Annotated in this window: 52 protein-coding genes and 1 pseudogene (2 of these 53 cut by a window edge); 10 read left to right on the top strand and 43 right to left on the bottom strand. The window is 35.9% G+C overall.

The window, feature by feature from the left end; translation table 11 throughout:
* A protein-coding gene (locus tag QCQ61_RS07365; protein ID WP_279450127.1) for a branched-chain amino acid transaminase crosses the window boundary here: on the bottom strand, positions 1-671 show its 5' portion. The gene continues 217 nt to the left of window position 1, outside the view; only the first 671 of its 888 coding nucleotides appear in the window; the start codon lies at positions 669-671; its stop codon lies beyond the left edge, outside the window.
* Between the two features lie 959 nt (positions 672-1,630).
* Here QCQ61_RS07365 and QCQ61_RS07370 point away from each other — a divergent pair.
* Together QCQ61_RS07370 and QCQ61_RS07375 are read left to right on the top strand one after the other, a co-directional pair.
* Positions 1,631-1,792: a hypothetical protein gene (locus QCQ61_RS07370; protein WP_279450108.1), complete on the top strand. Its 162-nt coding sequence runs from the start codon at positions 1,631-1,633 to the stop codon at positions 1,790-1,792.
* Positions 1,793-2,023: 231 nt separating this feature from the next.
* The gene (locus QCQ61_RS07375; RefSeq protein WP_279450108.1) at positions 2,024-2,185 is read left to right on the top strand and encodes a hypothetical protein; all 162 of its coding nucleotides are present in this window, start codon (positions 2,024-2,026) and stop codon (positions 2,183-2,185) included.
* 351 nt (positions 2,186-2,536) lie between these two features.
* Here the strand turns inward: QCQ61_RS07375 and QCQ61_RS07380 are convergent, their stop codons facing one another.
* From QCQ61_RS07380 to QCQ61_RS07440, 13 genes are all read right to left on the bottom strand, one after another.
* Positions 2,537-3,139, bottom strand: a complete 603-nt coding sequence (locus tag QCQ61_RS07380; RefSeq protein WP_279450128.1) for a short chain dehydrogenase — start codon at positions 3,137-3,139, stop codon at positions 2,537-2,539.
* Positions 3,140-3,149: 10 nt separating this feature from the next.
* Complete coding sequence (locus tag QCQ61_RS07385; RefSeq protein ID WP_279450129.1) at positions 3,150-3,419, bottom strand: CBU_0592 family membrane protein; 270 nt, start codon at positions 3,417-3,419, stop codon at positions 3,150-3,152.
* Between the two features lie 44 nt (positions 3,420-3,463).
* Positions 3,464-3,766 carry an ArsR/SmtB family transcription factor gene (locus tag QCQ61_RS07390; protein ID WP_279450130.1) on the bottom strand — a complete coding sequence of 101 codons (303 nt, stop codon included), beginning with the start codon at positions 3,764-3,766 and terminating at the stop codon, positions 3,464-3,466.
* Positions 3,767-3,997: 231 nt separating this feature from the next.
* Complete coding sequence (locus QCQ61_RS07395; protein WP_279450131.1) at positions 3,998-4,354, bottom strand: helix-turn-helix domain-containing protein; 357 nt, start codon at positions 4,352-4,354, stop codon at positions 3,998-4,000.
* Position 4,355: 1 nt separating this feature from the next.
* Complete coding sequence (locus QCQ61_RS07400) at positions 4,356-4,649, bottom strand: type II toxin-antitoxin system HigB family toxin (protein ID WP_279450132.1); 294 nt, start codon at positions 4,647-4,649, stop codon at positions 4,356-4,358.
* Positions 4,650-4,879: 230 nt separating this feature from the next.
* The gene (locus QCQ61_RS07405; RefSeq protein WP_279450133.1) at positions 4,880-7,549 is read right to left on the bottom strand and encodes a carboxypeptidase-like regulatory domain-containing protein; all 2,670 of its coding nucleotides are present in this window, start codon (positions 7,547-7,549) and stop codon (positions 4,880-4,882) included.
* A complete protein-coding gene (locus QCQ61_RS07410) occupies positions 7,534-8,304 on the bottom strand; it encodes a GLPGLI family protein (RefSeq protein ID WP_279450134.1) in 771 nt (256 codons plus the stop codon). Before QCQ61_RS07410 ends, QCQ61_RS07405 begins: the two co-directional genes overlap by 16 nt.
* A 64-nt stretch (positions 8,305-8,368) precedes the next feature.
* Positions 8,369-8,641, bottom strand: a complete 273-nt coding sequence (locus tag QCQ61_RS07415; RefSeq protein WP_279450135.1) for a hypothetical protein — start codon at positions 8,639-8,641, stop codon at positions 8,369-8,371.
* Positions 8,642-8,943: 302 nt separating this feature from the next.
* Positions 8,944-10,026 carry a GmrSD restriction endonuclease domain-containing protein gene (locus QCQ61_RS07420; RefSeq protein WP_279450136.1) on the bottom strand — a complete coding sequence of 361 codons (1,083 nt, stop codon included), beginning with the start codon at positions 10,024-10,026 and terminating at the stop codon, positions 8,944-8,946.
* Positions 10,023-11,039: an adenine-specific methyltransferase EcoRI family protein gene (locus QCQ61_RS07425; RefSeq protein ID WP_279450137.1), complete on the bottom strand. Its 1,017-nt coding sequence runs from the start codon at positions 11,037-11,039 to the stop codon at positions 10,023-10,025. Before QCQ61_RS07425 ends, QCQ61_RS07420 begins: the two co-directional genes overlap by 4 nt.
* Positions 11,040-11,216: 177 nt before the next feature.
* Positions 11,217-11,795 carry a hypothetical protein gene (locus QCQ61_RS07430; protein ID WP_279450138.1) on the bottom strand — a complete coding sequence of 193 codons (579 nt, stop codon included), beginning with the start codon at positions 11,793-11,795 and terminating at the stop codon, positions 11,217-11,219.
* A 173-nt stretch (positions 11,796-11,968) separates the two neighbouring features.
* The gene (locus tag QCQ61_RS07435) at positions 11,969-12,271 is read right to left on the bottom strand and encodes a helix-turn-helix domain-containing protein (RefSeq protein ID WP_179005741.1); all 303 of its coding nucleotides are present in this window, start codon (positions 12,269-12,271) and stop codon (positions 11,969-11,971) included.
* Positions 12,258-12,599, bottom strand: a complete 342-nt coding sequence (locus QCQ61_RS07440) for a type II toxin-antitoxin system RelE/ParE family toxin (RefSeq protein ID WP_279450110.1) — start codon at positions 12,597-12,599, stop codon at positions 12,258-12,260. The genes QCQ61_RS07435 and QCQ61_RS07440 overlap by 14 nt, the downstream gene beginning before the upstream one ends.
* An 836-nt stretch (positions 12,600-13,435) precedes the next feature.
* Here QCQ61_RS07440 and QCQ61_RS07445 point away from each other — a divergent pair.
* The gene (locus tag QCQ61_RS07445) at positions 13,436-14,407 is read left to right on the top strand and encodes an IS110 family RNA-guided transposase (protein WP_279450106.1); all 972 of its coding nucleotides are present in this window, start codon (positions 13,436-13,438) and stop codon (positions 14,405-14,407) included.
* A 118-nt stretch (positions 14,408-14,525) separates the two neighbouring features.
* Here QCQ61_RS07445 and QCQ61_RS07450 read toward each other — a convergent pair whose 3' ends face one another.
* The 3 genes from QCQ61_RS07450 to QCQ61_RS07460 all read right to left on the bottom strand — a co-directional run bounded on the left by QCQ61_RS07450 (position 14,526) and on the right by QCQ61_RS07460 (position 19,138).
* Positions 14,526-15,044 (bottom strand): SMI1/KNR4 family protein, encoded by a 519-nt coding sequence (locus QCQ61_RS07450; protein WP_279450139.1) that lies wholly within the window; start codon positions 15,042-15,044, stop codon positions 14,526-14,528.
* A gap of 1,583 nt (positions 15,045-16,627) precedes the next feature.
* Positions 16,628-16,996: a hypothetical protein gene (locus QCQ61_RS07455; protein ID WP_279450116.1), complete on the bottom strand. Its 369-nt coding sequence runs from the start codon at positions 16,994-16,996 to the stop codon at positions 16,628-16,630.
* A gap of 1,386 nt (positions 16,997-18,382) precedes the next feature.
* Positions 18,383-19,138, bottom strand: a complete 756-nt coding sequence (locus QCQ61_RS07460) for a DJ-1/PfpI family protein (protein ID WP_040492571.1) — start codon at positions 19,136-19,138, stop codon at positions 18,383-18,385.
* A 1,546-nt stretch (positions 19,139-20,684) separates the two neighbouring features.
* Here QCQ61_RS07460 and QCQ61_RS07465 point away from each other — a divergent pair.
* The gene (locus tag QCQ61_RS07465; protein ID WP_279450106.1) at positions 20,685-21,656 is read left to right on the top strand and encodes an IS110 family RNA-guided transposase; all 972 of its coding nucleotides are present in this window, start codon (positions 20,685-20,687) and stop codon (positions 21,654-21,656) included.
* 123 nt (positions 21,657-21,779) lie between these two features.
* Here QCQ61_RS07465 and QCQ61_RS07470 read toward each other — a convergent pair whose 3' ends face one another.
* The 5 genes from QCQ61_RS07470 to QCQ61_RS07490 all read right to left on the bottom strand — a co-directional run bounded on the left by QCQ61_RS07470 (position 21,780) and on the right by QCQ61_RS07490 (position 28,026).
* The gene (locus QCQ61_RS07470; RefSeq protein WP_115124810.1) at positions 21,780-22,511 is read right to left on the bottom strand and encodes a hypothetical protein; all 732 of its coding nucleotides are present in this window, start codon (positions 22,509-22,511) and stop codon (positions 21,780-21,782) included.
* Positions 22,512-23,054: 543 nt separating this feature from the next.
* A complete protein-coding gene (locus QCQ61_RS07475; protein ID WP_279450140.1) occupies positions 23,055-24,065 on the bottom strand; it encodes a hypothetical protein in 1,011 nt (336 codons plus the stop codon).
* A 946-nt stretch (positions 24,066-25,011) separates the two neighbouring features.
* The gene (locus QCQ61_RS07480; RefSeq protein ID WP_279450141.1) at positions 25,012-26,751 is read right to left on the bottom strand and encodes a class I SAM-dependent methyltransferase; all 1,740 of its coding nucleotides are present in this window, start codon (positions 26,749-26,751) and stop codon (positions 25,012-25,014) included.
* Complete coding sequence (locus tag QCQ61_RS07485; protein WP_279450142.1) at positions 26,748-27,422, bottom strand: type II restriction-modification system restriction endonuclease; 675 nt, start codon at positions 27,420-27,422, stop codon at positions 26,748-26,750. Before QCQ61_RS07485 ends, QCQ61_RS07480 begins: the two co-directional genes overlap by 4 nt.
* A gap of 166 nt (positions 27,423-27,588) precedes the next feature.
* Positions 27,589-28,026 carry a hypothetical protein gene (locus QCQ61_RS07490; RefSeq protein WP_279450143.1) on the bottom strand — a complete coding sequence of 146 codons (438 nt, stop codon included), beginning with the start codon at positions 28,024-28,026 and terminating at the stop codon, positions 27,589-27,591.
* A gap of 422 nt (positions 28,027-28,448) precedes the next feature.
* On the opposite strand from QCQ61_RS07490, the gene QCQ61_RS07495 reads away from it, so the two are divergent.
* Positions 28,449-28,610 carry a hypothetical protein gene (locus QCQ61_RS07495; protein WP_279450108.1) on the top strand — a complete coding sequence of 54 codons (162 nt, stop codon included), beginning with the start codon at positions 28,449-28,451 and terminating at the stop codon, positions 28,608-28,610.
* 347 nt (positions 28,611-28,957) lie between these two features.
* Here the strand turns inward: QCQ61_RS07495 and QCQ61_RS07500 are convergent, their stop codons facing one another.
* From QCQ61_RS07500 to QCQ61_RS07520, 5 genes are all read right to left on the bottom strand, one after another.
* Positions 28,958-30,529, bottom strand: a complete 1,572-nt coding sequence (locus QCQ61_RS07500; protein ID WP_279450144.1) for a hypothetical protein — start codon at positions 30,527-30,529, stop codon at positions 28,958-28,960.
* 176 nt (positions 30,530-30,705) lie between these two features.
* The gene (locus QCQ61_RS07505) at positions 30,706-31,380 is read right to left on the bottom strand and encodes a hypothetical protein (protein WP_279450111.1); all 675 of its coding nucleotides are present in this window, start codon (positions 31,378-31,380) and stop codon (positions 30,706-30,708) included.
* A 164-nt stretch (positions 31,381-31,544) separates the two neighbouring features.
* Positions 31,545-32,318 carry a hypothetical protein gene (locus QCQ61_RS07510; protein ID WP_279450145.1) on the bottom strand — a complete coding sequence of 258 codons (774 nt, stop codon included), beginning with the start codon at positions 32,316-32,318 and terminating at the stop codon, positions 31,545-31,547.
* Positions 32,319-32,358: 40 nt separating this feature from the next.
* Positions 32,359-32,880, bottom strand: a complete 522-nt coding sequence (locus tag QCQ61_RS07515) for a hypothetical protein (protein ID WP_279450146.1) — start codon at positions 32,878-32,880, stop codon at positions 32,359-32,361.
* Positions 32,877-33,374, bottom strand: coding sequence for a hypothetical protein (locus QCQ61_RS07520; RefSeq protein WP_279450147.1), 498 nt, complete (start codon positions 33,372-33,374; stop codon positions 32,877-32,879). Before QCQ61_RS07520 ends, QCQ61_RS07515 begins: the two co-directional genes overlap by 4 nt.
* 988 nt (positions 33,375-34,362) lie before the next feature.
* Here QCQ61_RS07520 and QCQ61_RS07525 point away from each other — a divergent pair.
* Positions 34,363-35,334, top strand: a complete 972-nt coding sequence (locus QCQ61_RS07525; protein ID WP_279450106.1) for an IS110 family RNA-guided transposase — start codon at positions 34,363-34,365, stop codon at positions 35,332-35,334.
* 240 nt (positions 35,335-35,574) lie between these two features.
* Here the strand turns inward: QCQ61_RS07525 and QCQ61_RS07530 are convergent, their stop codons facing one another.
* From QCQ61_RS07530 to rpsO, 11 genes and pseudogenes are all read right to left on the bottom strand, one after another.
* Complete coding sequence (locus QCQ61_RS07530) at positions 35,575-35,781, bottom strand: GDCCVxC domain-containing (seleno)protein (protein ID WP_085766191.1); 207 nt, start codon at positions 35,779-35,781, stop codon at positions 35,575-35,577.
* Positions 35,781-36,380, bottom strand: a complete 600-nt coding sequence (gene merTP, locus QCQ61_RS07535) for a mercuric transport protein MerTP (RefSeq protein WP_085766192.1) — start codon at positions 36,378-36,380, stop codon at positions 35,781-35,783. The genes QCQ61_RS07530 and merTP overlap by 1 nt, the downstream gene beginning before the upstream one ends.
* Positions 36,377-36,751 carry an ArsR/SmtB family transcription factor gene (locus QCQ61_RS07540; protein WP_085766193.1) on the bottom strand — a complete coding sequence of 125 codons (375 nt, stop codon included), beginning with the start codon at positions 36,749-36,751 and terminating at the stop codon, positions 36,377-36,379. The genes merTP and QCQ61_RS07540 overlap by 4 nt, the downstream gene beginning before the upstream one ends.
* 273 nt (positions 36,752-37,024) lie before the next feature.
* Positions 37,025-37,525 carry an SRPBCC family protein gene (locus QCQ61_RS07545; protein WP_279450148.1) on the bottom strand — a complete coding sequence of 167 codons (501 nt, stop codon included), beginning with the start codon at positions 37,523-37,525 and terminating at the stop codon, positions 37,025-37,027.
* A 131-nt stretch (positions 37,526-37,656) separates the two neighbouring features.
* Complete coding sequence (locus tag QCQ61_RS07550) at positions 37,657-38,157, bottom strand: SRPBCC family protein (protein WP_279450148.1); 501 nt, start codon at positions 38,155-38,157, stop codon at positions 37,657-37,659.
* A gap of 158 nt (positions 38,158-38,315) precedes the next feature.
* Positions 38,316-39,353, bottom strand: coding sequence for a hypothetical protein (locus QCQ61_RS07555; protein ID WP_279450149.1), 1,038 nt, complete (start codon positions 39,351-39,353; stop codon positions 38,316-38,318).
* A gap of 557 nt (positions 39,354-39,910) precedes the next feature.
* Positions 39,911-41,482, bottom strand: a complete 1,572-nt coding sequence (locus tag QCQ61_RS07560) for a hypothetical protein (protein ID WP_279450150.1) — start codon at positions 41,480-41,482, stop codon at positions 39,911-39,913.
* 543 nt (positions 41,483-42,025) lie between these two features.
* A complete protein-coding gene (locus tag QCQ61_RS07565) occupies positions 42,026-42,556 on the bottom strand; it encodes an STM3941 family protein (RefSeq protein WP_279450151.1) in 531 nt (176 codons plus the stop codon).
* A gap of 455 nt (positions 42,557-43,011) precedes the next feature.
* On the bottom strand, positions 43,012-44,175 hold the full coding sequence (locus tag QCQ61_RS07570; protein WP_279450152.1) for a tyrosine-type recombinase/integrase: 1,164 nt from the start codon (positions 44,173-44,175) through the stop codon (positions 43,012-43,014).
* 91 nt (positions 44,176-44,266) lie between these two features.
* Positions 44,267-46,502 (bottom strand): annotated as a pseudogene (locus tag QCQ61_RS07575) (polyribonucleotide nucleotidyltransferase).
* A gap of 217 nt (positions 46,503-46,719) precedes the next feature.
* Entirely contained in the window at positions 46,720-46,989 is a 270-nt protein-coding gene (gene rpsO, locus QCQ61_RS07580; RefSeq protein ID WP_279450153.1) for a 30S ribosomal protein S15, read from the bottom strand.
* Between the two features lie 227 nt (positions 46,990-47,216).
* Here rpsO and QCQ61_RS07585 point away from each other — a divergent pair, with 227 nt between their 5' ends.
* On the top strand, positions 47,217-48,008 hold the full coding sequence (locus QCQ61_RS07585) for a hypothetical protein (RefSeq protein WP_279450154.1): 792 nt from the start codon (positions 47,217-47,219) through the stop codon (positions 48,006-48,008).
* A gap of 146 nt (positions 48,009-48,154) precedes the next feature.
* Here the strand turns inward: QCQ61_RS07585 and accD are convergent, their stop codons facing one another.
* The 3 genes from accD to tamL form a co-directional block, all read right to left on the bottom strand.
* Positions 48,155-49,021: an acetyl-CoA carboxylase, carboxyltransferase subunit beta gene (accD, locus tag QCQ61_RS07590; RefSeq protein ID WP_279450155.1), complete on the bottom strand. Its 867-nt coding sequence runs from the start codon at positions 49,019-49,021 to the stop codon at positions 48,155-48,157.
* Between the two features lie 91 nt (positions 49,022-49,112).
* A complete protein-coding gene (gene fbaA / locus QCQ61_RS07595) occupies positions 49,113-50,180 on the bottom strand; it encodes a class II fructose-bisphosphate aldolase (protein WP_279450156.1) in 1,068 nt (355 codons plus the stop codon).
* Positions 50,181-50,277: 97 nt separating this feature from the next.
* The gene (gene tamL / locus QCQ61_RS07600; RefSeq protein WP_489470564.1) at positions 50,278-52,929 is read right to left on the bottom strand and encodes a translocation and assembly module lipoprotein TamL; all 2,652 of its coding nucleotides are present in this window, start codon (positions 52,927-52,929) and stop codon (positions 50,278-50,280) included.
* On the opposite strand from tamL, the gene QCQ61_RS07605 reads away from it, so the two are divergent.
* On the top strand, positions 52,912-53,640 hold the full coding sequence (locus tag QCQ61_RS07605; protein WP_279450158.1) for an RNA methyltransferase: 729 nt from the start codon (positions 52,912-52,914) through the stop codon (positions 53,638-53,640). The two genes, tamL and QCQ61_RS07605, sit on opposite strands and share 18 nt — an antisense overlap.
* On the opposite strand, the gene porT is transcribed toward QCQ61_RS07605, so the two are convergent.
* Positions 53,627-54,337: a type IX secretion/gliding motility protein PorT/SprT gene (porT, locus tag QCQ61_RS07610; protein ID WP_279450159.1), complete on the bottom strand. Its 711-nt coding sequence runs from the start codon at positions 54,335-54,337 to the stop codon at positions 53,627-53,629. The two genes, QCQ61_RS07605 and porT, sit on opposite strands and share 14 nt — an antisense overlap.
* Before the next feature lie 3 nt (positions 54,338-54,340).
* On the bottom strand, positions 54,341-55,072 hold the full coding sequence (gene ubiE / locus QCQ61_RS07615; RefSeq protein ID WP_279450160.1) for a bifunctional demethylmenaquinone methyltransferase/2-methoxy-6-polyprenyl-1,4-benzoquinol methylase UbiE: 732 nt from the start codon (positions 55,070-55,072) through the stop codon (positions 54,341-54,343).
* A 209-nt stretch (positions 55,073-55,281) separates the two neighbouring features.
* On the opposite strand from ubiE, the gene trkA reads away from it, so the two are divergent.
* Both trkA and QCQ61_RS07625 read left to right on the top strand, forming a co-directional pair.
* Positions 55,282-56,631, top strand: a complete 1,350-nt coding sequence (gene trkA / locus QCQ61_RS07620) for a Trk system potassium transporter TrkA (RefSeq protein WP_279450161.1) — start codon at positions 55,282-55,284, stop codon at positions 56,629-56,631.
* Positions 56,631-57,671, top strand: partial view of a TrkH family potassium uptake protein gene (locus QCQ61_RS07625; RefSeq protein ID WP_279450162.1) — the 5' portion only. The gene runs 465 nt beyond the window's last position; the window shows 1,041 of its 1,506 coding nt (coding positions 1-1,041); it begins with the start codon at positions 56,631-56,633; its stop codon lies off the right edge, out of view. Before trkA ends, QCQ61_RS07625 begins: the two co-directional genes overlap by 1 nt.

The following is a 57,671-nucleotide window of genomic DNA, read 5'->3' on the forward strand; positions in this document are numbered from 1 at the left end:
TGCTCGGCTAACTCCAAGACAGTGGATCTGGTGATGCCCGGAAGGATGTTTCCTAATTGAGGCGTGAATAATTTTCCGTCTTTTTCAAAGAACAAATTCGCACCCGGACCTTCGGCTAAAAATCCATCGCTATCCAAAAGCAAGGCTTCATCGAATCCATTTTCTTTTGCTTCATTGGTTGCCAGAATAGAATTGACATAATGACCGCAGACTTTCGCTTCGATGTGGATAGATTTTGGGTGTGGACGGCAATAGGAGGAAACGGTTAATCGCAATAATTTATCACCCAAATACGCTCCCCAATCCCAAGCGGCAATCATCACCGAAACGCTGGTAGGTTTTGACAAACTCATATTTTGTCCGCAATACACCAATGGTCGGATATAGGCATTTTTTAAATTGTTTTTTTTTAGCAATTCGTAAGTGGCTTCAACTAATTCTTGCACCGTGTAATCGAAAGGGATTTTCACCAGTTCGCAAGATTTTTTCAAGCGTTTATAATGTTCTTCGGCTTTAAAAACATTTGTTCCGTGTTCTGTTTCATAAGAGCGGATGCCTTCAAATGCGCCATAACCATAATGAAGAGTTTGACTGTACAAATCGGTTGTAGATTCGTTTGCTTTTACAAATCTTCTATCCAAATAAAGGACTGTTTCGTTGTTGAAATACATTTTTTTTTATTTTTTTATTGAGTTGATACTTAATTTTCGGGAATAAAAAAAGCCTTTCCCGAAATGAGAAAGGCTTACAATTTGGCATAAAGCAGCATCTCTCACGGTGGCGAGCAAATAATAATGCTGATAATAATAGTGTTGTTATATGAGTTCATTTTGTTCTTTTTAGTTTAATTTCAATAAAAAAAGCCTCCTGATTTCTCGGGAGGCTTTCAAATATATCTTTTAGATTATATCAAAATTATTCCTCCACGGTATGTGAAATCACACCCGCAATAATAATAGAAGAAATAATAATTGAATTGTACATTTTTTCTGTTTTAACGGTACAAATGTAAGTATGCTTTTTTAATGTGCAAATTTTTTATACCTTTTTTTTGAAAGTCGTTAAAATTCAGTAGACAGATGTAGGTTTGGGTGAGGTTGGGAAAATAAAATGTGCTGCAATTTGTGTAGGCTTGTGCGTTGGCTTGCAGCTCTTTTTATTTTGTGCCGGGTTGGCATTTTGTACGCCGGTTGTTTCGTCTTTTAGGGTTGCACCTAACGGTTTTGTATAACGCACGATGCGTGATGCACAGACTAAATTACATAAAAAATACCTTATTTCCCGCCCGGGCGATTTTTCCGATAAGGAAAAATTGAGCATTGGGCGTTATGCGTTGTTACCTGTTTTTGCGACACACAACAGTGGCACGATCGGATTATCCGCAATCAAGTCGGCGTTATATTCCGCGCAGTTTGTCAAAAATCGATTCGATTCCGTTTGAGTGGGCAAATCCCTCAAAATTGTTCGGTTCCGAATTAAGTCCGCATTTTGGGTTTTTCCGCTTTCGAGCAAAAAGTCAGCCGTCAATTCATCCGCTTGAATTTTTCTGAATAGACGTCTTTTTTAGTCAGATTATTTGTCTGGAAATTTCGTCGGAGCAATTACAGGTAACGGTTTTGTATAACGCACGATGCGTGATGCACTGACTAAATTACATAAAAAATACCTTATTTCCCGCCCGGGCGATTTTTCCGATAAGGAAAAATTGAGCATTGGGCGTTATGCGTTGTTACCTGTTTTTGCGACACACAACAGTGGCACGATCGGCTTTTCCGCAATCAAGTCGGCGTAAAATTCCGTTCAGTTTGTCAAAAATCGATTCGATTCGGTTTGAGTGGGCAAATCTGTCAAAATTGTTCGGTTCCGAATTAAGTCCGCGTTTTGGGTTTTTCCGCTTTCGAGCAAAAAGTCAGCCGTCAATTTATCCGCTTGAATTTTTCTGAATAGACGTCTTTTTTAGTCAGATTATTTGTCTGGAAATTTCGTCGGAGCAATTACAGGTAACGGATTTGTATAACGCACGATGCGTGATGCACTGACTAAATTACATAAAAAATACCTTATTTCCCGCCCGGGCGATTTTTCCGATAAGGAAAAATTGAGCATTGGGCGTTATGCATTGTTACCTGTTTTTGCGACACACAACAGTGGCACGATCGGCTTTTCCGCAATCAAGTCGGCGTAATATTCCGCGCAGTTTGTCAAAAATCGATTCGATTCCGTTTGAGTGGGCAAATCCCTCAAAATTGTTCGGTTCCGAATTAAGTCCGCGTTTTGGGTTTTTCCGCTTTCGAGCAAAAAGTCAACCGTCAATTCTTCTGCTTGAATTTTTCCGAATAGACGACTTTTTTAGTCAGATTATTTGTCTGGAAATTTCGTCGGAGCAATTACAGGTAACGTGTTTGTATAAGATTAGTTGCGTGATTTAAGCACTAAAGTTAGCAAATAAATCACAGATAGAAAGTCCGCGAGGACTTTCGTAAGTAGGCTTTAACCAAGCAATTAATTTTATACGGTGTTGGCAACTGGCTTTTTTTCAGTCGTAAATTCTAATTATTTCTCCATTTCCTTTTCCGTTTACACTTCTTACATATCCGTTAATTACTTTTTTCATTGGTATTGGATTGTGCCCTGGGAAATAGTCTTTGTATTTTTCATAAGCATCTTCCACCATTCCAGAAGAAACGACATTTACTCTAATTCCGTTTTCAATTTCGAGTGCAACAGCTTGAACAAAACTATGAATTCCGCCATTTACCATAGCAGCACTCGTTGTTTTTACAACTGGGTCATCTGCTAAAATTCCTGTGGATAGAGTTATGGAACCATTTGAATTTAAATAATTCTGTCCAATACGTACAAGATTAACTTGTCCCATTAGTTTACTTTTTAGTCCGATATAATAATCGTCTTCAGAAAGTTTATTGAAATCGTCCCATTTTGCTTCTCCAGCGATACAAATTATAGTGTCCAGTTTTCCAATTTTTTCAAACATTGACTTTATCGAGCTACTATCAGCAATGTCAACAGCCACATCTCCATTGGTTCGTCCACCGATTAAAATTTCATTTTTTTGTTTAAAATGCGAAACAACTTTTTTTCCTATTGTTCCATTTCCTCCAATTATTAAAATTTTCATTGTTTTATTTTTAAGTTAAACATTTAGTCTTGTTACATTTCTCTTTTTTATTTCTTGACTTATATATCGTTAAAGTTGCAATGACACTCCAAAGTAGATTAGTTGCAAATGGTGGAATAGCACTATAGTAATAACAGTTTATGGCTATTAAAAGTCCTCCAAGCAAATTTAAATACTTGCCATAGTGCAAATATTTTTTGTTTTCGATTAGAGTTAGGGCATAGGCAAGGATTATCAATCCTGAACCTGACCAACCTAATATGTCAATTAATAATGTCATAGTTTGTCATATTGCGAAATGTCGATATGTAATATCAAATTTTTTTATATTAGAAAATCCGTAAACTGTTTAATAGTCTCTTCGTTCCTTTTTAAATACGACCATTTTCCGTGTCTTGTTGAAATTAAAAGTCCACATTTTTCCATATTGGTCAAATATGTTGAAATAGTCGATTGAGATAACTTCGTTTTTTCTTGAATATAGGTAACGCAAACACCATCATTGAAGTGTTTTAATGTTTCGTGTGGTGGAAAGTGTTTTTCTGGTTCTTTCAGCCATTCCAATATCTGAAACCTGATTTGGTTCGATAAACATTTTCCAATTTCTGTTGCCGTTTTCAAATTCATACTACAAACATATTGATAAATCTCGATATATGAAAATGATTACGTGTTTTTGTTTGAAGTTCGATGTTTTTTTAGCTTGTTGCCAACGTCTCGTATAAACGCAGTAGCGGGATTCACGCACTGACTTTTCGGTAAATACCAGATTTTAAATTTATAAAATTACTTTCGGATTTTGCACTTAGCCGCTATTGCGTTTATGCATTGTTGCCCTTAGTCCTCCCGGTAACTTGCTCAATAATCTTGTATCAATATTTCTGTCGGGATGTTTAAATCAGCATTTAATTTTCTTATCATTTCCAAAGTTAGTTTGCGTTTTTTGTTCATTATTTCGCTCACTCGACTTTTGAAACCAATCATTTTGACCAAATCCTTCTGTTTTAGGCCCATTTGTTCCATTCGGAAATTGATTGCGGAAATCGGGTCGGGCATATCAATTGGAAAATTATCATTTTCGTAATTGTCTATTACCATTGCCAAAATCTCCAATTCGTCGCCTTCTTCGGTTCCTCTTTTAGCATCGAAAATAACCTCCAAGCGCTCAAGTGCTTTTTGGTAATCCGCTTCGTTTCTAATTGGTTTTATTTTCATCTTAAATTTCGTTTGCGTTAATTTTATCATATTCCCCGTGAGTTCCGATAAAGCGTATCCACGCCAGTTGGTATTCAAAATTAAATTTAACAATTAGTCGATAATCGTTTCCTTTAATGTTAAATACAATTCGGTTTTCTTTTAGGATACTTGCGCTGGGATATTCTTTTTTCAAGTCGTTAATCGATGTCCAATTCGATTTTTCAGTTTCTCGATACCAAGTCTTCAATTGAAGTTCACAATCACCGTGCTTATCCCAAAAATCCCGCAATGTTCCTCTCGAAAATATTTTCACGCTAAATGATTTGACGCAAAGATAACACAAAAGTTACCAAAATGATAACTTCCTCCGTTTCTTTTTTGCATTAAGGGCAACGGTCTCGTATAAGCGCAGTAGCGGGATTGACACACTGACTTTTCGGTTTATACCTGACCATAAATTTATAAAATCACTTTCGGGTTTTGTACTTTTCCGCTATTGTGTTTATACATTTGTTGGTAGCCGTTTTCTATTCAGACCGTATATCAAAACCTATATTCTATTTTTAAAAGCAGCAGTCTTGGTAACAATCTATATTCCGTCGTCGATGTTCCGATATCGCTGATTGAGAAATTTCTAAATTTTATTGTGTTTGACAAGTTTCTGCCTGAAAAACCTATACTCAGTTTATTCTTTACAAGTATATATTTTGCTTCAAAATCCAAAAAAAAATAAATATTGTCAGTTTCAAAATTCCCAAAATAATATCTTTCTGATTGAAATTGAAAATCAAATTTATTATTAAATATGAAGGATAAGTCCAAGAAACTTATATTGTCAGTAAACGAATTGACTATAGATGTCCTTATTTGGTTTGTTGTCCATTTAGTTCCAATATGATAGTTAAAAATGCCGTTAAATCCCGACCGAAGTTCTATGCCGTAATTTGATGTTTTGGATGTCACATTTCTTAAATCAGAGTCATTTACAATATTTTTATATTCAGACTTTGAATATCCAAAATTGATTTTTAGGTTCGATGAAATTCTTTTAAAATAGTAGTTTAAATTTGAAGAAATAGTAAAAAATTCTCTGTCCTTAATAATTATTTTATCTATTTGCGTAAAATTCTGCTCTATTAACGAATTAGTAGAAAAGAAGTTATAATTTTTGTTATATAGAAAAAATGTATTTGCGAAAAAACGTTCACTCCAATTACCGAACTTATAGTCCACCAGTAATGATGATGCGTCTAATTGGCTGAAATCGTCTGTTCCTTTTGAAAATGTGCGAAAGTTGGTCAACACAAAACCGTTGTAAACCTCCAAAAGATTTGAGTTGGTTTTGTTGTACGAATAAGTTGAAGTGATTTTGTTTTTATCGTCAATCTTCCAATTAAGTCCAATACTTGGATTTATAAAAAATGGGTTCTGATTTTTGAAAATAAAGGTAGAAGTAAATTTATTGAATAATTGATGGAGATGAATTTTGCTCACAAGGCTTAAATCTCCAATTTTGTATTCGTATTTTCCTTTAATATACAGATTGTTTACGTGGTAGGTCAGTAAGTTTTGATATCCTTCAGGTTTATCTACGACCATTTCGTTGTTGAGCAACAAAAAGGCTGTATTCAATTTATCTTTTCTGTATTCATTTCCTATCAGTAGTTCAAATAAATCATCATTTGGTTTTCTATTTAATAGATGAGCTTCAACACCAACAAATTGCATTTGATTGGTGGTTTGCTGTTTTACGTTGTCTATAGGCTCAAAATCAGGAAATAAATCTTGATAAAAAAACTGATTTAATTGATAATTTTGTGGCGCTTTTTCATTGATGAAACGACCAGTTAATAAAAAGGCCTTATTATTATCAAATTTGGATGTATAGCTTATTTTTTGGTCGAAAAGACTGTTGGTGCTATTGAGCTTTTCAATTGTTGAATCACCGTTGAATACTAAATTTGAAGTATCTTCAAAATGACCATTATTGAACTTTGTTACTGTTTCTAATGTCTTATTTTTTGAAATACTATAGTTGATGTCCACCTTGCCAAATGCTGTTCTGTTTTTGTTTTGTAAATAATAGTTTTCTATATTGGTAAAATCGACACTATCGGTATTGACCACATCTATTCTATTCCTGAAAAAATCGATTTCGTCCGAATTAAAAAAACCATTCGTTTTTATCTTTAGTTTTTCACTTGGATTAAAGATTGCATTCAAGGAAACTAATGCGGCATTATTAAAGTTTGTTCTGCTTTCTTTTAGGCTTAAGTTAGAACTGGACAAATTTAATAAATCAGTTACATGCTGATTGTCGCCAATCGTTGCAGGTTCATTGGTTCTTGAAGGTCTAATCAAAAAATTAATATTGCCAACGGCATCATTACCTATATTGTTTAAATTGCTTAATATATAATATTTGCTTTTTTTCCCGAAATTCATAAGGTTACCTCGAAATACGTAATTGTCGTTGTTGCCATAACCGATTTCTAAATTTCCAAACCAAATGCGCTTTGATTTTTCATCCAATTTCAGATTTAGTGCCACCTTATTACTTTCTTCAATGTCTTTCAGCAAATTATTATTGGAATAATTTAATAAAACTTCTACTTCTTCAATAGGATAAGCAGGCATGTTCTTTGAAAGTATTCTATAGCCTTTTTCAAAAAAATCATCGCCATCAATCATTAATTTTTCTATTTCTTGATTACCTATTTTAATGGAACCCTGACTGTCAATATGTAAGCCGGGAATTCTTTTAAGTAAATCTTCTACTGTTTGTTCGTTTCCCTGAACAAAATTTTTTGTTTTGAAGGTAATTGTGTCTTTTTTTTCGGAAATTGGTTTTGATGCTTGAATTATTATTTGGTTTAACTCCAAATATTTTTCATTCAATGTAATGTTTTGGTTAATTGATTTCTCTGTGCCGTCAACAAAAATATTAATAGTAAAGTTTTCATATCCTAAAGATGAAAATGTTAAATAAAAATAACCTGTTGCTTTAGTGCTGATTTTATATTTTCCATCAACATCAGAAAAACAGTAATCTATTATAGAGTCATTTGTTTTGTCTTTCATTACGACATTAACTGCTGTTAATTCAATATCGTCTTTATCAGAAATAAAACCGAAAATTTCTGTTTGTGCACTTGAAGAGTTATAGACAAATAAGTAAATAAAAAGATGAAAAAAAATTAATCTTGCTCCCATTCATATTTCATTTCTATTTTTGATGTTCTATCTTTGTTCATTTTTATATTTCTTGCCTTACTGTCTCTGGGCATACTCGCCATTATTTTTTTAAGTTCTTCTTCTTCGCTTTTGTCTATAAGAGATACATATTCCTCCAAACCAATTGTTTTAAAATAATTTGAAGGTAATTCTAAAGCATTTGAATATTCGTCCTCTTTTTTATATTCCAAACTAATTGCTGAAAACTCAACTTGTTCTAAATCATCTGATACTTTTAGAATTAAACCAGGTAATCCTTGAAGTTTCCAAGGTCCAAAATGTACTGGGATGTCAGGCGCATACCACGCCGTATAAGTTCTTCCCCTAAAATTGCCTTTGGCTTTATTGCATAAAAAACCAAGTATTGAATCTTTTTCTTTGAATGATAAATTCCATTCAATTTTTGGTAGTATTTCTTTTATTAAGTATAATTCATTATCTACTAATTCTTCTTTAAATAATTGTTTTTTAGTTAAATCCACATAATATTTTATGGTGTCGTGTTTGCTTTGTTTGTCTTGAATATTTTCTTGTTCTTGCTTTTTTTTAATATTAAATTTTCCTTCAATAAAACAGGATTGATTATTGTTGAAAAATAGTCTTGAAGTATTTTCTGCGGGTAAACCAAGTTTTAGTTTAGTGGTATATTCTACCACTGCAATGGTTGATTTGTTTTGTGCGTAAGTATTTGCAGTGAATAATATAAGCAATATGATAAGTTTTGTTTTTTTCATTTTGTGGATTTTAAAAATGGCTTTGTCATAATGTTACTTTTGACCAAGCCATTTTTTTTACTTTTTACATATAGTGATAAACAATACCATTACAATCAGGATGGCCATCAGGAGCCTCAAGCGTAAAGCTTCCCATTTGAGACCCATCGGGACGAATAACTACATGTAGAATATAGCAAGTAATCTCAGCATTTGTAATGTCGAGATTATAAGTAGCTGTTAATGCCTGCATTAAATCAACGATTTTAGAATGTTCATTTAAAGGATTAACATTCTCAGTTGCAAAAGCAAAGGTTCCAGTTAGCATAAATGCCAAAGCTAAAATTACATTTTTCATAATTTAAAAATATTTAGTTGCTCCATTAAAGGTCTTGAGCGTTAAATTCGACCATTCTTGGTTTTCAAGTTTGTACATTCTTCGAGAGTGAATTTACAATTTTTATTTGAATTCTGTAAGTCGGGTGGTCTTTAAATTCCTCTATTTGTTGTATTCAAATGGCTACCAACGGTCTTGGCTATGAGCAGTTGGGGATTTATTGCTCGTACTTTTCAGTTTAGCATAGACCTTTGATTAATTTTTATAGTTTCGGTTAAGTATCTAAACCCCAATTGCTTATAGCCGTTGTTGTGTGCCGTTTTTTATTTTCCACTTTTTCGTCTGTTATCTTCTCGACACAGCATTTGACAATTTTCGGCAGTTGTCTTTCCGCCTGAATGCCAAGGGTCAATATGGTCAGCTTCCATTTCGTTGATTTCATAATGTTCTTTGCATACAGGACAAATTCCCTTTTGTCTTTCGTAGGCTTCTCGTTTCTGATTTGGGCTAAATGCTCTAATGTTTAGATACTTTTCCTTTCTGGTCAATACATAAGTGTAAATTCCTTTTTTATTCTGAACATCTTCGTCAAGCATCAATTTTGTAATTTCTTCTTCGAGTTTCTTTGAGTCGAATTTTTGGTCTTTAAACTCGTTATATAAGTCGCCCCATTGAATACCGCTCATTTCCTTACGGTATTTTGGAAAAACTGCTTTTACCCAATTAATTACAGATTGAAAATAAAGCCAAAGTTCATTTGCATTCGGTTCGTGCTGGTTTTTTGCCATATATGCTTCAATAGCATCTCCACTAATCCATTTGATTGTTGTTTCTAAATAATCCTGTCTGATTGCTGAACCTGTCAAATATGCACCACCTAAACCATAAGCGGCACAGCCGTTTTTACTGAAATATCTTTTAGCGTCTGATACCCAAGAACCTGAATAAACTGCGTTTCTCAATTCTTGGTCAGTCAATTTTTCTCCTGCAATATTGATTGTTTTAAACCACTCTAATTTTTCGCTGTCAGTTCCGCTGCATAGATAAACCATTAGTTTGTAGTTCAGAATTTGTTCTTGTTCGTCCTTTTGTAGATTATGGAAAAATCGGTTGTTGAAGGCAAAATCTCCTTCTACAAATTGAGAAATAGAAATTGTTCGCTGTTGACCGTCAATTACTTCAAAGTTTCCATCTTCCCGAACAGCCCAATACATAACGTTTAGTGGAAAATCTTTTGTAATTGTGTCAATTACTGCATCTCTTTGACGGTCTTTGTAGATAAATTCTCTTTGATAGGGTGGACGAATGTCTAATTTACCACCATAACCAATAACGCCACCTTCTTCGTTATCTTCATATCCGTTGGTTAGTTCACGGACTGTTATTTCTTTAAGTTCTATATTCATATTTTTTTGTTCTTTATGAAAATTCTTGCATAAGTAACTTTTCCATTTACAAGTGGACGAGCATCTTTTACTCCTTTGAATGGAATGCCAACAATTTCTTCGTCATAACCTGCCGAAGCTGAAAGACCTAATATGTCAAACTGGTCAGGGTTGTACTTATCTAAAAAGGTAATTGGAACACCCATAACGCCTTTGTAGTCCATAGGAATATCCTTTGTTTTGTTAACATTGATAGCATCATAGTTATCATAAGTAGGAAATTCTTCTGTTGTATAATTTTTGTAAAGGATTAAATCTTCGTGTCTTTCCTTGTAGTCCAAATTTGTAAACCAACGAACTCCTTTAACACGGATAAACTTGTTTCCGTTTTCGTCAATTCTTGAACCTGCTGCTGTAAGTGGATAATCATCAGGTACACCAAATTCTCTATCTCCGCTATGAATACTTGCTCCGAGCCAAAGATTATTTTCTTTTATAAGTCGAAAAGTTTCTTTGTATGTAATAGCGTTCACGTTACCGATAATTATAAATTTTTTGTTGTACTCGTCAAGTTGTGATATAAATTCTCGGAATAACGAAAAAGGTGGATTTGTTACAACAATGTCTGCTTGTTTTAAAAGTTCGATACTTTCTTTACTTCTGAAATCACCATCACCTTTTAGTTCAACAATTCCTATTTCTTCAGGGTCAGGCACAAAGTTTCCGTTTTTATCGCCTGTATATTCTAAATAGATTGCTTGTTCAGAATCGTTTTCACTGAACAAGTCCATACTTTGGCTTTTGTAGCAAGTTGTTATTAGTTTTTTAAGTCCAAGTTTTTCAAAATTGTACGAGAAGAAATGGAAGAAATTACTAACTCTTGGGTCGTCACAGTTACAGTACACTACTTTGTCCTTGAAATGGTTTTTGTAGTGTTTCATTTCCTTGCTTATGTCAGTCAGTTGAGTATAAAACTCATCTTTCTTGACCTTTTTGGCTGTCCGTAAATTTGAATGCTGTGTCTCTTTACTCATCTATTTATTTTGTTTCAATATTTTAATATTCTGTCAATTTTCTTCTTTGTACGTTCGTTTTTTCAAATGGCACACAACGGTCTCGGGTATGAAACGTAGGGCATTTCGAAGCACTTAACTGTCCGCCCGAAACGAACTTGGATAAGAGCCGAAAGTTTGCGGAAACCACTGACCGCCCTATGTTTTATACCCATTGTTGGCGTGTCGTTTTTTTATTTCTTCTTCAAAATTGTCCTTTATTATCTTTTCTAATTTTCTGTTTCCAAACCAATGAAAAGGAGATTTCAAATCGTGAAGTCCATAACTGGTTGAGTTAATTAAAATGTCTTGTCGGTCATAGATAACCACAATTTGTCGTCCCCAATTTGTGGAGAACCAACTCCAAGCTGGAGATAAAATTGATACTTGTTGGTTATGAATCTGTAAGGTCCAACCGAGTTTTTCAGTCAAATTTTTAACTGCTTCCCGGTTTCCGTCTTTTAGTGTTCCACTTATGCGTTTTAGTCTATCAAGATTAATTATTGAATAAAGTAGCAGCCCACCGAGAATTAATGCAAGTCCAAAAAGTACGGAAGCACCAATTATGTAATCTCCATTTTCCAATTGGTCAAAGAAGAAAAGTCCCGATAGTAAAGGATAAGCACCGACTAAAACGACATATGTCAAAAAATCAAAAATTGGTTCAATCAGCCAAGTCTTTCTAATTACTCGTCCTTTTTGTTTTGATTTTGGTATGTCGATTTTATCGTGTCTCAATTTTGTGTTGTTTTAAATGCACGCCAACGTATGGGGCTATGAGTAGTTGCGTGGTTTTGCGATTATTTTTGCAAGTACACACCAAACTGAAAATCCGCGAGGATTTTCAGAAGTAGGCGAGAACAAGCAATTACTTATAGCCATTGTTGCCAGTAGTACTTATTATTCAGTTGTTAAATATCCATTGATAATTTCAGACTTCCGCCTAATCCTTCTCGAATAATTCGCATTAAAGTCGAAAGTCGAATATCACTTGCGTTATTCTCGATTCGAGAAATATAGTTTTTAGTCGTTCCAACTTTTTCGGCAAGTTGTTGTTGGGTCAAATGTTGTTTTTTTCTCGCCTCTTGAATTAAAACTCCAATTTTAAATGTTTCAAATTCTTCTTGAAATTCATCACGAGATTCAGTTCCGATTTTTCCGTACTGTTCGTCCAAATGGTCATCAAAGGATGTAATTCTTTTATCTGTTTTCATAATATTCCTTTTTTAATCGTTCCGCTTTTTTAATTTCTTTCTTGGGTGTTTTTTGTGTTTTCTTTTGAAATCCACTCAATAGAATTATTAAATTCCCTTTGTCGAAAAAGCAAAAAATTCGGAATATTCCATTTCCTGCTGAAATTCGCACTTCCCAAAGTCCGTCAGTATTCGTAAGGTTTTTTAAAAACTTTTCTGGAACAATTCGAGTATTTCTCAAAAGTAAAAGTGTCCAGTCAATTTTCTTACGAACAACGAGCGACTGTTTTAAATAGAAATCTTTAAAGTGGTTTTCGTAAAATCCTATTTCTCTTTTAAATTCGCTCAATTGATTAGTCGTTAAATTCAGAACAAAGTTACCTAAAAAGGTAACAATCTCCAAATTTATGAATGATTTTCAATATGAAAACGGATTTTCACGTATTACTGGCAACGGTCTTGTATAACGCACGATGCGTGATGCACAGACTAAATTACATAAAAAATACCTTATTTCCCGCCCGGGCAATTTTTCCGATATGGAAAATTTGAGCATTGGGCGTTATGCGTTGTTACCTGTTTTTGCGACACACAACAGTGGCACGATCGGATTATCCGCAATCAAGTCGGCGTAATATTCCGCGCAGTTTGTCAAAAATCGATTCGATTCCGTTTGAGTGGGCAAATCCCTCAAAATTGTTCGGTTCCGAATTAAGTCCGCGTTTTGGGTTTTTCCGCTTTTGAGCAAAAAGTCAACCGTCAATTCATCCGCTTGAATTTTTCTGAATAGACGTCTTTTTTAGTCAGATTATTTGTCTGGAAATTTCGTCGGAGCAATTACAGGTAACGTGTTTGTGTATGATTTCGTTGCGTGTTTCAGCAACTAAATTAGCAAATACAAACCGAATAGAAAATCCGCGAGGATTTTCGTAAGTAGGCGAGTACTAGCAATGAATTATACACGGCTTAAGTTTGATTTTCACTAAATAAGTTAATTTTAAGTATTAATCAGAAAGAACAAAAGAGCGGAGTAAGGTTACTATATACGGTGAAGCTTTAGACTTCGACAACATTGATAATCCCCGCTCTTTTACTACTTAAATCACGTTCAGTTCTGTGAGGCCTAGACCTCGTTTTCAAGTTGTTGTGACCCAAGTAGCTGGTTCTTTCATAAAATCAGTTCCTATGAATAAATATAAGGAAACTTTCGGAGTTGACATCAGTAAGAATGTCTTTGATGTATTCGGTAGTACCAGTGGCCACAACCAGTTCAATAATGATGAAAAAGGATTTAAATCTTTTTTGAAGATACTTTCTAATAATTCAATTGTAGCTATGGAAGCAACGGGTTACTATCATTATAGGCTTGCACAGTTTCTTTACAAAAACAATGTGGCGGTGTCTGTTGTAAATCCTTTATCTGTAAAACGTTTTATACAGATGAAGCTTGCCAAGGTAAAGACCGACAAGAGTGATGCAAAAGCCATTTGCGAGTATTCCCTCGCCAATGACGTTCCACTTTACAATGCCTTTACAGATGTACAGGCCGAGTGCTTGCAACTGTTTCGTTTGATGGACAGTTACCTTAAAAAACGTACCGCTACTAAAAATAAAATGCACGGTGAGGAAACCTTGGGCATCCCGTCAAAGTTCGTGTATCGTTCATTAAAGCGCGATAAAAAACACTTGGACAAAGAGCTTGCTGGAATAGAAGAACGCCTGCTTGAATTGGTGAGGCAAGAGCAGCAACACCAGCTAACGCTTTTGCAGACTGTTCCTGGCATTGGAGCCAAGACAGCTTTGTTTTTAATTGTGGTAACCGATGGCTTTTCCAAATTTGAAACGGGGGCGCAGCTTTGCAGTTATGTGGGCATCACACCTACCACTAGGGAATCTGGAAGTAGTGTACGTGGTCGTAGCAGAATTAGTAAGGTTGGCAATAAGAAACTCCGCAATCTATTATTTCTATGCGCCTTCAATGCCTGTAAGTACAACAGGGCGTGCCAAGCGCTTTATCAGCGCATCGTAAATAAAGGGAAGAGTAAAAAGCTCGCGCTTATTGCGGTTGCTAATAAACTTTTGAAACAGTGTTTTGCTATCGCAAAATCAGGCCTACCATATGATGCCGATTTTGTTTCAGTACTTGCAGAAAAATAACCAAAATCTAAATAAAAAAACAGCTTATAGATCCATCTTTCAATCTGTAAGCCTAGAATAATAATGTCAAAAATTAATGAAGAAATATGTTGTTTTTTACCTCAGTTCTTTGTTGTGGTTAGTTTTTTTCCGATTCTATTGTTTCATTTAAAAAGCTCAAAACTTCCTTAAAGTAACTTTCTAAATTTTCGTGTTCTTCTTCTCCAGGATGCCAATTTGCAAATTTCCAGTATTTCCACTTTTCATTTGTTGAATTCGGCGGAATTAGAAGAAAGTACTGTTCTTGATTTATTCCTCCAACTATAATACTTTTTTCAAGCTGTATTCCGATATTTTCAATTCCGTTTAAACTATAAGTTTCTATTATAAAACTGTCAATGTTTTTCAGAAAGTCAATTTTATTAATCGGCTCAAAAGTCGGTTCGATATCGTTTGGTGCAGAAAATCCGTTTGTGATTGACATAAACTGTTTAAAGTCAGTCGGAAAATCAATTCCGAGTCTTTTTTCGGTCAGTTGTATTTCGTTTTCAGATGCTGGTTTAGTTCCTAACCATTTATTTTCAGTCTGCTCTTGAGTAAACTCAAAATCAGCTAATTCAATCGCTTTCTCTGATATTTGTTTTAGTAGACTGTTCATTTTTCAAATTAACCACAACGTTTGGGCTATGGTTTGTTGCGGAAAATGTCCGAAGGACTTTTCCGCAGTAGACGAAAGATAGCAAAGCTGCGGGAATTTTCGGCAGAAAATTCCGCCGCAATGAACTATAGCCGTTGTTACCCAACGTTTTTTTATTCAGCTTTGTTGGATTATCAGTCCGATTAAAATCAGAGTAAAGTCAGTCAATAAAGCTCTTTTTATGGTTATCTTTTTATTTATTAGTTTAAATCCTATTACAATTCCAACAATCGCAAATATGGAATTCATTATCAAAATCCAATTTGGAATATAAAAAGTCGGATTAAATTCCGTGAAATGATACCTGTACAGAAGGTCAAGACTAAACCAAGTCCAGAATAAATTTAGAGTTATTATTATCAGGCCAATTATTTTCCTTTGTTTTAGAAATATCAGACAAGAAATAATTGTCAAAAATAGAATTCCAATTGTTCCATAATATATTAATCCTATCCACAATTTGATGTCGTGAAATCCCTCCGCAAATTCGTTAATGAAAAATTCGGATGAGAAAAATAAGAGTAAAGTCAAAAGTATAAATACAGCTAAATGAATTACTATAATTTTCTTCGTATTCATTCTGTTCAAATGTTGGGTAACGGTTTTGTATAACGCACGATGCGTGATGCACTGACTAAATTACATAAAAAATACCTTATTTCCCGCCCGGGCGATTTTTCCGATAAGGAAAAATTGAGCATTGGGCGTTATGCGTTGTTACCTGTTTTTGCGACACACAACAGTGGCACGATCGGATTATCCGCAATCAAGTCGGCGTTATATTCCGCGCAGTTTGTCAAAAATCGATTCGATTCGGTTTGAGTGGGCAAATCTGTCAAAATTGTTCGGTTCCGAATTAAGTCCGCATTTTGGGTTTTTCCGCTTTCGAGCAAAAAGTCAGCCGTCAATTTATCCGCTTGAATTTTTCCGAATAGACGACTTTTTTAGTCAGATTATTTGTCTGGATATTTCGTCGGAGCAATTACAGGTAACGGTCTTGTATAACGCACGATGCGTGATGCACTGACTAAATTACATAAAAAATACCTTATTTCCCGCCCGGGCGATTTTTCCGATAAGGAAAAATTGAGCATTGGGCGTTATGCATTGTTATGTTTAGTGCCGACGCATAACAGTGGCACGTCCGAGTCAGAAATCCAAGTCAAAATTTACAGTTTCAGTTTATGATTTTTGTCGAAATTTATTTTTTCCGCCAAACAAGTCCGATTAAAATTTTGTGCAATAATTCCGAAACTCAATTTTGTGTTTAAATAACCGATTGGTACTGTCCGATGCAAGTCCGCTGCATTTTATTCAGCTTGTTTTTTTGTCAATTGGGCTGCGTTAATTTCCAGTCATAATTCGCAAATACGCCCAAATTAAATGCCTCCGAATTAATTCGCAAGAATTCAATTCGGAGGCATTGAACATAACGGTCTCGTATAACCGTCAGTTACGGCTTAAAGTTAAACAATCTTTCAGCAGAGACCGACGGTAGCAATTCCGCGTGGATTCGGACGTAGTCGAATCCGCCGTAATTGCGGTTATACATTGTTGGCAACTGGCTTTTTATTTATCAGTTTTATAGTCCAAATCAGATTGGTGATTCCAATACCTATAATTCCAAAAGTCGCAATGAATTGAATTGGTGATTCTTTTCCGATTGCGAGTAATGTCAAAATCAGAAGAGGAATAAATCCAATTCCAATTTTCAGAGTCAAATTCCGCACCTTTTGTTCAATCAATCGTAATAAAATTCCGTTCACGATTGCCAAAATTAAAGCAGGTACGAAATACAGCATTATCAAAAAGAAAATTTCTCCATATGGGTGATTTTCATATAGAAGAGGCGCAATAAAAATTCCGATAATGCAGAATAGAAATCCAATTATGATATTAGTTTGTCGTTCCATTTCGGTTTTTTCAGCTTGTTGCCAACGGTTTTGTATAACGCACGATGCGTGATGCACAGACTAAATTACATAAAAAATACCTTATTTCCCGCCCGGGCGATTTTTCCGATAAGGAAAAATTGAGCATTGGGCGTTATGCGTTGTTACCTGTTTTTGCGACACACAACAGTGGCACGATCGGCTTTTCCGCAATCAAGTCGGCGTAATATTCCGCGCAGTTTGTCAAAAATCGATTCGAGTCCGTTTAAGTGGGCAAATCCGTTAAAATTGTTCGGTTCCGAATTAAGTCCGCATTTTGGATTTTTCCGCTTTCGAGCAAAAAGTCAGCCGTCAATTTATCCGCTTGAATTTTTCCGAATAGACGACTTTTTTAGTCAGATTATTTGTCTGGAAATTTCGTCGGAGCAATTACAGGTAACGGTTTTGTATAACGCACGATGCGTGATGCACTGACTAAATTACATAAAAAATACCTTATTTCCCGCCCGGGCGATTTTTCCGATAAGGAAAAATTGAGCATTGGGCGTTATGCGTTGTTACCTGTTTTTGCGACACACAACAGTGGCACGATCGGATTATCCGCAATCAAGTCGGCGTTATATTCCGCGCAGTTTGTCAAAAATCGATTCGATTCGGTTTGAGTGGGCAAATCTGTCAAAATTGTTCGGTTCCGAATTAAGTCCGCGTTTTGGGTTTTTCCGCTTTCGAGCAAAAAGTCAGCCGTCAAACTTCTGCTTGAATTTTTCCGAATAGACGACTTTTTTAGTCAGATTATTTGTCTGGAAATTTCATCGGAGCAATTACAGGTAACGGTCTTGTATAACGCACGATGCGTAATGCAAAGACTAAATTACATAAAAAATACCTTATTTCCCGCCCGGGCGATTTTTCCGATAAGGAAAAATTGAGCATTGGGCGTTATGCATTGTTATGTTTAGTGCCGACGCATAACAGTGGCACGTCCGAGTCAGAAATCCAAGTCAAAATTTACAGTTTCAGTTTATGATTTTTGTCGAAATTTATTTTTTCCGCCAAACAAGTCCGATTAAAATTTTGTGCAATAATTCCGAAACTCAATTTTGTGTTTAAATAACCGATTGGTACTGTCCGATGCAAGTCCGCTGCATTTTATTCAGCTTGTTTTTTTGTCAATTGGGCTGCGTTAATTTCCAGTCATAATTCGCAAATACGCCCAAATTAAATGCCTCCGAATTAATTCGCAAGAATTCAATTCGGAGGCATTGAACATAACGTTTTTGTGTATGATTAGTGGCGTGTTCCACGCACCTAATTTAGCAAATAAAAACCGAATAGAAAATCCGCGAGGATTTTCGTAAGTAGGCGAGAACTAGCCATTAATTATACACGTTGTTGCCCACAGTACTTTTAGTTTTTCCAATTTTGAATTCGGTCAAGATATAAATAACTTTCCACGAATTTTTTATGTTCCGAACTCGTCATTTTCTCCAATAAATTCAATGCTGAAATATAACTTGCTAAATTTCCATTTGACGAACTGAATTTTCCGTCCTCAACGAAAGTTACCAAACTATCATTCTGTACTTTTAAATTCGGATAGTCTTTTTGTAATTGTTCTCCACCACCAATCCAAGTGACGATTTTATGTCCATCTGCAATTCCAGATTTTCCGATTAATTGAGCTCCAGCACAATTACTCACAACATATTCAGTTTCTTTATTTTTCTCTTTTATGAAGTTTACTATTTTTTCGTTGTGAACTTGTGCGTACATATCATAAGCACTCGGCACAAAAAGAGCTGTTAATTTTGGGCAATTTTCAAACGTAAAGTCAGGCAAAATTTTTATTCCTTCTTCGGTTGTGATTGGTTTTTCAGTTTCTGCAATCGTGATTACATTAAAGATTTGTTTTCCGCTTTCGGTTGGTTTTGCGAAAACATCAGAAGTAGCAATTACTTCGCTTTGTAAAACTCCGTTATACATCAAAAGTCCGATTGTTGGCAATTCCGATTTGAATGGTTTTAAGTGTTTTGTCAGAGTATCCGATTCAATTTCCTTTTGATTTAGGTTCTCTTTATCGAGATTATTTTTCGATTTTTCAGAGTTGCAACTTATCAAAATAGTTGTGAAAATCATTATTGTTAAAACTCTAAATTTTGTCATTTCGTTCTGTTTTTCTCGTATTGTGGGCAACGGTTTTGTATAACGCACGATGCGTGATGCACAGACTAAATTACATAAAAAATACCTTATTTCCCGCCCGGGCGATTTTTCCGATAAGGAAAAATTGAGCATTGGGCGTTATGCGTTGTTACCTGTTTTTGCGACACACAACAGTGGCACGATCGGATTATCCGCAATCAAGTCGGCGTTATATTCCGCGCAGTTTGTCAAAAATCGATTCGATTCCGTTTGAGTGGGCAAATCCCTCAAAATTGTTCGGTTCCGAATTAAGTCCGCATTTTGGGTTTTTCCGCTTTCGAGCAAAAAGTCAGCCGTCAATTTATCCGCTTGAATTTTTCCGAATAGACGACTTTTTTAGTCAGATTATTTGTCTGGAAATTTCGTCGGAGCAATTACAGGTAACGGTCTTGTATAACGCACGATGCGTAATGCAAAGACTAAATTACATAAAAAATACCTTATTTCCCGCCCGGGCGATTTTTCCGATAAGGAAAAATTGAGCATTGGGCGTTATGCGTTGTTACCTGTTTTTGCGACACACAACAGTGGCACGATCGGATTATCCGCAATCAAGTCGGCGTTATATTCCGCGCAGTTTGTCAAAAATCGATTCGATTCCGTTTGAGTGGGCAAATCCCTCAAAATTGTTCGGTTCCGAATTAAGTCCGCATTTTGGGTTTTTCCGCTTTCGAGCAAAAAGTCAGCCGTCAATTCATCCGCTTGAATTTTTCTGAATAGACGTCTTTTTTAGTCAGATTATTTGTCTGGAAATTTCGTCGGAGCAATTACAGGTAACGGTTTTGTATAACGCACGATGCGTGATGCACAGACTAAATTACATAAAAAATACCTTATTTCCCGCCCGGGCGATTTTTCCGATAAGGAAAAATTGAGCATTGGGCGTTATGCGTTGTTACCTGTTTTTGCGACACACAACAGTGGCACGATCGGATTATCCGCAATCAAGTCGGCGTTATATTCCGCGCAGTTTGTCAAAAATCGATTCGAGTCCGTTTAAGTGGGCAAATCCGTTAAAATTGTTCGGTTCCGAATTAAGTCCGCATTTTGGATTTTTCCGCTTTCGAGCAAAAAGTCAGCCGTCAATTTATCCGCTTGAATTTTTCCGAATAGACGACTTTTTTAGTCAGATTATTTGTCTGGATATTTCGTCGGAGCAATTACAGGTAACGGTTTTGTGTATGATTAGTGGCGTGTTTAAGCACCTAATTTAGTAAATAAAAACCGAATAGAAAATCCGCGAGGATTTTCGTAAGTAGGCTAGAACTAGCCATTAATTATACACGTCTTAAGTTTGATTTTCACTAAATAAGTTAATTTTAAGTATTAATCAGAAAGAACAAAAGAGCGGAGTAAGGTTACTATATACGGTGAAGCTTTAGACTTCGACAACATTGATAATCCCCGCTCTTTTACTACTTAAATCACGTTCAGTTCTGTGAGGCCTAGACCTCGTTTTCAAGTTGTTGTGACCCAAGTAGCTGGTTCTTTCATAAAATCAGTTCCTATGAATAAATATAAGGAAACTTTCGGAGTTGACATCAGTAAGAATGTCTTTGATGTATTCGGTAGTACCAGTGGCCACAACCAGTTCAATAATGATGAAAAAGGATTTAAATCTTTTTTGAAGATACTTTCTAATAATTCAATTGTAGCTATGGAAGCAACGGGTTACTATCATTATAGGCTTGCACAGTTTCTTTACAAAAACAATGTGGCGGTGTCTGTTGTAAATCCTTTATCTGTAAAACGTTTTATACAGATGAAGCTTGCCAAGGTAAAGACCGACAAGAGTGATGCAAAAGCCATTTGCGAGTATTCCCTCGCCAATGACGTTCCACTTTACAATGCCTTTACAGATGTACAGGCCGAGTGCTTGCAACTGTTTCGTTTGATGGACAGTTACCTTAAAAAACGTACCGCTACTAAAAATAAAATGCACGGTGAGGAAACCTTGGGCATCCCGTCAAAGTTCGTGTATCGTTCATTAAAGCGCGATAAAAAACACTTGGACAAAGAGCTTGCTGGAATAGAAGAACGCCTGCTTGAATTGGTGAGGCAAGAGCAGCAACACCAGCTAACGCTTTTGCAGACTGTTCCTGGCATTGGAGCCAAGACAGCTTTGTTTTTAATTGTGGTAACCGATGGCTTTTCCAAATTTGAAACGGGGGCGCAGCTTTGCAGTTATGTGGGCATCACACCTACCACTAGGGAATCTGGAAGTAGTGTACGTGGTCGTAGCAGAATTAGTAAGGTTGGCAATAAGAAACTCCGCAATCTATTATTTCTATGCGCCTTCAATGCCTGTAAGTACAACAGGGCGTGCCAAGCGCTTTATCAGCGCATCGTAAATAAAGGGAAGAGTAAAAAGCTCGCGCTTATTGCGGTTGCTAATAAACTTTTGAAACAGTGTTTTGCTATCGCAAAATCAGGCCTACCATATGATGCCGATTTTGTTTCAGTACTTGCAGAAAAATAACCAAAATCTAAATAAAAAAACAGCTTATAGATCCATCTTTCAATCTGTAAGCCTAGAATAATAATGTCAAAAATTAATGAAGAAATATGTTGTTTTTTACCTCAGTTCTTTGTTGTGCTTTCGTTATTTTCTGGTTTCTTCTAAAATTTCACTGATTAATTTATCCGTTTCTGCATAAACATTTTCCAAAAATTGCGAATAAAGTACTTTCTCATCAACTTGATTTTCAAATTTTAAATCATTAAAGAAACTAATATTGTTAAAATCCAAATCAGACTTTTTAATTGATATTCGATTATGGTTTACATTCCTCAATGAACCATAATTTTTGATGTAATCAACAATATCCTGCGAACTTTTTTCCATACGTCTATTCCATTCATTTACATTTTCAGATTGTCGTTCATATTCAAAAAGTAGTTCCTTTATCTTATTATTTTTAATTAATGACAATTTACCTGTGCTTTTGAGTTCGTTTAAGACAAAATTAGTCGGTTTCCAAGTTGGCCAAAAAAGTGAGGTTTCTATCAAGCTATCAATATTTGTACGGTTCAGTTCACTTTCTGATTTCCCCATCATTGAGAGTATTTTTAAACCTCCACGTTTTGTCCATTTCAATCCACCTAATGCTATATTTAGAGCTTTTTGATTAGATTCAAATTCCTGAATCAAGTTTTGGTTTATTTTGTTCAATTCCAAATTTGATTTTCGAACTTCATTTAAATTGTTGACCTGCAAAGCAATCAAAATCCCGATAACAACAAGGATAATCTCTCCGACGGCATAAATCAGATACTTACTGAATTTGTTATCAGAAAGTAGTCTTTGCCTAATTTTTCTAAAGAATTTTATCATTGGTTAGCGGTTTCTGATAATGAAGCACAACGGTTTTGTATAACGCACGATGCGTGATGCACAGACTAAATTACATAAAAAATACCTTATTTCCCGCCCGGGCGATTTTTCCGATAAGGAAAAATTGAGCATTGGGCGTTATGCGTTGTTACCTGTTTTTGCGACACACAACAGTGGCACGATCGGATTATCCGCAATCAAGTCGGCGTTATATTCCGCGCAGTTTGTCAAAAATCGATTCGAGTCCGTTTAAGTGGGCAAATCCGTTAAAATTGTTCGGTTCCGAATTAAGTCCGCGTTTTGGGTTTTTCCGCTTTTGAGCAAAAAGTCAGCCGTCAATTCTTCCGCTTGAATTTTTCCGAATAGACGTCTTTTTTAGTCAGAATTATTTGTCTGGATATTTCGTCGGAGCAATTACAGGTAACGGTCTCGGCTATGAGTAGTTGCGTGGTTTAGCAGTTAATTTTGCAAGTACACACCAGACTGAAAATCCGCGAGGATTTTCAGAAGTAGGCGAGAACAAGCAATTACTTATAGCCATTGTTAGCCAACGTTTTTATTAATAAAATTCTTAAATGTCGTTTGAAAATCTGCTTTGAATAAATCAAAATTAAATGTCTTTCTTTCGTTTCCATTTTTTGCAGAGAACTTCATTGCTTTGAAAAATTCAGAATCAAGCCCTTCAAATTTTTTTTTATAAAATGTATTAGAGCAAACCCAAGTTTCACAATTGAAAATTATTAGGCTTGATAGTCTTTTATGGGTTCTTTTAATATTTTCTTTGAAAAAGAGATTTACATACGATTTAACTTTTGCTGTATCATCCTTGTGATAACCCATTAGTAAAATGGATTTGTTGTTATATGGAAAATACGATATAAAAATTTCAGAAGTTCGTTCCATATCTTTTCCATACTTGTATTGATAATCCATTATCTCACTCGAAGTATCATAAGTAAATATTGCATTCAGGCATATTTCTTTGTAATCCATTTCCCTATGCTCAAAAACAAAGGATTCAGTTTTATTTTCCAAATCGTTCCACATTGAATTTGTGTAATGCTCTAAATCTTTAATTCCAAGTTTGTTTTGACGAATAGTTTCTCTTAAAATTTGGTTATCCGTATCCACACCTGAATGATTAATTACACATTCTTGCATTTTTATGACTACTTCTTTTAGCCATAGTTCATTGTATGTTGTTCTTAAAGCGAAGAGTAAACAGGACTCATAATCCTGGAAATCAATAGCTCCTTCTGTCTCAATTTTGCTGAATATAGATGTGTCGTGATTATTACAAAAACCAGTAAAAGTGTAGATTTTATTAATCCCTTTTCTGTGAAGCCTTGTGTATTCTTGTTTGAAATGGTCAATAGATGATTCCCATAAATGTTTATCATCTGCTATTGAAGATAAAATTCCATTTTTTTGCATAATATGAGAATTTATAGCTTTCTCATTGCAATTAGGATGCATACAGATATTCGTTTCTGATTTAGCTTTATTAGCACAATCAGTAAATATTTTAGCAATCTTTGGATGTTCTGTTTTCAATTTTTGTCAAATGTTGGCTAACGGTCTTGTATAACGCACGATGCGTAATGCAAAGACTAAATTACATAAAAAATACCTTATTTCCCGCCCGGGCGATTTTTCCGATAAGGAAAAATTGAGCATTGGGCGTTATGCGTTGTTACCTGTTTTTGCGACACACAACAGTGGCACGATCGGATTATCCGCAATCAAGTCGGCGTTATATTCCGCGCAGTTTGTCAAAAATCGATTCGATTCCGTTTGAGTGGGCAAATCCCTCAAAATTGTTCGGTTCCGAATTAAGTCCGCATTTTGGGTTTTTCCGCTTTCGAGCAAAAAGTCAGCCGTCAAACTTCTGCTTGAATTTTTCCGAATAGACGACTTTTTTAGTCAGATTATTTGTCTGGAAATTTCGTCGGAGCAATTACAGGTAACGGTTTTGTATAACGCACGATGCGTGATGCACTGACTAAATTACATAAAAAATACCTTATTTCCCGCCCGGGCGATTTTTCCGATAAGGAAAAATTGAGCATTGGGCGTTATGCGTTGTTACCTGTTTTTGCGACACACAACAGTGGCACGATCGGATTATCCGCAATCAAGTCGGCGTAATATTCCACGCAGTTTGTCAAAAATCGATTCGATTCGGTTTGAGTGGGCAAATCTGTCAAAATTGTTCGGTTCCGAATTAAGTCCGCGTTTTGGGTTTTTCCGCTTTTGAGCAAAAAGTCAACCGTCAATTCTTCCGCTTGAATTTTTCCGAATAGACGACTTTTTTAGTCAGATTATTTGTCTGGAAATTTCGTCGGAGCAATTACAGGTAACGGCTCGGCTATGCGTAGTGCGGGATTTCAAGGCACATACCTTTCAATTTAGCACTTAGTTTATTTAATGTAATTGCTTTCATATCAGCACTTTCGCCCGCATTACGTATAGCTATTGTTGGGCGTTCGTACTTTTTTTTTCAGAATAGTGTCATTTGTTCTGTCACTTCTTCTTTTATCATTTCACTAAATTTCTCCCAATGTTCGGGTTCTAAGCCTTTAATTTCCTTGCTTGCTTGTTCATAACCTGTACTTTCAAATGCCCTTGCAAAATCAATACGCATTAATGTGTCTTTATTGATTGACCTTTTAGAATCCGAAAATATTATTGATTTAAGGAACTTTTGAACTAATTCGGAATTCACCAAATAGTGAGCAATTTCAGCCATTTTTAAATTCTCGAATCCAATAAAATAGCAAGTGTCGTCAAGCATTATTGGTTTAGAATTAGAAGGGCTTACCAATGTAAAATGAGTTGATTTGTAAAGTCCTGAAATGGCAATTTTGTAAGGTGCAAACGAATAATCTCCAATACCAAAAATTGAAAAACTCGGTTTGTCTTTATAAATGGAAGATTTTCGCTTATCGAAATACTCTTTATGAGAAGTCAGATAATTGTAAGTAAGTGGATATTTATCTTTTATGTACTTAGTTTCTTGACCTATCTTTTTTTGAGTTATGATAGTCAACTTCCTAAATGAGTTAGTCTTGTCTTCTTTTAGGTCTGAACTCTTTAATAAGCCATAAGTCAGGTTATTTTCAAGGTTGATTTCTTCGCCTAAAGCATTTTTGAAATGACCATTTACTTGTTCAAGCTCCATAACTTTTGAACAATCGTGTTTTACGCCCGAACGCCAAACGAATGTTGATTTTCCATCCACTATACTTGATTCATCATAATCTTGAACGGAATACACAAACTTGTCCTTGTACCAACCAAAGGTTGTTAATTTGTCTTTTGTGTAAAAATCGAATGCGGTGCAGGTTAGTTCTGGCTCACAATTTAAATGAGTTAGGAATAAACAAGCATTTACTGAAACATTAAATTCTTTTTTTGAATCAATATTTAAGTTTTCGGTTTGACCAATTCTAAACTTGTTTTGCTTTTGGTCATAAATGAGATTTTTGACAACCGAGTTTTTGATTAAAAATGCGAATGCACCATTATGCCTATCGAAACATCTCAACATTATTAGTGAAATATATTCACCAATGTCAAAGTTTCCTTTACCTGTTATAGCTTCAAAACCACTATGTTTTTTGAAGTTTGATTTTTGAGGAAGATTTCTTGAGTCAATTGAACCGAGTTCTGAATTGGTAACCCAAGGCGGATTTCCAATTATTAAAGTTTTTAAATCTTGTGTTGATTTGGCTAACTCTTCATAAGAAAACTCAAATGCATTGGCGTGAATAATGTCAATTTCGGGTTTAGTATTTTCCTTTACAGAAATAAAGTATTCTAAGATTTTGAATTTAGTTTCCCAAACGTAAGGTTGATATATTTCTACACCAACGACCTTTATTAGTTTTTTTGATTGTTTGATTGCGGCAAGCAAGAAATTACCCTTGCCACAGGTCGGTTCTAAGACAAATTCAAAGTCGTTAGATTTAGAGAAAGTATAATCAACAACCTTTTGGGCTAAAATTTGGTTTGTTTGAAAGTCTCCGTATTCTCTTCTATCAGGCTCTGAAACAATTGAGTTATGTTCTTTTATTGTCTCAAGTAATTCATTTGCCTGCTCTTGATTGGTGAAAAAGTCGTTTATTCCACTAACTTCTTTTATGATTGAATTAATCTTGGTGAAGTGCAATAGAGACTTTTGATTCTTTTGGAAGAACTCAAAAATTGAATCGCTAATATGTGTTTCAAAACAAATCATTTAGTCACTTTGTCTACAACTTTAGTAATACCTTCAACCGCTTCTGCAAGGTTAACTACTCGTGCGTATTGTAATCTCCATTGCAACGCATTTGAAATGGTCAGGTAGCCTTGTTTAGGTGTATTGCTCAAAATCTGGTCTGCAATTAAGCCAAGTGTAATATCGTCTGCTGGGATATTTTTGTCGTTAAGATAGGCAATAATGTCTTCTTTGATTGCTCCATCTTTTATCATTTCTCTTATTCTGAATGTCGTTGTATAGTCGGCAGTTCTTTCTTTTTCAAGGAATGAACAGCTTACAAAGTCAAGCTTGGCAGCACTTGTATTTGGGTCATCAACTTTGTCATAGACAAAAACAAGTAGGTTATAACCTAAACCAAATATTTTCTGTTTTGCATCTTTAAATGGGCAAGAAGACTGTGGTTGTCTAATAGAAGTTACTTTAATGTCTGTCTGAATATTTGCTCCTGGTAAATCTATTCCTTTTGCGGACGAACCTTTATCATAAGTATAATGGTCTTCAAGATACTTTTGAAATTTGTGCTCAATGTAAGTTCCAACTGCTTTTCCGTCAGTTACTCCATAAAGGTCTCTATTTTGATAGGTAGATTCAATGTCGCAAAATTCCTTTGCAGCTTTCTTTAGTGTTTCTATTGTTAAGTCTGGATTCATTTATTTTCTTTTCTGTTTAATTCTGTTCAAAGTTCGAGTTTTCTTGTATGACGCCCAACGTTAGCGTATAAATTTCAGTTGCGGAAAATCGGTACGATTTTCCGATTGAGACTGAAAGATAGAAAATTGCAATGAATTTCCGCAGGAAATTCAGCCGCAATTGAATTTATACATTGTTGGCAATAGTTTTTTTTATTCGATTTAAATCAGATGTTAGTTTACTCCAAGGTTCTGTATTCAGACACAGCTTTTTGTTTACTACACCGTTTTCTCCATTATATTTTATAATCACATTGTGAGAATTAAATAAAAAGTCAGAGTTGTATAGTATTTCAATCAGTTGAGATTCCGAAATCTTAATTTCTTCTTTTTGTGTTACAATTGAGTAAGTCTCGAAGATGTAAAATTCGTCACTTATCTTAATGTTAGTCAATAATTTTGTGCTGTAAGCTATTCCGATAAAGAAAATAAAGGCGACCATTCCAATTCTAGTGATATTAGAATCTACAAAAAAATAAATTCCGACCAACCAAATAATTCCAATTATAAATTGAACTAATTTTTGATTTCTATATCTTTTTATCAATGTTATTTCGTTTTTCAAATTATTGCCAACGGTTTTGTATAACGCACGATGCGTGATGTACAGACTAAATTACATAAAAAATACCTTATTTCCCGCCCGGGCGATTTTTCCGATATGGAAAATTTGAGCATTGGGCGTTATGCGTTGTTACCTGTTTTTGCGACACACAACAGTGGCACGATCGGCTTTTCCGCAATCAAGTCGGCGTAATATTCCACGCAGTTTGTCAAAAATCGATTCGATTCGGTTTGAGTGGGCAAATCTGTCAAAATTGTTCGGTTCCGAATTAAGTCCGCGTTTTGGGTTTTTCCGCTTTCGAGCAAAAAGTCAGCCGTCAAACTTCTGCTTGAATTTTTCCGAATAGACGTCTTTTTTAGTCAGATTATTTGTCTGGAAATTTCGTCGGAGCAATTACAGGTAACGGTTTTGTATAACGCACGATGCGTGATGCACTGACTAAATTACATAAAAAATACCTTATTTCCCGCCCGGGCGATTTTTCCGATAAGGAAAAATTGAGCATTGGGCGTTATGCGTTGTTACCTGTTTTTGCGACACACAACAGTGGCACGATCGGCTTTTCCGCAATCAAGTCGGCGTAAAATTCCGTTCAGTTTGTCAAAAATCGATTCGATTCCGTTTGAGTGGGCAAATCCGTTAAAATTGTTCGGTTCCGAATTAAGTCCGCATTTTGGGTTTTTCCGCTTTCGAGCAAAAAGTCAGCCGTCAAACTTCTGCTTGAATTTTTCCGAATAGACGACTTTTTTAGTCAGATTATTTGTCTGGAAATTTCGTCGGAGCAATTACAGGTAACGGTTTGGCTATGCGTAGTGCGGGATTAATATGCACTTCACTTTCGGTTTACCGATATGTTTGTTAATATTCATTGACTTTCAATTTAGCATCAAAATCCGCATTACGTATAGCCGTTGTTGTGCGTTCGGCTTTTTCATTTTCTCTCATATACCACTATTCTTATATTATTATAGTTATCCTGTCTCGAAAGCTTAATTTCAACGTTTATATTGTTCTCTGTCGTCCAAACAAATGATTGATTTTTCTTTTCTTCATTTATCGAATTGGGTTCGCCAAGTTCATTAGTTAGAATTAATACAAGATCATTAAATCTTGTCAAAAAATCTTCACTTGCCGACTTTTCATTTCCAAATTCAATCCTATCAGTCTGTGTTTTTTCCCAATTCATTGTTATCGCTCTAACTAAACCAGTCTTTTTAGTAGCATAATACATAATTGAGTTTGAGATAATCGAATCTTCTACAATAAGGTAAGATTTGTTAATATCAATATCATATTTCCTAGGGTTCCAACTGTCTCCAATTCCAATCTTGTGATTTGGGGTAATGTCAAAAGTTTTCCATTCCTTTTCTTTCGACTCCACTTTGGTAAGGGACAGATTTGAAAAATCAACAAGGATTGTTTTAAGTCTATTTTCAAAAATTTCGTTTGACCTTTTTTTTCCTAATGTTTTCGGTTTTAACTCAAAGTCATTCACTAAAAAGCTTGCATAAATCCTGTTATCCTTAATTCTTGTCAGACCATAAATTTGGTCATTCGATGTTTTGAATTTGAGCAATTCATTAGAGCCATTAAAGTTTTTACAACGATAAGAGAAGTGCCAATTGAAAAATTTTACATCATCAAGTATCTTCTCAAAAGGCTGTATTTTATTATTCACTATCCGTGAAAGATACGAAGCTGTGTCTGTTTCAAAAATGTGTAGAAGTTCATCATTATAAACAAAGGAACTGACAATGCTAGGATGATATGAAAAATCAAAATAGTCTACATTCTCATCTTCATAAATCACTTTGTAGCCTTTTGGTTCACTGTACCAAGAGTAGTTCTTACCTGTCTTTTCAATGTTTTCATAAGTCACATCGCTATCACATTTTGTTAGTTTCTTTGGGTTGTTGATTCTCAGAACTTTAAAGGAATTAGTCAAATAATAAGTGCTGTCGATTTTGTTTATCAATGGTGTTGTGGATTCCAAAACATATTGATTGTCTGTTTTCTTGTCTTTAAACCACGTTTTTCCACCCCATTCACCAAAATCTAAAGAGTAGACATAAAAGTCTGAATCTTCCCATATTAAGTCATCCGTTTTGTTAATCTTGTTCCACTTTAAATTTGTATTATCAAGATAATAGCTTTGCTTGTCCATATACGGCTTCAGAATAATGCTATCGTTTTGCACATAAAAATCCAAGTAGACTGTTTTCATTTCTTCGGGGCAGTCAATCACTTTTTCTAATTGATTGTTTGAAAAAATATAAAGCCATCTTTTTCCGTAGCCACCATATTTCTTTAATCGTTGTTCAAAAAGCACATAATATTTGTCCTTATATTCTAATGCGTGAGTCATTCTGCCATTTACACTTATTGAAATTGTGTCTTGAGCAAGAGAAAAACCACTCTCTAATTTTATCACGTTGGAATTTTGTTGCCCATTACAGGCAAAAAGTGTCAATGATAAAATTAGTATTGCAAAAATTTTGTTCATTCTCTTTTTTGTCGTGAGATTGTTTTTCAGCTGACGCACAACGTGTTTGTATAAGATTAGTTGCGTGATTTAAGCACTAAAGTTAGCAAATAAATCACAGATAGAAAGTCCGCGAGGACTTTCGTAAACTGGCTAAAACTAGCAATTAATTTTATACAGTGTTGGGCGTAGTTTTTTTAATTCATTATTCCCCATACGATTCCGATTATTGTTGCAATTCCGACTATCAAAGCTATTATTACGTTAGCTTTATTCCAATTCGATTCTTTAGGCTCTTTTTCATTTCCAATCGATTGATTTTTGATTTTACTCTTTTTATTTATAATTACGTTTTCCGCATTTAGGATGCTCTTTTTTTCTTCCTTAACTTTCATTTTCTCATTTACCCAATCGATTAATATTTGTTCCAAACTTTCATAGTCAAAGTCTTTCTTTTTTGATTCCTTTCGTTTTTTGACTACAGATAAAATTTGGTATTTAATGTGTTTGTAAAATTCCGTTTTGTTTCCTTTGAAATAGTAAAGATGGTATTCAATAAAACTTGTGCATTTATATAAAGGATTAAATCTTTCTAAATAGTCAACGAATGAGCTGTCTAAAAAATCGTTTATCATTTGAAACTTCTCATTTTCTGAGTAGTTTAGTTTGTTTCCAGCGTAAATAATAGAAGGATATAAACTTATTTCAAATTTGTCGGTTTTAGGATTTTTCGGTTCGTAATCTTTTGTCCATTTTCCCTCTGAAAACAGATAAAACTCTTCCATAAGAATTTCGGCAAGTTCATTTTCGTCTTTGCCTTTATATTCTTTTTTAGGCAAGTGAACTTTAAAAAAATTATGGTGTTTTATCATTCGGATTTTCGTTTTTCAAATTACGCCCAACGGTCTCGGCTATGAGTAGTTGCGTGGGTTAGCACTTAACTTTGCAAGTACACACCAAAATGAAAATCCGCGAGGATTTTCAGAAGTAGGCGAGAACAAGCAATTACTTATAGCCATTGTTGTGCAACGTTATTTTATCCGCAATCTATACATTCCTTTTTACCTTGACAATAAACTCCGCAAGATTTCGAGTTTAAATTCCCAGAATTATCTACAGAAACTAAATATTGTGTGTTTTTAAAATCTTCTAAAATAATTAAACTTCCTATTGTATTAGATTTCATTAAATAAAATTCATACCCGCTTTTTGTTTTTCGATAAGAACCACCTCGCTCATCACAGTTATCAATTCCGAATTCTTTGATTTGTGTTAGCAAAAGTGCCTCTTCCATTGTGTCAATCTTACCAAGGAAAAGTTTTAAATCCGCTGTGTTTTTTATTTTCGAGACTTGTCCTTTTTCTACAGCAATTATATAATATGCGTAAGTGGCGTGATGTCCGCGAACAATAAAACCCTCTTGATTATAACTCAAATCAATCAAGCTGCGGTTATCAGTCATACCTTCTTCGTGTAGAATGTCCACGTGTTCGTGACCTCCATTACTTGACCTTAATAGCGCCCAATATTCATATTTTTGATTTGGATTTAAATTTCGACCAATATTTTCAATCACATCAATTTTCCAATCAAAATCGATCTTTTTAAATTCAGGTTTGCTTTTGCAACCTATGGAAACCAAGATTAAAATTATAATTCCAGTAAATTTTGAAGTTTTTCTCAATGTTTTTTCTAATGTTGCACAACGTTTAGCATATGGCTTTGTGGCGGTTTTCGAAGCGCTTTCTTGTCGGTTTGCAAAAAACTTACTTAAAAGCCCAAAACTTTGATTTACCATCTTACCCGCCATAAGCTATATGCATTGTTGTGGTGTCGTTTTTTTCTTCGTTTTATGGAAACTTAATGTCTCCTTCTCGTTGTACTAAAATCCAATTATCTTTTTCAATTTCATTAGTGTCAATTTCTTCAGCCCAATTCCAAATTTCTATAATTGGCGTTAGCTTTACCGTTCTTTGTCCACCGTAACCAAATGCACCAATATCCCACAATTGCTGATTAATTGTCACGTTGGGATTTTCCTTATTCTCATAGATTATTTCTTCGTCTACCCACGCTCCAAAACCATATGAGAACATTAGAAATATTGTTCCAAAAAACATTCCACCTGCAATTATTGGTGTTAAAATTCCGATAGCAATGTTTGTCTTCTTTGGTCTGTCTTTCTTTAAAGTCCAAACGAGAGTCAATAATATTCCAATTGGAAGTCCTTGTAGAAGTATGTCGTAGAAAAGGTGCATATCGTGCCAATCAGCAAACTCAATTGGAATAATTTGTCCAATTGTCATTGCATAGATTGCAATTCCAAAGAACAGCAAGGTTATCCACTTAAATATTTTTTGAATTCGTTTCATTCGGTCGTCAACACAGATTTACTGGTCAAAAGGCTTTCAAGTTTGTCTTGAATAAATTTTGGTGGATATAGGTGTAAAGTTCCAATTGACACTAGAAACCAACCTGAAATAGAAAGAATTTGATTTGGAACAGTTTGGGTCATATCCATTCCGTCCATTCGATATGTTATTTCTTCGATAAATCCTGGCATTAAAGAAATTGCACAAGCAACTAAACCTAAAAGTCCTATTAAAATTGAAACATAGAAATGAGATCTCCACCAAGTATTTAGTCGATTGTTCAGTCGGATTGGAAGTCCAACAAGTCCGCATACAATTACGGTCAAAATTGAAATCAGAATGGCTAAAATTGGTTGAAACAAGGTCAGTCCAACGAAATTTGCAAATCCACCTTGATAGTCGAACATTGCAAATAGCATATACAGAATAGAAGTCGTCCCGATTGTCAGTCCAACTTGAAATAGAATTGTCGCTATTTTGATTATTCTGGTCAATTTAGTTTGTCTGTTTTAAATGCACCACAACGTTTGGGCTATGGTTTGTTGCGGAAAATGTCCGAAGGACTTTTCCGCAGTAGACGAAAGATAGCAAAGCTGCGGGAATTTTCGGCAGAAAATTCCGCCGCAATGAACTATAGCCGTTGTTACCCAACGTTTTTTTATTCAGCTTTGTTGGATTATCAGTCCGATTAAAATCAGAGTAAAGTCAGTCAATAAAGCTCTTTTTATGGTTATCTTTTTATTTATTAGTTTAAATCCTATTACAATTCCAACAATCGCAAATATGGAATTCATTATCAAAATCCAATTTGGAATATAAAAAGTCGGATTAAATTCCGTGAAATGATACCTGTACAGAAGGTCAAGACTAAACCAAGTCCAGAATAAATTTAGAGTTATTATTATCAGGCCAATTATTTTCCTTTGTTTTAGAAATATCAGACAAGAAATAATTGTCAAAAATAGAATTCCAATTGTTCCATAATATATTAATCCTATCCACAATTTGATGTCGTGAAATCCCTCCGCAAATTCGTTAATGAAAAATTCGGATGAGAAAAATAAGAGTAAAGTCAAAAGTATAAATACAGCTAAATGAATTACTATAATTTTCTTCGTATTCATTCTGTTCAAATGTTGGGTAACGGTCTTGTATATGAAAAGTAGCAAATTTTACACACTAACTTTTCGGTTTGGTACTGACGTTAAATTTATAAAAATCACTTTAGATTAAGCACTTAAACCGCTATTTTTTATATACGTCTTAAGTTTGATTTTCACTAAATAAGTTAATTTTAAGTATTAATCAGAAAGAACAAAAGAGCGGAGTAAGGTTACTATATACGGTGAAGCTTTAGACTTCGACAACATTGATAATCCCCGCTCTTTTACTACTTAAATCACGTTCAGTTCTGTGAGGCCTAGACCTCGTTTTCAAGTTGTTGTGACCCAAGTAGCTGGTTCTTTCATAAAATCAGTTCCTATGAATAAATATAAGGAAACTTTCGGAGTTGACATCAGTAAGAATGTCTTTGATGTATTCGGTAGTACCAGTGGCCACAACCAGTTCAATAATGATGAAAAAGGATTTAAATCTTTTTTGAAGATACTTTCTAATAATTCAATTGTAGCTATGGAAGCAACGGGTTACTATCATTATAGGCTTGCACAGTTTCTTTACAAAAACAATGTGGCGGTGTCTGTTGTAAATCCTTTATCTGTAAAACGTTTTATACAGATGAAGCTTGCCAAGGTAAAGACCGACAAGAGTGATGCAAAAGCCATTTGCGAGTATTCCCTCGCCAATGACGTTCCACTTTACAATGCCTTTACAGATGTACAGGCCGAGTGCTTGCAACTGTTTCGTTTGATGGACAGTTACCTTAAAAAACGTACCGCTACTAAAAATAAAATGCACGGTGAGGAAACCTTGGGCATCCCGTCAAAGTTCGTGTATCGTTCATTAAAGCGCGATAAAAAACACTTGGACAAAGAGCTTGCTGGAATAGAAGAACGCCTGCTTGAATTGGTGAGGCAAGAGCAGCAACACCAGCTAACGCTTTTGCAGACTGTTCCTGGCATTGGAGCCAAGACAGCTTTGTTTTTAATTGTGGTAACCGATGGCTTTTCCAAATTTGAAACGGGGGCGCAGCTTTGCAGTTATGTGGGCATCACACCTACCACTAGGGAATCTGGAAGTAGTGTACGTGGTCGTAGCAGAATTAGTAAGGTTGGCAATAAGAAACTCCGCAATCTATTATTTCTATGCGCCTTCAATGCCTGTAAGTACAACAGGGCGTGCCAAGCGCTTTATCAGCGCATCGTAAATAAAGGGAAGAGTAAAAAGCTCGCGCTTATTGCGGTTGCTAATAAACTTTTGAAACAGTGTTTTGCTATCGCAAAATCAGGCCTACCATATGATGCCGATTTTGTTTCAGTACTTGCAGAAAAATAACCAAAATCTAAATAAAAAAACAGCTTATAGATCCATCTTTCAATCTGTAAGCCTAGAATAATAATGTCAAAAATTAATGAAGAAATATGTTGTTTTTTACCTCAGTTCTTTGTTACCCACTGGCTTTATTCCGTTCAGCTTGGTTTTCAGCGTTGGCAAAGACATACTCTTTTGCAATTTTTGGGCTTGAGTGTTGGTTGGTGCGAATTGCAAATGTGTATGGCTTTTAGCGTTGGCTTTTTAACAACAACTTTTATTTTCTTGAATTGGTGGACAAGCAACTGTTCCGTATGAGCAATAAACACAGCAATCTCCTTCTTTTGGTTTCAAAACCGTTTTACAGTTCTCGCATTCGTAGAAAAATTGACAAGCGTTTGTTGGCATATCTTCTACTTTTTTATGTCCGCAATTAGGACAAGTGATTTCTGATTTTAATTTGACTTCCATTAGTTTTCTTTTTTATCGGTTACTTTATAACCTGTTGAGTTTATTGCATTCTCGATTTCTGTTTCGTTGGTTTTGGTTTTGTCAAATTCAACGATTGCATTTCCATTTTCGTAAGACGCTTTTGAGTTCACAATTCCGTTGAGCTTATTTACTTCGTGATTTACGTGTTCTTCGCAACTCGCACAAGTCATTCCGCTTATTTTAAATTCAGTCGTTTTAATGTCCGATTTGTCAACTACGATTATTTGTTTGTCTGTATTTGGGTAAAATATTCCTGAATAGTATGGAAAAGCCAACATTACAATTGCAAATACAGTTACGATTCCTAAAAACTTTTTTGATTGAATAAATTTTGGTTTTTCGTCCGTCTCACATTCGCAGTCAATTTCTTTTTGAGGTTTTAGTTTTTGATACCAAGCAAAACCAAGAACTAAAATTGTCAGTCCGATTAAATAAGGTCTAAAAGGTTCAATCCAAGAAAATGCAGAAGCAATTCCGCTTGTTCCTGCGATTAGAGCCAAAACTGGTGTAATACAACACAAGGAAGCTGTAATTGCAGTTAACAAACCTGCACCAATTAATTTGTTTTCACTTTTCATATCGTTTCTAAAATTTTGTTTTTATCAAGTATCTCAAAAAACGGATTTAGTAATTTTTCATATTCAGTCGTAAGTGAGTAAAAAATCGTTTGAGCATCTCTTTCTGTTTCTAATAGATTTCGGTCTTTCATTTTCCTTAAATGTTGAGAAATAGCTGAAATGTTCATTCCGAGAATGTCGCTCAAATCACAAACACAAAGTCTTTTTTCCTCAAAGAGTAGGTAGAGTATTTTCAGTCGAACGCTATTTCCGACCAATGAAAGTCCGTTTGCCAAATAGTCGAACGATTCGTTTAATTCCGAAACTGTGTCTTTGCAACGGTTTATTTGTTCAATATCGGCTTGTTGTCTTATGCAAGAATTATTTTCCATATAACAAAGTTACGTATATTTCTTATTTAAGCAAATACTTAAATACATAAATTTCAAGCATTGGGAAAATTTTAGCTCTTTTGGTTATTATAGCGTTGGATTTGTGTGTCGGAAAAAAACGAAAGTGCTAAAATGTGCGGTTGGTTTTCAGCTTGTGGGTAACGGTCTTGTATAACCGTCAGTTACGGGATTAAAATTAATGTTTTTCGGCTAATCACCGACGGTAGCAATTACGCGTGGATTCGGACGTAGTCGAATCCGCCGTAATTGCGGTTATGCAGTGTTGTACACAGTACTTTTTTCATTTATTACTTCTTTCCATCTGTCAGATTCCGCAAACTCTTTTACAATTCGGTTTCTTTCAGTTAGTAATTCAGTCATATATTTTTTAAGAAACAGTTTGTCCGCTAACTTTCCTAATATTCCAAAAGGCGATTTATAATAAAAAAAGTCAGTCATCAAAGTTCCGCCATTCGATTCCGCAAAGTGATGTTCGTGCTTAAATTCCGCAAACGTCCCTTTAATCATTTCATCCGCAAAGTAATTCGGTCTGTCAAATTCGGTTATTTTGGAAGTCAGTTTTTGATAGATTCCAAAGTGTTTTGCACGCCAAGTTACGCTTTCATTCATTCCGATTAATCCGCTTGTTTTTCCCGCGATTGCTTCTTCATTAGTTTGTTCTGTCGATATTTTATGCAAATCGATACTTCGAGATAAGTCAAACACGATATTTCTATCAGGTTTTATTTCAGTTTGAAGTTCGATTCTCGGCATTTTTGGGGTATTGTGTACAACGGTCTTGTATAACCGTCAGTTACGGGATTAAAATTAATGTTTTTCGGCTAATCACCGACGGTAGCAATTACGCGTGGATTCGGACGTAGTCGAATCCGCCGTAATTGCGGTTATGCAGTGTTGTACACAGTACTTTTTTCATTTATTACTTCTTTCCATCTGTCAGATTCCGCAAACTCTTTTACAATTCGGTTTCTTTCAGTTAGTAATTCAGTCATATATTTTTTAAGAAACAGTTTGTCCGCTAACTTTCCTAATATTCCAAAAGGCGATTTATAATAAAAAAAGTCAGTCATCAAAGTTCCGCCATTCGATTCCGCAAAGTGATGTTCGTGCTTAAATTCCGCAAACGTCCCTTTAATCATTTCATCCGCAAAGTAATTCGGTCTGTCAAATTCGGTTATTTTGGAAGTCAGTTTTTGATAGATTCCAAAGTGTTTTGCACGCCAAGTTACGCTTTCATTCATTCCGATTAATCCGCTTGTTTTTCCCGCGATTGCTTCTTCATTAGTTTGTTCTGTCGATATTTTATGCAAATCGATACTTCGAGATAAGTCAAACACGATATTTCTATCAGGTTTTATTTCAGTTTGAAGTTCGATTCTCGGCATTTTTGGGGTATTGTGTACAACGGTTTTGTGTATGATTTCGTTGCGTGTTTCAGCAACTAATTTAGCAAATACAAACCAAATAGAAAATCCGCGAGGATTTTCGTAAGTAGGCGAGTACTAGCAATGAATTATACACGTTGTTCTACGCAGTTTTTTATTCAATATACCATTCTGTCGTAAATATAAATTCCTTTTTGTCCGAAACTCAATTCTCGGTTAAATTCATATTTTGGGTCAACAAAATCGATTTTTATTTCTTTAAAAGCCTTTTTTAAAATTCGTTTACATTTTTTATAGTCTTTATCAAAAAGTCTTTCCCAAAATCCCATATCAACTTTCATACTTTTTAATTTTCCTCTTTTAGAAAAGGTTAAACTATAATCATCATAACAATTTAGTTCTGTTGAATTTGGAATTAATTGATTTAGTTTTGTTTCAAGGTAATTGTCTATAGTATCTTTTATCGATTTTTTATAATCTCTAATTGGTTTTCCTTTTCTCCAGCCTTCATTTTCTTTGTCAGTCATAATATACATCATCGTATAACTGTCTTTCGAATAGGATTTTCCTTTTTCTAGTTTGTTGGTGAATTTTGAATATTCTTTTTCTAAATCAAGAGTTTGATTGATGTATTTGTATGTGTTTTTTATTTGTGATACATATTTTAGTGTATCTATTTGATTCCAAGGGCAAGTGTATGACTTTAAATATATCTTATTATTAACTTTATAATTTAAACCAATTCCAAAACAGTCAAGCCAATCAAAACTCCAATTTGATATTAAGCTATCTGTTGGTATTAAATATGTTTTTTGTTTTATAATATATTGTCCAACTTTTGTTGAGTTTGTTTTATTTATTTCCTTAATCTCATAAACATAATTATTTGCTTTTGAATCATTCCCATATTCTGTTTTTATAGATTTATATTCAGTAGTTTCATTTATAAGTTGACCTGTAAATTCTATTCCGTCATTACTGGTTAAATCAATAATTTGTCCTGTCTTTATATATCTAAAATGATATTTTGTTACAGACTTTGTGATTGGTTTAAGTCCAAAATAATATTCATTAATTTCTTCTTCAGAATGGTTTTGCCAAGAATAATTTTCATTTAAATCAACCTTTTTCAAATTGCTTTGTCCAAACAAATTGAAACTGATAATAAGTATGATAATTGTTAATTTTAATTTCAATATTTTCTGTTTTTCAAATTGCGTAGAACGGTCTCGTATAACGCACGATGCGTAATGCAAAGACTAAATTACATAAAAAATACCTTATTTCCCGCCCGGGCGATTTTTCCGATAAGGAAAAATTGAGCATTGGGCGTTATGCGTTGTTACCTGTTTTTGCGACACACAACAGTGGCACGATCGGCTTTTCCGCAATCAAGTCGGCGTAATATTCCGCGCAGTTTGTCAAAAATCGATTCGATTCCGTTTGAGTGGGCAAATCCCTCAAAATTGTTCGGTTCCGAATTAAGTCCGCGTTTTGGGTTTTTCCGCTTTCGAGCAAAAAGTCAACCGTCAATTCTTCCGCTTGAATTTTTCCGAATAGACGTCTTTTTTAGTCAGATTATTTGTCTGGATATTTCGTCGGAGCAATTACAGGTAACGGTTTGGCTATGCGTAGTGCGGGATTAATATGCACTTCACTTTCGGTTTACCGATATGTTTGTTAATATTCATTGACTTTCAATTTAGCATCAAAATCCGCATTACGTATAGCCGTTGTTGTGCGTTCGGCTTTTTCATTTTCTCTCATATACCACTATTCTTATATTATTATAGTTATCCTGTCTCGAAAGCTTAATTTCAACGTTTATATTGTTCTCTGTCGTCCAAACAAATGATTGATTTTTCTTTTCTTCATTTATCGAATTGGGTTCGCCAAGTTCATTAGTTAGAATTAATACAAGATCATTAAATCTTGTCAAAAAATCTTCACTTGCCGACTTATCATTTCCAAATTCAATCCTATCAGTCTGTGTTTTTTCCCAATTAATTGTTATCGCTCTAACTAAACCAGTCTTTTTAGTAGCATAATACATAATTGAGTTTGAGATAATCGAATCTTCTACAATAAGGTAAGATTTGTTAATATCAATATCATATTTCCTAGGGTTCCAACTGTCTCCAATTCCAATCTTGTGATTTGGGGTAATGTCAAAAGTTTTCCATTCCTTTTCTTTCGACTCCACTTTGGTAAGGGACAGATTTGAAAAATCAACAAGGATTGTTTTAAGTCTATTTTCAAAAATTTCGTTTGACCTTTTTTTTCCTAATGTTTTCGGTTTTAACTCAAAGTCATTCACTAAAAAGCTTGCATAAATCCTGTTATCCTTAATTCTTGTCAGACCATAAATTTGGTCATTCGATGTTTTGAATTTGAGCAATTCATTAGAGCCATTAAAGTTTTTACAACGATAAGAGAAGTGCCAATTGAAAAATTTTACATCATCAAGTATCTTCTCAAAAGGCTGTATTTTATTATTCACTATCCGTGAAAGATATGAAGCTGTGTCTGTTTCAAAAATGTGTAGAAGTTCATCATTATAAACAAAGGAACTGACAATGCTAGGATGATATGAAAAATCAAAATAGTCTACATTCTCATCTTCATAAATCACTTTGTAGCCTTTTGGTTCACTGTACCAAGAGTAGTTCTTACCTGTCTTTTCAATGTTTTCATAAGTCACATCGCTATCACATTTTGTTAGTTTCTTTGGGTTGTTGATTCTCAGAACTTTAAAGGAATTAGTCAAATAATAAGTGCTGTCGATTTTGTTTATCAATGGTGTTGTGGATTCCAAAACATATTGATTGTCTGTTTTCTTGTCTTTAAACCACGTTTTTCCACCCCATTCACCAAAATCTAAAGAGTAGACATAAAAGTCTGAATCTTCCCATATTAAGTCATCCGTTTTGTTAATCTTGTTCCACTTTAAATTTGTATTATCAAGATAATAGCTTTGCTTGTCCATATACGGCTTCAGAATAATGCTATCGTTTTGCACATAAAAATCCAAGTAGACTGTTTTCATTTCTTCGGGGCAGTCAATCACTTTTTCTAATTGATTGTTTGAAAAAATATAAAGCCATCTTTTTCCGTAGCCACCATATTTCTTTAATCGTTGTTCAAAAAGCACATAATATTTGTCCTTATATTCTAATGCGTGAGTCATTCTGCCATTTACACTTATTGAAATTGTGTCTTGAGCAAGAGAAAAACCACTCTCTAATTTTATCACGTTGGAATTTTGTTGCCCATTACAGGCAAAAAGTGTCAATGATAAAATTAGTATTGCAAAAATTTTGTTCATTCTCTTTTTTGTCGTGAGATTGTTTTTCAGCTGACGCACAACGGTTTTGTATAACGCACGATGCGTGATGTACAGACTAAATTACATAAAAAATACCTTATTTCCCGCCCGGGCGATTTTTCCGATAAGGAAAAATTGAGCATTGGGCGTTATGCGTTGTTACCTGTTTTTGCGACACACAACAGTGGCACGATCGGCTTTTCCGCAATCAAGTCGGCGTTATATTCCGCGCAGTTTGTCAAAAATCGATTCGATTCGGTTTGAGTGGGCAAATCTGTCAAAATTGTTCGGTTCCGAATTAAGTCCGCGTTTTGGGTTTTTCCGCTTTTGAGCAAAAAGTCAACCGTCAATTCTTCCGCTTGAATTTTTCCGAATAGACGTCTTTTTTAGTCAGAATTATTTGTCTGGATATTTCGTCGGAGCAATTACAGGTAACGTGTTTGTATATGAGCTGTGGCGTGTCTCGCCACGAACCTCTCTAAATAAAAACTGGCTTTGGAAAATCCGCAGGATTTTCCAAGTGTGGACTGACCAAGCCATAGCTTATATACCGTGTTGTGCAACGTTTTTTATTTCCACTGCTCTTTCAGTTTTTTCCAATCTAGACATTTTTAAGATGAACTCATTTAATCTTTTATAGTCGATTTTAATTTGTCCTAAACTTAAATTAATCTTTTGAGCATTGATTTTACTGCTTAAATAACTTGCCCACTTATATTGCTTTACTGTAATTTCAATGCTTCTGTCCAATTTTAAAGAGATAAATATTTGGCCATAAATGTTAATTGGATATGCGTCTTGAATTAATTCCCATTCAATTAAATCTAAGTTTGTGGTTCTGTCCCAAATTCCATTTTCATTTATAATAATTTGAGGTCTTTTATCGAAAAGATGAAAGAAACCAACTGCAATTCCAAGTCCGAAAAAAAAGATTGTCAAATAAGCAATAAATATTTCAAACCCCGAATTCCCCTCTCTCATTATTCCCCATATTCCTAAAACAACAAAAACGTTGGAAATTGCTAAAAGGGATATAGCTTTAATCGGCTTTTTATAGAGCTTGATTTCATTCATTCGTTCAAATGTTGCACAACGGATTTGTATAACGCACGATGCGTGATGCACTGACTAAATTACATAAAAAATACCTTATTTCCCGCCCGGGCGATTTTTCCGATAAGGAAAAATTGAGCATTGGGCGTTATGCGTTGTTACCTGTTTTTGCGACACACAACAGTGGCACGATCGGATTATCCGCAATCAAGTCGGCGTTATATTCCGCGCAGTTTGTCAAAAATCGATTCGAGTCCGTTTAAGTGGGCAAATCCGTTAAAATTGTTCGGTTCCGAATTAAGTCCGCATTTTGGGTTTTTCCGCTTTTGAGCAAAAAGTCAACCGTCAATTCTTCCGCTTGAATTTTTCCGAATAGACGTCTTTTTTAGTCAGATTATTTGTCTGGATATTTCGTCGGAGCAATTACAGGTAACGTGTTATATCCTAACATTTATCATGGTTATACAGGATCTGCGCTAGTCTAAACCAAGTTTTTTGTTATGGTTATCCGGTAAATATAATTCATTTAATGCAGAATCTAAAGGACTTTTTATTTGCTGCAACTCCTTCCTGGTTACCTTGGTGTAGATCATAGTTGTTTCGGGTTTGCTATGCCCCAATAACTCTTGTATATGCCTTATATCTGTTCCTTGTTCCAGTAAGTGTGTAGCGTACGAATGTCTTAAACTGTGTGGCGTAATGGGCTTTTTAATGCGTGCCAACTTGCAGCTGCGCCGTAAAAAGGAACGTACGCTGGCAGCACTGTACTTGCCGCCGTTTGGGTTTTCTATAAAATAAACTTTAGGGTTATATGTTCTGTAGTAGTTCTTTAACATGGGGTGCAGGGTCTGCGCAATAGTAGTGTAACGATCTTTCCTGCCCTTGCCGCCCCGTACGTGAAGCTGATTTCGTGAAAAATCAAAATCTTTTATTTCTAAATTTAGCATTTCGCCAATGCGTAAACCAGAAGCATAAAGCATCGCTATTATAACCCTGTGCTTAAGATTCTTGGTTACTTGAATTAATTGTACAACCTCTTTAAAGCTTAAAATTACAGGTAGTTTTTTGTCTTTTGATGGCATAAATATAGCTTCCGGGTCTATTGCGCACGTTGGGTACAAATAGGCAAAATGCCTAAGGGCACTAACCATTTGCCTGTGGGTGCTAACCGAGTAGTTTAGGGTGCCAATGGCCCACTCTAAATAAAGGCGTACATCTGTGGCGTCTATTAAATCGGCCGGCTTGTTTTCTGTATAGCGTAAAAATTGATGTACAAATGCACCGTAAGTTTTAATGGTGCTTTTACTCAAGCGTTTTCCGTTTAAAGATTGCTTAAAGTTTTCATAAATTGAATTTTTTGATGCGGTTATGGGTCCTAAATTTTTTCTTGCGCCCTTTTTGTTTTCGTCTTGGGCGGTTTGGGTAGCGTCTGCAACATCAAAACCTTTGGCTGCTAAGGCTTGCTTAAACGCAGTAAAGGTGTTTTGATCGTAAACAATATAAAAGCAACCATGTGTTTTGGTCCAACGTACACCTTCCATTCGTTTAATAATTTCTTTGCTTTCAAAGTGATACTTAAATTTTAACCCGATGCAATTTTCTGAATTGTGCTTAAATGGCTGTAATGTTATTGTAATCATAACTTTCAATTTAAATTAACGAAACAAAAAAACGCCTTCTCCTAAATTTAAGGGGAGAAAGCGTTTTTAAACTATTTTAAGAAATTGAGTACTAGTCTCTCTTTCTGTCTCTATCGCGATTATCTCGACCACGATTGTCGCGTCCGCGATTGTCACGGCCGCCACTACGGTTGTCGCTACGTGGTGGACGTTCTTTATAACCTTCCGGTTTTGGCAATAATGCCTTTCTAGAAACCTTTTCCTTTTTGGTTCTTGGATCAAAACCTAGGAATTTTACATCAAAAACATCACCCATGTTTACAACATCGGTTACATTTTCTGTGCGTTCCCAAGCTAATTCACTTACGTGAAGCAGCGTTTCATTACCGGGAGCTTCTACATATTCTACCACAGCGCCAAAATCTAGCATCTTAATAACTTTAACTTCGTAAGCGCTGCCAACTTCGGGCTTAAAAGTAAGCGAGTCTATACGAGCCAAAACAGCGTCTATACCTTCTTGGTCTGTTCCTAGAATTTCCACAATTCCTTCTTCGGTAACAGGGTCTTCATTTATAACAATAGTGGTTTTTGTTGCTTTTTGAAGCTCCTGAATAACTTTTCCGCCTGGTCCAATTAATGCACCAATATATTCATTCGGGATAGTAACGGTAACCATTTTTGGAGCGTGCGGTTTAACGTCTGCATTGGGTGCTTCAATAGTCTCAACCAATTTATCGAGAATGTGAAGTCTTCCGGCAGCGGCTTGTTTTAGTGCATTCACCAAAATTTCGTACGATAGGCCTTTTACCTTAATATCCATCTGGCAAGCGGTAATTCCGTCGGCCGTTCCGGTTACTTTAAAGTCCATGTCGCCCAAGTGGTCTTCATCGCCTAAAATATCTGAAAGAACTGCGTATTTTCCAGTTTCACCATCAGAAATTAATCCCATAGCAATTCCGGAAACTGGCTTTTTTAATTGTACCCCAGCATCCATAAGTGCCATTGTACCGGCGCAAACGGTAGCCATAGATGATGAACCGTTAGATTCTAACACTTCTGAAACTACACGCACAGTGTAAGGACAATCGGTAGGGATCATACCCTTTAATGCTCTTTGCGCTAAATTACCGTGACCCACTTCCCTGCGCGATGTGCCGCGAATTGGACGTGCTTCACCTGTTGAAAAAGGAGGGAAGTTGTAGTGAAGGTAAAATGTTTCTTCGCCTTCATAAGATGGCATATCTATTTGGTTTGCTTCGCGCGATGTTCCCAAAGTTACCGTAGCTAACGCTTGAGTTTCACCTCGTGTAAATAGGGCAGAACCGTGTACCGATGGCAAATAATCTACCTCGCACCATATGGGGCGAATCTGGTCTGTTTTTCTACCGTCTAAACGCAATCCTTCGTTTAAGGTTAAATCGCGAACGGCTTCTTTTTCTGCCTTGTAGTAATATTTTGAAATTAATGCTCCAAAATCTTCTAATTCTTCCTCAGAAAATGTAGCTTTTATTTCTTCTTTAATTGCTGAAAAAGCATCTGTTCGCTCATGTTTTGATGAAGCGGAATGCGCTACGGCATATACTTTATCGTATGCCATATCGTGAATTTTCTTCTTCAATTCTTCATCTTCGCGTTCCGGTTCGTATGCGCGAACTTCTTTTCTGCCAACAGCATCGGCCAATCGCAATTGTGCCTCGCACTGTTTTTTAATGTGTTCGTGTGCAAATTTAATGGCCTCAACCATTTCTTCTTCGCTAATTTCCTTCATTTCCCCTTCAACCATCATTACAGAATCCATAGAGGCTCCAATAACCATGTCAATGTCAGATTGCTCTAATTGCGATCGGGAAGGGTTAATGATAAATTCGCCGTTAATTCGTCCTACACGTGCTTCTGAAATTGCACATTCAAAGGGAAAATCTGAAAGCTGAATAGCCGCAGATGCCGCCAATCCTGCCATTGCATCTGGCATAACTTCCTCGTCATGACTCATTAACTGAATCATTACTTGGGTTTCAGAATGATAATCTTTTGGGAAAAGTGGGCGCAGTACCCGATCTACCAAACGCATGGTAAGTACTTCGCCGTCGCTAGGTCTTGCTTCTCTTTTAAAGAAACCGCCCGGATAACGCCCCGAAGCTGCAAATTTTTCGCGGTAATCTACTGTTAATGGGTAAAAAATCTAAGTCTTTTTGCTCGTAATTAGAAACTACGGTACAAAGCAACATACATTTTCCGGATTGTACTACTACAGAACCATGGGCCTGTTTTGCCAGTTTACCGGTTTCGAGGGTAATTTGTCTACCATCGCCAAGGTCTATAACCTCCTTAAATACTTTAGGTATCATATGTTTTTCATTTTATGCGCCAAAGCGCACGGTTAATAATGGTCAACAGCTGTACGTCAGCCGTAGTGTTGTTGTGTTGTTGTGGTTGACCAATGAAAAACTTAAAAGGTAGCTTTTCTATGTGTCCTGAAATAAAATTGTATTCAGGATAAAAAATTTTTATAATTTTCCGCGTTCGCAGAAAATAAAAAGGGCTCGTAATGAGCCCTTTAAAATATTACTTACGTAATCCTAATTCTTTAACGATAGCTCGGTAACGAAGAATGTCTTTCTTAATTAAATAATCTAAAAGCGCTCTTCTTTTACCAACTAACATTACCAAAGAACGTTCAGTATTGTAATCCTTGTGGTTTGTTTTTAGGTGTTTTGTTAAATGCTCGATGCGGTACGTGAATAACGCAATCTGTCCTTCTGCCGAACCAGTGTCGGTTTTAGACTTTCCGTGTTTAGCGAAAATTTTTTCTTTTTCTTCTGTAGATAAATACATGCCAATATTGTTAAAATGATTTTTATGTATTGAATACCTCCCGACAACTTCGGGATTGATAATCAAGGCTGCAAAAGTAATAAATCGAATTTTAATTTAGGTCGTTTCTTGTAAATATTAATGAAAAATGTATCAATTTTAGAATTCGAAGCGTTATATACGTCTAAACCTAAACTTAAAAGTTATGAAAACCGGCATCTTTTAAACCAATCTGCGTATTTTTTACAGTGAGCATCCTATTTTTTACAGCTTGCAGTAAAGATCAAGAAACACCTGCTGAAGAAGTTAACTTTACTTCGGAGAATTCTGTAAGAGCTGCAAAAACAGATCAGATTGCCGAAGGTACTTTTACCATAATTGAACAGGCTTTTGTTGAAAATGAAACGGAAAGTGGTGGTAAAACGCAACTTTCGCTTTTCCCGAACTGTACCGAAATTACAGTTGGCCAGCAGGGAAATGTATTTACTATTTTATTGAATTTTGGTTCTTCCTGTACCTTAAACAATGGCAATATAGTTTCGGGAAGTATTTTGCTGGAATACGGGCCGCTTACCTCGGGAACTTATACCGTAAACTATACGTTCCAAAATTTTGTTTTTAACGGAAATGGCGTAAGTGGCGGTGGAAGTGTTTTATACGAAATTGCAAACCAGAATGATAATCCACAATCTACCCTTACCGAAAGTATAACGGTAAGCTTTCCAAATACTACGGTAACAGCTACTCGAAATGGCACACGTATTTCAGAATGGGTGGAAGGTGTTGGTTCTGGAACCTGGGTTGATAATGTTTATATTATTACGGGAAATTGGCAAACGCAATTTACAAACGGTTTTGAACGAAGCGGCGAAGTAACACAACAGCTTGTTTATAAATTGGCTTGCCCATTTATTGTTGAAGGGAAACTCCAAATAACGCAAGATGGATTATCTGCAATAATAGATTTTGGCGATGGCGCCTGCGATAATCAGGCAGTATTTATTTTTAACGGTCAGGAATATCCGTTTACTATGAATTAATAATATTAAAAATAGGGCTGTTTAAAAAGTAGTTGCTGGCTTAGTATAAAGCACAGTAAATAATAGCTTACTTCTAACTAAAAAAGTTGTTATAGTTAAGCACCCCATAAAAGTTGGTAAATACTCCTTTTTAAACGGCCTATTAACTATGCAGACTTTTCACGAAGCGGTCTGTTTAAAACCAAATCCAGATACAGGTTTATATTGCGCTTTAAATCGCGGCGGTGGGTTATAAAATCTAAAAACCCGTGTTCCAACAAAAATTCTGCTGTTTGAAAACCTTCGGGTAGTTCTTTTCCCGTGGTGTCTCGCACTACGCGCGGTCCTGCAAAACCAATTAATGCGCCTGGTTCGCCAATATTTATATCGCCTAGCATTGCAAACGAAGCCGTGGTACCACCCGTAGTAGGATCTGTGCATAACGAAATGTACGGTATGCCAGCATCGCTTAATTGGGCCAATTTTACACTGGTTTTTGCAAGTTGCATTAGCGATAGTGCAGCCTCCATCATACGAGCACCGCCACTCTTAGAAATTATTAGCAACGGAATTTTCTTTTTAAGCGAATACTCTGCCGCACGAACAATTTTTTCGCCTACAACACTTCCCATAGAGCCGCCGATAAAACTAAAATCCATACAGGCCACAACCAAATCTGCACCCATAGACTTGCCAACAGCACAGCGAATGGCATCTTTAAGGCCGGTTTTGTCTTGCGCTTCTTTTAAGCGGTCTGGATATTTCTTTTTATCTTCAAATTTTAGAGTGTCTTGAGATGTAAGTCCTTTGTCTAGCTCCTTAAATTTATTGTCGTCAAATAGTATTTCAAAATATTCTTTACTGCCAATACGCACGTGGTAGCCGTCTTCGGGGCTTACGTAAAAGTTTTTTTCCAGTTCCTCGCTGTCCACAACCTTTCCGGTGGGCGATTTATACCACAACCCTTTTGGGACGTCCTTTTTCTCTTCAGTTGGGGTTTGAATTCCTTTTTTTGTTCTTTTAAACCAAGGCATATTTTAAATTATGAGTTATGAATTCAAAACTATGAATTCCAGTTATTTAAAGAAAATTTTAGAATCTAAAATTTCGAATGCTAAATCTTTATTATAGCGTATTTACGTTATTTAAATCTTTAAAAGCTTGTTCCAGTCTTTTCTTAAAAGTTATTTCGCCTTCGCGAAGCCATTTCCGTGGGTCGTAATATTTTTTGTTTGGCAAATCTTCGCCGTCGGGATTGCCAATTTGCGTTTTTAAATACGCTAAGTTCTTTATCATATAATCGCGTACGCCTTCAGTAAAGGCAAATTGCATGTCGGTGTCTATATTCATTTTTATAACGCCGTAACTTATTGCCTCGCGAATTTCTTCAAGTGAAGAACCACTTCCACCGTGAAATACAAAATCTATTGGATTGTAGCCGGTATTAAATTTTTTCTGAACGTATTCCTGCGAATTCTTTAGAATAATTGGGGTTAATTTTACATTTCCAGGTTTGTAAACGCCGTGAACATTTCCAAAAGCTGCAGCAATGGTAAACTGATCGCTAATTTTTGAAAGCTCCTCATACGCGTACGCAACCTCGTCTGGCTGGGTGTATAATTTAGACGAATCTACATCGGTATTATCTACGCCGTCTTCTTCGCCACCGGTAATTCCCAATTCAATTTCTAAGGTCATGCCAATTTTGCTCATTCGCTCTAAATAGCGTTTGCAAATTTCAATGTTTTCTTCAATGGGCTCTTCAGATAAATCTATCATATGCGAGCTGTAAAGGGGTACGCCGTTTTCTTCGTAAAACTTTTCGCCTGCGTCTAACAAACCATCAATCCACGGAAGTAATTTTTTGGCGCAATGATCTGTATGAAGTATAACCGTTGCTCCGTAAACCTTTGCCAGTTCGTGAATGTGTTTTGCACCGGCAACACCACCCGCTATGGCCGCTCTCTCGTTTTCGTTAGAGAGTCCTTTGCCTGCATTAAATTGGGCACCCCCATTAGAAAACTGAATAATTACAGGAGCATTTAATGCCGCAGCAGTTTCCATAACCGCGTTTACACTGTCTGATCCTACCACGTTAACGGCAGGCATTGCGAAACCTTTTTCTTTCGCGTATTTATGTATTCGCTGTACTTCCTTTCCAGTTGCTACACCGGGCTTAATTCCGTGGCTCATAATATTGTTGAAGTGTTAAAAGTTTAAAAATTACGGGACTTATTATTTGCCAAAAGCAAACGAAAGCCCTTTAGCAAAAGTAACAAATTTATATGGTTTAGAATGGATAGTTAATACCGATATTGTAAACAGCCTTGGTAAAATTATAATCTGTAAACCAACGCTCGCCCACAGGTTTTGCAGGGTTATGGGTTTTAAAGCCTACATCAAATCGAAACACAAAAAAACCAAAATCGTAACGTAGCCCAATGCCCGTGGCAACTGCAAGTTCTTTAATGTCTTCAATACCATTAAATACAGAAGCTTCATCTTGAATGTTGTCTAAAACATTCCAAATATTCCCGGTATCTACAAATAACGCTCCTTTAAAAGCGCCCAAAATAGTAAATCGGTACTCGGCATTTAGGGCAATTTTAAAATTTGCCTCATTAAACTCATCGGTACTTCCGCTACTTCCAGGGCCCAGATCGTAGGCGCGCCACCCACGGTTATCGTTGGCACCACCGGCAAAATAACTTCGGGTAAAGGGAATGTTGTTGCTGTTGCCATACGGAATGGCAATGCCGCCAAAAACGCGAAACGCCAATACATTGTTGCCGTTAAGTTCCCAGTGCTTAATGTATTCTCCTTCGCCTTTTACATATTGCGAAAATACAACGCCTAAAGCGGTGTAATTGCCATCGTTGTTTTTAGTGGCTCCCGTAAGACTAGATATACCGGAGAGTAAATTGCCAGCTACTTCTAACTTATAGCGCGTTCTCGAAAAGTTGTTATCCTGTATATTTTCACGCGTGTCGCGTGTACGGGTAATGTTGGTCGCAAAAATTAAATTGTCTTCGGTAAGCCGTTTTTTGCGTTCGTCAATATTGTTTACAATTGTTGTACCATCGCCGTCAATATAAACCGGGTTTATAACCCCGTTTTTTACATCTTCAATAAATCCATTGGCGCCCTCGGGTACTATTAGAAACAGGTTGTTGTTATCGTCATAATTATAAAAAGCCGGATTTATTGTTCCAGGGTTGTCGCTTTCCGTTTCCTGTGCTATAGTGTTTAGTTGGTCGAATGAGTTTTTATACACATTAAAATAATTGCCCGTATTGAGGTTTTTTACATATTGTAGGTTTAATAAATCTAATTGGTAATTTAAAATTTTTGAAGGTTTCCACCGGTAATTAAATACGCCGTTCACCGTTTGCCGGTCTAGACCAATGTTGTTTTGCACGCTGGCACCAAGACTTATTCCCGTGGAAGGCGACATATATTTCGGGATTAATTTTTCAGTATTTATAGGAAATATAATGCTTGGAAAAGTGAGTTTTACATCGCCTCCAAATTCCGAAATATTAAAAAACTTACTTTCGCTGTCTGCAGCATCTTTGGAAGAACCCAAACTACCGCGACCCGAAATTTCAAGTATTTCGGCCCCGCGGAAAATATTTCGGAAAATAATGTTGCCGCTAAAACTTATTCCAAATTGTTGAATGGTAGAAGTATAAGCATCAAAATCTACTCCCAACGTAAACCGGTCTCGCGGACTCAGCATAATAGTTGCGTTTAAAAGGCTTGCCGTGCTATCTGTAGCTACTTCGGAATAATGTATGTTAGGATATTTAAAAATACGCAAATCGCTAATTTGGTTGTACGTTAGGGTACGGTCAATGTCTTTATAAATTTTTCCGGGGGTAATTGAAATTGCATCGGCAATAGCCTTTGGCCGAAAACGCATTTTGCCGTAACTAAACAATTTATAGCCCTTATAACTTGTACTATCTTGCAGGGTTTTGTTTCTGTTGTCGTACGAATAGTCGGTTATTATTCTTACTTCATTTATGCTGTGTACCTTAAAGGGTTCGGTATAGGTGCTGTCGCCCTGTGTAACTTTTCGGTCGGGAATTATGTAGGTAATATTTGCCTTATGGTCTGTTTTTACGGTATCTGCCTCAAAACCCACATATTCTTGGTCAAAATGATAAAGCCCCGAATTTCTAAGTTGAATGGTAAGTCTATCGCGTTCGTTTACAAAATCATTGGCGGCATACTGCTTACCGGGCACAATAAACGATCTGCTTTTGGTAGCTTGAAAAAGCGAATCTACTACCGGCGAGCTTATTTTCTCAATAATGGAATCGCCCACAAAATAAGGTTTGTGCCTTTTTACCGAATAGGTAACTTTTGCGCGCTTCTTTTTCTTTTCATTGGGTTCAATAGTATAGGTTACTTCATCGTTAAAATAGCCATAGCTGGCGTACCAGCGTTTTAGTCGCACAAGGGATTTTTCAATTTTTTTCTCGTCGATTATGGCGGGCGCTTCTCCAGATTTTTGAAGCCATTGATTAAAGTTTACATAGCTGCTGTCAATTTTATCTACCTGTTTTTTTGAAAGTAAACGTATTAAACGTTCTTCTCGTTTTGGATATTTGTGAAGCCATTTATTATAAGTTTCTTGTGGTTGCTGATCTGCCAGATTGTAAATGTGCAATTCAAACGGAATGCCCACCAACGGAATGGTAGTGTTTGGCTTTTGGGCCAACTGGCTGTAAACCCCCGCGTCGTTAATTTTTACACTATCTACAACAATGGTGTTCTCGGTGAGTAAATATTTTCCGTCGGGCACCCTTTTTACAGCATTGCACGAAAAAAATAGACCGATAAATACTATAAATAGTGATATTTTTGTGAGGTGGCGCTTCAAGTGTACATGTTTAATCAAATTCAAAAATACTATATTTTGGTCAGCAAAAGTCAAACAAAATTAATAACGAGCCTACAACAAAAAAAGTACCGTGCCCAAAATGGATTATTTGTTGCCGAAGGCCCAAAAGTAATTGCCGAGTTTTTAAATGAAGGATTAAAATTACAGGCACTTTTTTCTACCAATACAACCGAGATTACTGCCGAAAACCACTTTCTGGTTACCGAGGCAGAACTTAAAAAAATAAGCTTTTTAAAATCTGCCAATACGGCTTTGGCGGTATTTAAAATTCCAAAAATACATCCTGTAAAGGATACCGGTTTAATCTTAGCGCTCGATGCTGTGCGCGATCCGGGAAATCTGGGAACAATAATCAGGTTGTGCGATTGGTTTGGCATACAACAAATACTGTGTTCTGAAGATACGGTAGATTGCTACAATCCAAAAGTGGTGCAGGCAACCATGGGTTCCTTAGCGCGTGTGGCAATACATTATGTGTCGCTTTCAGAATATTTTGCAGAAACTACCCTGCCTATTTATGGCGGCTTTATGGAAGGAAAAAATATCTATTCTGAAAAACTTCCGCAAAGTGCTATCATTGTTATGGGTAATGAAGCCAATGGAATTTCGGACCAAATACTTCAAAAAATTACACATAAAGTAAATATTCCGCGTTTTGGAAAAATTCAAAAAACCGAAAGCTTAAACGTAGCTACGGCAACCGCAATTTTCTTAAGCGAGTTTAGAAGATCTATTGAAATGTGAAGTTTACGAATATTCCGCGCGTAGCCAGTTTATCAATATTTCCGGTCCATGGACTGTTGGGGTCATCGTCGGGAATTAATTCGTTATTCAATGCAAAAACTCCACGGATAGACGGGGTAAACTTAAAGTAGTACAAATAAAAATCGATACCAAACCCAATCTCGTAATAATTAGTGCTATTGGTCATTCGGAATCTACCTTGTTCGTTATCTTCTGGATTTTTTTGGTTGCTGGAAAGGTTTAGCGAGGTTGAAACTCCCCCAACAATAAACGGTTTAATGTTGTTTAATCGCTTGGTAGATACCTTTAGCAGTAAAGGCACGTGAATGTACGTAGATTTAACTTCGCGCAGATAGTCAGACTCCGACGAAAATCCCGGAAATGTTAAATCGCGCTGTGTAAAATACAGTCCGGGTTCCAATCGTAGGTTGAGGTATTGATTTATGCGCATATCGCCAATTAAGCCTACATTAAAACCGGCCGAACGCTCCACGAGAATCTCTGTGTTGTCATCAGCGTATTGATCTCTGTAATCAAATTTAAAATCGTAGCTATTAAAACCTAAAAAGTACCCCCAGGAAAACTTCTTTTTATCGAAATTTTCGAGATTGGCAATGCGTTCTTTATTAAAAAACCATTGTGCATTCACGCTGTTTGCAATACATAAAAAGGAAAGTACAATAAAGAGCTTCTTCATAAATTATTTAGTAGCTTTATAGATAGTTGCCACACCAAAAGTCTGTGGTTTATTTTTCACTTCATTAAACCCAATTTTGCGCAAAATATTGTTGAGGTTTTCACCGTGAGGAAATACAGAGGCGCTTTCACTTAAATATTTGTACGCCACTTTATCTTTTGAAAAAATCTTTCCCACCAACGGCAAGATGTTTTTTGAATAAAAGTAATACCCTTGTTTAAATGGAAATTTTGAAGGAACCGAAGTTTCCAAAATAACAAAGATGCCTCCTTTTTTAAGTACGCGAAGAATTTCAGAAAGTCCCTTTTCTAAATTTTCGAAATTTCTGATGCCAAAGGAAACGGTAATGGCGTCAAACGAATTATCTGCAAATGGAAGCGCTTCGGAGTCTGCCTGTACAAATTCAATTTTGGTTGAAATTTCCTTATTCAAAACCTTTTTACGGGCCACGGACAGCATGCCTTCAGATATATCGAGCCCAATAATTTTTTCGGCATTGGTTTTTTCGGCAAACTGGATGGCCAAATCGCCTGTACCCGTTGCGATATCTAAAATAGTTTTTGGTTGGGTTTTGGCTACCATGGCAATTACTTTTTTTCGCCAAGTAATATCAGAACCTAATGAAATTACACGGTTTAAACCGTCGTAATTTTCCGAAATAGTATCGAACATTTGCTCAACCTGTTTCTTTTTTCCTTCCGAAGAATCTTTATAAGGTGTTATTTTCTTTTCCATAAAATTGCGCTTGCAAAACTACATATTTTTTAAGAGCCTTCGCTTATTTTATTTTGAAGTTTCAAAACTAAGTGCCGGTCTTATTCTATAAACACTAATTGTTTATAGCGGCTTATTATTCCATATCTTTGCCAACGTAATTTGTGGTAATAGTTTTATTCGGAGCATATTCCAAGTTAAGTTATTCCTAAAAAGTAAATTAATTCTCAATGAAGATTATCATTGCCGGAGCTGGCGAAGTTGGCTTTCACCTTGCAAAATTGCTTTCTTTTGAATCGCAAAACATTACGCTTATTGATCCCAGCCGCGAGGCTTTGGCCCATGCAGATGCCAATTTAGATATACGTGTGGTACGCGGCGATGCTACCTCTATTTCGGTACTAGAAGATTCCCTTGTGGGCGAGAACGATTTATTAATCGCGGTAACCTCCAGCGAAACTACAAATATTACGGTTTGCGTGTTGGCAAAGCAACTGGGTGTTAAACGCACCATTGCGCGAATTTCCAACACCGAATTTATAGAAAGAAAGGAAGAAGTGGGCTTTGCCAAATTTGGAATAGACGAACTTATATCGCCAGAAGCGTTGGCCACCGAAGAAATTGTATTGCTGCTAAACCAAAGTGCCTTTAACGAAAGTTACGAATTTGAAGATGGCGCATTAACGATGATTGGTTTAAACCTTTCGGGTACTTCGGCTTTTGTGGGAAAATCGGTAAAGGAGGTTGCAAAAATGTACCCAGATTTAAAATTTGTTCCCATTGCCATTCAGCGTTATGGCACGCAATATACAATGATTCCGCGGGGCGATACGCAATTTAAAAAAGGCGATCAGCTGTATTTCACCACGGTTAAAAAAGGCGATGAACAAATAATTAAGCTATCGGGAAAAAGCAAACAGGAAATAAAAAATGTAATGATTCTCGGCGGAAGTAAAATTGGTTATAAAACAGCCAAAGTACTGTGCAAAAACCGTTTTAACGTAAAGCTAATTGAGAGTAGTAAAGATAAAGCTTTTGAAATAGCGGACGATATTCCAAGTTGCTTGGTAATTAATGGCGATGGCCGAAATGTAGAATTGCTATTGGAAGAATCGTTAGAAGAAATGGATGCGTTTATAGCCGTTACAGGGAATAGCGAAACCAATATCATGGCCTGTTTGGTTGCAAAATCTAAAGGTGTGAAAAAAACCATTGCCATGGTAGAAAATATGGATTATTTTCAACTGTCGCACTCTATTGGGATTGACACATTGATTAATAAGAAATTATTGGCTGCCAACAATATCTTTAGATATGTGCGAAAAGGAGAAGTGGTAGCAATGACCAAGCTTAACAATATGAACGCCGAACTTTTGGAATTTAGGGTTTCTGGAAATTCCAAGGTGAGCAACAAAAAAATAAAAGACTTAAATTTTCCTGTTTCAGCGATAATTGGTGGTGTAATTAGAAATGGAGAGGGCATTATAGCCTTAGGCGATTTTGAAATTAGAAACGGCGATAGAGTAGTAGTCTGTTGTTTGCCGCAGGCTATTGGGAAAGTGGAAAAACTTTTTATCTAATGAATTCAATCTCCAAACTGAATTTTAGAATAATTTCGCACTTAATGGGCCTTTTGCTCATGGTAAACGGTGGCTTTATGCTGTTGTCATCAATAGTAAGCTGGTATTATAAAGACGGCGTATTAACAGAAATGCTTTTGGCGGGAACGGTTGCCCTGGGAATAGGCGGAACAATAATGCTGCTAACCCGAAACCATCGTAAGGAAGTTCAAAAACGCGAAGGGTACATAATTGTATCTTTCGGGTGGATTTTTATGGCGCTTATAGGAACGCTACCCTATATTTTTACGGGAGCCATACCCAGTTTCACCAATGCCTTTTTTGAAACCATGAGTGGCTATACCACAACGGGCGCCTCTATTTTAACCGATATTGAAATTATTCCTAAAGGTGTTCTATTCTGGCGTAGTATTACCCATTGGATTGGTGGAATGGGTATTATTGTGCTTGCCATTGCTATTTTACCATTGTTAGGTATTGGTGGAATGCAGCTTTTCGCAGCAGAAGCGCCAGGACCCGCTGGAGATAAACTACATCCTCGAATTACAGATACGGCAAAAAGATTATGGCTTATTTATGTGGGCTACACCTTAGCCGAAACAATTTTGTTAAAGCTTGCCGGAATGAGCTTCTTTGATGCAATAAATCACTCGTTGGCAACTTTGAGTACCGGAGGATTTTCAACTAAAAATGCAAGCGTTGCTTACTGGAATGGTAATCCCATGGTGCAGTATATTATCATTGTATTTATGTTTTTGGCGGGGAGTAATTTTGTTTTAAGCTACTTCGCCTTTAAAAGAAAATTTCAAAAAATATTTCACGATGAGGAGTTTAAAACATATTCTGCCTTAATTGTAGGATTAACGGTAATTGCAGCTTTATTGATTTATTTTGAAGCCGATATTTCGATTTCTACCATCGCTCACCCAATGGTTTGGGGACCTTTTGAAAGTGCTTTTCGGCACGGTTTATTTCAAGTGCTAACTGTAATTACCACCACTGGGTTTGTGAGTGCGGATTATACCCTGTGGACACCGTTT

The organism is Aequorivita marisscotiae, assembly GCF_029814825.1.
In the GTDB taxonomy this organism is placed as follows: domain Bacteria; phylum Bacteroidota; class Bacteroidia; order Flavobacteriales; family Flavobacteriaceae; genus Aequorivita; species Aequorivita marisscotiae.

What these genes read in the sequence shown, in the direction of transcription:
- merTP (WP_085766192.1), bottom strand. Translation starts at nt 36,380, where the DNA reads ATGAAAAGTGAAAACAAATTAATTGGTGCAGGTTTGTTAACTGCAATT.
- QCQ61_RS07450 (WP_279450139.1), bottom strand. Translation starts at nt 15,044, where the DNA reads ATGAACAGTCTACTAAAACAAATATCAGAGAAAGCGATTGAATTAGCT.
- QCQ61_RS07550 (WP_279450148.1), bottom strand. Translation starts at nt 38,157, where the DNA reads ATGCCGAGAATCGAACTTCAAACTGAAATAAAACCTGATAGAAATATC.
- QCQ61_RS07385 (WP_279450129.1), bottom strand. Translation starts at nt 3,419, where the DNA reads ATGACATTATTAATTGACATATTAGGTTGGTCAGGTTCAGGATTGATA.
- QCQ61_RS07570 (WP_279450152.1), bottom strand. Translation starts at nt 44,175, where the DNA reads ATGATTACAATAACATTACAGCCATTTAAGCACAATTCAGAAAATTGC.
- rpsO (WP_279450153.1), bottom strand. Translation starts at nt 46,989, where the DNA reads ATGTATTTATCTACAGAAGAAAAAGAAAAAATTTTCGCTAAACACGGA.
- QCQ61_RS07510 (WP_279450145.1), bottom strand. Translation starts at nt 32,318, where the DNA reads ATGGCGGGTAAGATGGTAAATCAAAGTTTTGGGCTTTTAAGTAAGTTT.
- QCQ61_RS07415 (WP_279450135.1), bottom strand. Translation starts at nt 8,641, where the DNA reads ATGAAAAATGTAATTTTAGCTTTGGCATTTATGCTAACTGGAACCTTT.
- QCQ61_RS07540 (WP_085766193.1), bottom strand. Translation starts at nt 36,751, where the DNA reads ATGGAAAATAATTCTTGCATAAGACAACAAGCCGATATTGAACAAATA.
- trkA (WP_279450161.1), top strand. Translation starts at nt 55,282, where the DNA reads ATGAAGATTATCATTGCCGGAGCTGGCGAAGTTGGCTTTCACCTTGCA.
- QCQ61_RS07480 (WP_279450141.1), bottom strand. Translation starts at nt 26,751, where the DNA reads ATGATTTGTTTTGAAACACATATTAGCGATTCAATTTTTGAGTTCTTC.
- QCQ61_RS07445 (WP_279450106.1), top strand. Translation starts at nt 13,436, where the DNA reads ATGAATAAATATAAGGAAACTTTCGGAGTTGACATCAGTAAGAATGTC.
- QCQ61_RS07395 (WP_279450131.1), bottom strand. Translation starts at nt 4,354, where the DNA reads ATGAAAATAAAACCAATTAGAAACGAAGCGGATTACCAAAAAGCACTT.
- QCQ61_RS07425 (WP_279450137.1), bottom strand. Translation starts at nt 11,039, where the DNA reads ATGAGTAAAGAGACACAGCATTCAAATTTACGGACAGCCAAAAAGGTC.
- QCQ61_RS07405 (WP_279450133.1), bottom strand. Translation starts at nt 7,549, where the DNA reads ATGGGAGCAAGATTAATTTTTTTTCATCTTTTTATTTACTTATTTGTC.
- QCQ61_RS07500 (WP_279450144.1), bottom strand. Translation starts at nt 30,529, where the DNA reads ATGAACAAAATTTTTGCAATACTAATTTTATCATTGACACTTTTTGCC.
- porT (WP_279450159.1), bottom strand. Translation starts at nt 54,337, where the DNA reads ATGAAGAAGCTCTTTATTGTACTTTCCTTTTTATGTATTGCAAACAGC.
- QCQ61_RS07435 (WP_179005741.1), bottom strand. Translation starts at nt 12,271, where the DNA reads ATGAAAACAGATAAAAGAATTACATCCTTTGATGACCATTTGGACGAA.
- QCQ61_RS07420 (WP_279450136.1), bottom strand. Translation starts at nt 10,026, where the DNA reads ATGAATATAGAACTTAAAGAAATAACAGTCCGTGAACTAACCAACGGA.
- QCQ61_RS07465 (WP_279450106.1), top strand. Translation starts at nt 20,685, where the DNA reads ATGAATAAATATAAGGAAACTTTCGGAGTTGACATCAGTAAGAATGTC.
- QCQ61_RS07485 (WP_279450142.1), bottom strand. Translation starts at nt 27,422, where the DNA reads ATGAATCCAGACTTAACAATAGAAACACTAAAGAAAGCTGCAAAGGAA.
- QCQ61_RS07525 (WP_279450106.1), top strand. Translation starts at nt 34,363, where the DNA reads ATGAATAAATATAAGGAAACTTTCGGAGTTGACATCAGTAAGAATGTC.
- QCQ61_RS07560 (WP_279450150.1), bottom strand. Translation starts at nt 41,482, where the DNA reads ATGAACAAAATTTTTGCAATACTAATTTTATCATTGACACTTTTTGCC.
- QCQ61_RS07505 (WP_279450111.1), bottom strand. Translation starts at nt 31,380, where the DNA reads ATGATAAAACACCATAATTTTTTTAAAGTTCACTTGCCTAAAAAAGAA.
- QCQ61_RS07545 (WP_279450148.1), bottom strand. Translation starts at nt 37,525, where the DNA reads ATGCCGAGAATCGAACTTCAAACTGAAATAAAACCTGATAGAAATATC.
- QCQ61_RS07370 (WP_279450108.1), top strand. Translation starts at nt 1,631, where the DNA reads ATGCGTGATGCACTGACTAAATTACATAAAAAATACCTTATTTCCCGC.
- QCQ61_RS07455 (WP_279450116.1), bottom strand. Translation starts at nt 16,996, where the DNA reads ATGGAACGACAAACTAATATCATAATTGGATTTCTATTCTGCATTATC.
- QCQ61_RS07470 (WP_115124810.1), bottom strand. Translation starts at nt 22,511, where the DNA reads ATGATAAAATTCTTTAGAAAAATTAGGCAAAGACTACTTTCTGATAAC.
- QCQ61_RS07380 (WP_279450128.1), bottom strand. Translation starts at nt 3,139, where the DNA reads ATGAAAATTTTAATAATTGGAGGAAATGGAACAATAGGAAAAAAAGTT.
- fbaA (WP_279450156.1), bottom strand. Translation starts at nt 50,180, where the DNA reads ATGAGCCACGGAATTAAGCCCGGTGTAGCAACTGGAAAGGAAGTACAG.
- QCQ61_RS07530 (WP_085766191.1), bottom strand. Translation starts at nt 35,781, where the DNA reads ATGGAAGTCAAATTAAAATCAGAAATCACTTGTCCTAATTGCGGACAT.
- QCQ61_RS07460 (WP_040492571.1), bottom strand. Translation starts at nt 19,138, where the DNA reads ATGACAAAATTTAGAGTTTTAACAATAATGATTTTCACAACTATTTTG.
- QCQ61_RS07390 (WP_279450130.1), bottom strand. Translation starts at nt 3,766, where the DNA reads ATGAATTTGAAAACGGCAACAGAAATTGGAAAATGTTTATCGAACCAA.
- QCQ61_RS07515 (WP_279450146.1), bottom strand. Translation starts at nt 32,880, where the DNA reads ATGAAACGAATTCAAAAAATATTTAAGTGGATAACCTTGCTGTTCTTT.
- QCQ61_RS07410 (WP_279450134.1), bottom strand. Translation starts at nt 8,304, where the DNA reads ATGAAAAAAACAAAACTTATCATATTGCTTATATTATTCACTGCAAAT.
- QCQ61_RS07495 (WP_279450108.1), top strand. Translation starts at nt 28,449, where the DNA reads ATGCGTGATGCACTGACTAAATTACATAAAAAATACCTTATTTCCCGC.
- QCQ61_RS07565 (WP_279450151.1), bottom strand. Translation starts at nt 42,556, where the DNA reads ATGAATGAAATCAAGCTCTATAAAAAGCCGATTAAAGCTATATCCCTT.
- QCQ61_RS07375 (WP_279450108.1), top strand. Translation starts at nt 2,024, where the DNA reads ATGCGTGATGCACTGACTAAATTACATAAAAAATACCTTATTTCCCGC.
- accD (WP_279450155.1), bottom strand. Translation starts at nt 49,021, where the DNA reads ATGCCTTGGTTTAAAAGAACAAAAAAAGGAATTCAAACCCCAACTGAA.
- ubiE (WP_279450160.1), bottom strand. Translation starts at nt 55,072, where the DNA reads ATGGAAAAGAAAATAACACCTTATAAAGATTCTTCGGAAGGAAAAAAG.